We start from the raw sequence: 56,280 nt of genomic DNA on the forward strand, positions 1-56,280 counted from the left end.
TATTGGGCCTCAGGTTTGAGGCTCAGAGGTGTCTAGAAAACCCGGGGCGATTCAATCAATGAACCCGGATCTCATCAAACTTGGAAGCGCCGCACAAGCGTTGGGCGGCGCGCTCGGCGTGGGTCTGCTGGTGGGGCTGGAGCGCGGCTGGCGTGACCGCGATTTGCCCGAGGGTGGTCGCGTCGCCGGGCTGCGCACATTCGCCCTCATCGGCTTGCTGGGCGGACTTCTCGCACTGCTCTCCTCCACTCCCGGTCTCCTCCTTGCCGCCGGCCTGATCGGCATCGTCCTGCTGTTCGCAGTCTCTTTCCGGCGTGCATCGGAGGCCGCCGGCACCCTCAGCATCACGACCGCTGTCGCAGCAATGGCCACCTTCTGTCTAGGCGCTTTGGCCGCAAGCGGTCAGGCCATCCTCGCCGTGGGGGCGGCCGTGGTCGTCGCGTTGCTGCTCGATCTGAAACCAGTGCTGCACCGCTGGCTGCGCCTGATCCAGCCGGCCGAACTGAATGCCTTCCTGCAAATGGGCGTGCTCAGCGCCGTGGTGCTGCCGCTGCTCCCGGACCGGGGCTATGGGCCCTACGCTGCCCTCAACCCCTACCAGCTGTGGTTCGCAGTGGTCCTGATCGCGGGGCTGTCGCTGCTCGGCCACGTGGCGGTGCGGCTCAGGGGGGAGCAACAGGGGCTGCTCTGGACGGGACTGCTGGGGGGCCTTGCGTCTTCCACCGCTGCGACGCTGGCGCTTGCTCGGACCGCAAGGAACCAACCAGGCTGGCATGTGCCCGTAGCGGCGGCGATCGTCGCTGCCTGCGGCGTGATGTTCCTGCGTATGGCCGTGGTCGTCGCCGTCCTGCAGCCCAGCCTCGTGCCTCGCATGGGCCTGTTCCTGGTGCTGCTCGCCGCGGCGGCGTTCCTCTTTGCGGGATGGCAATGGCGCCGCCGGCAAGCCAGCGGTCCGGCCACGCAGCCGGCCTCGCGCCGCGTCTTCGACCTACCCACGGCGCTCGGATTCGGCGTCGTGCTCGGAGTGGTAGCAGTGGCTGCCAGGGCCGCGCGCGAGGCCCTTGGCACGGCCGGCATGTACGCCGTCGCATTCGTCTCCGGTCTGGCTGACGTGGATGCCATCCTGGTCTCGAGCGTGCAGATGCTGGCGCAGGGCGACCTCCCGGCTGCCACTACTGCCATCGCCACTCTACTTGCCGTGTCTGCCAACATGCTCACCAAGGCGACCCTCGCCTGGACCATTGCCGGCCGCGCGGTGGGTGTCCGCGTGGCGGCGGGCTACGTGGTGGTAGCCCTTGTCGGCTTGGCGGCGGCAGCTTTCCAGGCGCGCTGACCACTATTCCGCGGACGGCTGCGCCACTATGCTTGCTGCTTGGCCGCTTAGTTCGGGCCGCCCTTCAGGTCCTCATCGCGGGTAAGCGGCGCGCCTGGCGCAGACGTTTCTCCCGAGATACCCATCGCTCCAGCGTCGCTACCGGACCGCTCAGCCCGACGGGGCACACGGACCCTGGTCCGGTCCCGCCCAATCGTCACGTACTCGTATTCCTTCGATTCAGCCGGGGACGCTTGAGCCTGCGATTGCAGGTCGGGCGAGCCGGATCGTTCGGCCGGGCGGTCGAGGTGCGTCTTGATGCGTTCCCTACCGATATACACGTAGCGGTGCTGATGCGGCTCGGAAGCCGCCGACTCCTGCAGCTGCCTGGGCTGGGGGTCGGGACCACCGTGTGACAGGGTAGCTTGGGCGAACGCACTTGCGGAGAATGTGAACAGGGCAACGGCGAGGATGTTGGCGGAAGTCATGGAAAGCTCCTTGGATTACGGTTTGTATATTGCAAAAAATATACTTGGCGGGCTTGTGACCAGCAGCTGTGCCCGCCCCCGGAACGACATATTCGGGCTTACCACCGTGGGAAGGTCAAGCGGCTTCAACTCCGCTCGGTTGTTTGTGGCGCCGTTCGATGCGTAGTCACGGACGACAGCAGTTCCTGCATCCGTCTACGCTCCGCAGGAGTCGGCCACGCGGTGTCCCCTGGGGCAACCTCCAAATTGAAATGCCCCTCGCCGTCGAAGCGAACGAGCCCATAGGACTCGTTGACCACCGCCCCCGGCTCTCCGTCGGCCTGGAGCCGGACATACCAGTCCGCCAGGCGCAGCGTACGGTCCGCCAACATCGGTGCCAAGGCCTGACCCCGGGCGAGCGCCACATACAGCACGTGCGGCAAGGCATGCACCTCGCCCTCCTCGTCCAGCAGGAACACGTAGGAGGCATATTCGCCCTCCACTTCGCCCATTCCGCGGCCGGAAGCATCTTCAGTGGTGTAAACGGGAGCAAATCCGCTGCCCGGCTGGCGGAAGTTCGTGGTTTGCCCTTGGTACACGCGTGCCGCGACCCACTGCACGCCTCCCGCATAGGCATAGGCGCGCAAATCGAACTTCATGGACTGCGATCTTCCCTCGTTCGGAATGACGCGCTCGCCGGGAGGCACAAAGGCCTGTGCCACATAGGCTCCCGCCATGATCTCCTCCCAGACTCGACGCGTGACCTTGTCGCCCCGGTACGCAGCGCGGCTACCGAAGCCCGCCGCTGGCTTGAAGAACAGGCTCCGGCGCGCCGCCCACAGCCGGTCGCCATGCGCTGCATCGACCACTTCGGTGCGCGGCACGTTCGCCAGCAGCACCTGCCGGTCGTCATCGGCAACGCCCAAGGCCCGCAGCGCAGCTTCGTCACTGAACAACGCCAGACGGCGTTTGTCGGCGTAGAGCGCGTGTGCCTGGGGATGGGGCGTGAGAACTGCCGCCTGCTCTTGCCACGCCTGCCGCAACACGGCGTTGGCAGGCAGATCCAGATAGAAATCCGTGACTCGGTTGTAAACCACGTCTATGGCCAGCTCGCCGTGCCAGAGCCTGCCGTGGCGGCATGCCAGTTCGGACGGATCGGCAATGACGGCCTGCAGTCCATGGCGCTCGAACAACTGTCGAAATAGCAGGAATTCTGGATACAGGTATTGCTGCTGCGGTGCCTCGTCCACGATCGCGATTGAGGCCAGCGGCCGAGAGTTGCCCGCCAGTCGCCATTCACGGCGAAACATATCCACCAGCCGCTGTTCGAACGTTGTGACGCTGGCGCCGTCGGGCGCCATTGCCTGTACAGCCTGGCAGCAGCTGCGCTGAGCGCGAGCCAGCACCGCATTCAGCATCGCGCCACCCGCGTTCGTGTTGATTTCGATCAGGCCGAGACGGTCCTGATCCAGATGGAAGTCATAGCCGAAGAACACACCCTGCGCGCCACCTGCGCCAATGTGCGCAATGGCTGGGGCATCCGCCAGAACCTGTTCCCGGTACGCCGGGAGTGCCACTACCGCCTCAATGGCTCGCACGACGTGCGCCATTCGATCCAGCGGGGGCCGCGCCACAAAGACTGGTTGCGCGGCAAACAGGTAGGGGCATCGCTCCCTCACCAGCTGCGACAAGCTCGGGGAACCGAGTTCAGCATCGAGCGCGGCCGCCAGCGCCGCTGGATCCAGGCTCAGGCAGAAGCAATCGCGGTTGAGCCGCTCGAAGGGGGTCAGTTCGCAGTTTGATGTGTGGTGCATTGAGAAAGAGGGTCTAAGCAGTCGATGAAATGGGTAGAACGCCTCAATATTGAGCTCGTCCCACGCTCGCAGTTCGCGCCAGGTGTCCAGAGCGACTAGACGGTCGCCGTCAGCGGCACCGCAAGCTCCCCCAAGCCATCAGCCCCCGTGCAGCCAAGCCCAACTCGTCACGAAGAAACAGCCTGGGCTTGCGATGCGCGCCACGCGCATGATGAATTGACCGGTGCAGGCTGAAATAAGAGTCTTGATCCGGCTATCCCGACACGTTGCCCACTCGCGCACGAACGGCGTGGGCCACTTCGCCCATTACGTCGATGCCGTTGCTCGGGTGCGGCAGCGTATTGCAGGTCACCACGCTGGCCGCGCCGGCGTCCTCAAGCAGCTGCATTGCATCCGGGGCGAACACCGCATGCACGCCGATGCACACTGGATCGTTCTTGAACACCGATCGCACCTGCCGCACAGCCACTGCCATCGTGCGTGCACTGGAGATGATGTCGTCGATCAGCACAGGACGGCGGCCTGCGTATGTCTCGACCTGGGGAACGCTGATTTCGACACTACGGTCACCGAGCCTGCGCTTGGACAGAACAATGAATGGACAGCCGACGCGAGCAGCGACGTCGCTGGCCCACTGCTCGCTTTCTGAATCCGGGCCAACGACCACCGGCTCTGGGACGTGGGCGGCCACCCAGCGTGCGATCGCGGGTGCACTGGCCACGTTCTCGGCCGGAATCGAGTACACCTCGTCGAGAGAGGCGCGGCGATGCAGGTGCGGATCGACCGTCACCATCCAATCGAACGCCTGCGACAAGAAGCGCGCGAAGGTGACGGAAGTTACGGCCTCGCCTGGCTGGAAGCGCTTGTCCTGGCGCATGTAGGGCAGGTAGGGAGCAACAATACCGACCCGACTGGCGCCCTGTTCACGGGCGGTCTGCGCCAGGTACCACAGGCGCAGCGCCTGCGGATCGGGGTCGCGCAGGGATGCCACGATCACAACGTCTTTGCCGGAGAGATCATCGTGCAGTCGCAGGTAGGACTCGCCGTCGGGGAAGTGGCGCGCCTCCACTCGGCCGACCGGGGCCTGCAGGTGCATCGCGAGGTCGGCCGCCGCTTGCTCGGCGCCAGGTGCAGGAAGGATGATCATGCTCATGCTATTTCCCCGATGGTGACCAGCCCCTGCTGGCGGTTTGCATAGACCTGCGCGTACTCCAGATCTCCGGTGGTCTGTGCATGAACGTGGAACAGCGGCTGGCCGCGCGCGATCCGATCCCCGAGCTTCACTTCCAGCGTGATGCCTGCGGCCGGCGCCCCTGGCGCTCCTGCCAGCTTGGCAACCATCGCCAGCTTGCGGTTGTCGACGGCGGTAACCACGCCCGCTGCACCGGCAAGGTACGGTCGCACGTGCGGCGCCACGGGCGGCTGACGCAGGCCACCCTGTGCCTCGCAGATGGCAACAAACTGGGTCCAGGCCTGCCCGCTGTCCAGCGCCTGCTGCGCAAGCGCATAGCCCGCACCGGGGCCGGCTTTTCCGCCCATCTCCAGAATGTGCCCGGCAAGCAGCAGCGCCCGCTCGCGCAGATCCGCCGGAGCCGCAGAGTCCCTTTGCAGGACTGCGAGCACATCCCGCGCCTCGAGGGCGGGACCGACGCCTCGACCGACAGGCTGCGTACCGTCAGTACGGACGACACGCAATTGCAAGCCTATCGCCTCGCCGACATGCTCCAGGAGGCCGCCCAGTTCATCTGCCGCTTCATCGGATCGGACCTTGGCTGTAGGGCCGACCGGAATATCGATCAGCACGCGCTCCGACCCCGCCGCTGCCTTTTTAGACAACACAGAGGCGACCAGTTGCGCGGTGCCATCCAGGTCCAGCGGACGCGAGACACGAATCAACACGTCGTCCGCTGGGCTCAGCTGCACGGAGCCTCCCCAGACGATGCAACCGCCAACCTTCTCGACCACCCGGCGCATGGCCTGCAGATCCAGGTTGACTGGTGCCAGCGTTTCCATGGCGTCCGCGGTACCCGCCGGAGAGGTAATCGCCCGGGAAGACGTCTTGGGCATGACCAAACCGCAGGCGGTGACGATGGCCACCACCAGCGGCGTCGTCCGGTTGCCCGGCAGCCCTCCGACGCAATGCTTGTCCATCACCGGCGAGAACTGCCAGGAAAGCCGCTCACCGACGTCGATCATGGCGCGCGTGAGGGCGACCGTCTCGTCGCGCGACATCCGGCCACCCGCGCAGGCGGTGACGAAGGACGCCAGGTGCAGGTCGGACAGCCGGCCGGCCGCCACATCCTGCATGATGACTTTGAGCTTCTCGTAGTCCAGCGGCGCACCATAGGTCTTGCCGCGGATATGCCGCTCCGATTCCAGTACCGGGGGATGGCGGATGGCGAGCATCTCGCCCCCTGAAAGGCCGAGAACCCGCCAGGCAGGCTCCGACAAGCCAGCTTCTCCGTGGCCTAGCCAGTCAGCGGCCACGTGGTGCACAGTGGCGATGACCGTTCGACCTTCCCATTCGATCTCCACGCGCGTCTGGGCCTCGAACCCTTCCGAACGGCAGATTTCGCAGTCGACCCGCATGTAGACAACCGGCGATTGGTAAGTGAGGATGCCCGCGCGGCGTGCGATCAGCCCCGCGGCGTCCGGCAGATGGGCAGCCAGCGCGTTCATCCCAGCTCCACGGCTTGCATATGCTCCGGGACAGTGCATGCCCAGCCATGCTGTTCCTCGATGGCGAGGCGCAAGCTGTCGGCAGCGACAGACTCGCCGTGGGTGACAAACACCCGCTTGGGCGGCTGTGGAATCCGTCCCACCCAGCGCAGCAGCTCCTCTCGGTCGGCATGTGCGGACAAGGCACCGAGGCTTGCGACTTCCGCGCGCACAGGAACGTAGTCGCCGTGAATCTTGATCTGCTTTGCGCCGCCCACGAGCGCCGCGCCACGTGTCCCGGCAGCTTGGTAGCCGGCCAGCAGGATAATGTTGCGAGGATTCGGTGCCATCGCCTTCAGGTGGTGCACCACGCGCCCGCCGGTGGCCATGCCGCTTGCCGAAATGATGACGGCGGGATAGCGCATATCGTTCAGCTTGCGCGACTCCTCCACAGAGTTCACCACCTTGGCTGCGGTGCACATCATCCGGCACTGGTCGGGCGTCAGCCGGTGCTGCGAACGGTGTTTGTGGTACAGCTCCGTCGTATCGGCGGCCATCGGGCTATTAAGGAAGGCTGGCAGGTCGGGAATGCGGCCTTCGCGCTTCAGGGTGGCGAGCACGTACATGAGTGACTGCGCTCGTCCGACCGCAAAGGCGGGGACGATGACCACTCCTCCGCGCGCTGCAGTGCGGTTGATCACCTCTGCAAAAGCAGTAGCGGGATCTTCCTTCTCATGCGATCGGTCGCCATAGGTCGATTCCATGACGACGTAGTCCGCCGCAGGCGGTGCCTGCGGCGGCCGCATGACAACGTCCTCGTCGCGCCCAAGGTCGCCCGAAAACAGCAACGACCCTGAACCCCACTGCACATGAACGCTGGCGGCACCAAGGATGTGGCCGGCGAGCGAAAAACGCATTCGCAGCCCCTCGACCGGCTCGAACTCGGCGTCAAACTGCTGAGGCTGGAACAGGCGCAGGGTCTTGCGCGCGTCCTGTTCCGTGTAAAGCGGCAGGGCCGGACTGTGCTTCGAGAAACCGCGACGATTGGCATAAAGCGCATCTTCCTCCTGCAGGTGCCCCGAATCCGGTAGCAGCAACGCGCAGAGGTCGCGCGTCGCTTCGGTGCAAAACACAGGGCCGCTGAACCCCTGGCGCGCCAGTGCGGGCAGGTAACCACTATGGTCGATGTGCGCGTGGGTCAGCACGACGGCATCGATCGTTTCAGGCTGCAGCGGGAAGACATCCCAGTTGCGCAGCCGCAACTGCTTGAGGCCCTGGAACAGTCCGCAGTCGACCAGCACGCGCTTGCCGCCGTGCTCCAGCAGGTATTTCGATCCCGTGACAGTGCCTGCGGCACCCAGGAAAGTAATTCGCATATCGTTCCTTTCGATCAGTAAGAACTCATGATGATCCGGGGATCGCCGCTACCTCGGACAGCCTGCAATTCCGGCGCGTCGAGCAGCCGTTCCACTTCGAGACCAGCCGCTTCCGATGCGGCGGAAACCGCGTGGGCCCATGTCGTTCGGTTCGCGAACAGCATGCCTGCAACGTCCAGCGTCCCGCCGCGGCTCACGTACCCGAGCACGCGAGTCGTTTGCGCGCCGGTGTCAAGGGGACGCAGCAAACCAACCAGAGTTTCCGGACGCGTATGCGTGAGGAAGATGCGCACATCCTGCGTCGCAGGGAAAAGTGCGTCGGTCGCTGTACTCTGGTGCGCAGCCTCGCGGGCGTCCCGAGCGACGCGGAAACGCCCGGGCTCGATGATGTAGTTCACTGCAGCCGCGACGCCGCGCTGCTCCAGCCTTTCGGCGGCCTTGAGAGCCTCACCCAGCTGGTAAGCACCGACAGCAGTGAACAGAATTCGTGCCTGGGGTGCGGGTCGGATGCACAGGGCGCCATCACGCACCAAACGCGCAGCTTCCTGGGCTGAGAACCAGACCGGCAACACCCTCTTCGGCACCACCATCGTCCAGAACTGGCCGCGCGTCTGGTACGCGGCTTGCAAGGCCGCCTGTGCCGTGTTCCAGTCGGGCGGGTACAGGACGCGGGAGACGTCGCTCATCTCGCCCTGCAGCGTCTCGCCGAACGAAGGATCCTGGTGTGACTGCTCGTTCTTGCCGTTCTCCCACGTGTGGGAAGTAGCCACCGTCACCACCGACAACCAGCCGGGGGGACGCCCTGCATCCGCAAGTTGGCGGGCAAACAGGATTTCCTGCCGAAGAGCGCCCAGCATCTTGGCGGCGAAGGCTTCATAGGAAACGACCAGGTTGAGCCCCCCCTTGTTGGCGAGGGCCGCACTAACCACAGCCTCCTCGTTGAGGGCAGTGACCACGGAGCCGCTGATTGACTCGGCCACGCCCTGCTCCGGCGTCACGACGCGGTGCTTGAGCAGATCGAGCGTGCGGCCCATGCGGTTGCTGCGCAGCTCGTCCGGGTTCCCAACCCGCACCCGCAGTTGCGGATTGGCGGCCACCAGCGCCGTGAACGCCTGGTCGATCCCCTCCATCGGCGAGTATTCGCGCTCACCGGGCGCGAGCGACGCAAGAGCTGGAAGAGACGGAACTGGCACGTTGCGTGTGGCGAAGGCGTGATCCCGTTCGCGCACCCGGCGCTGCTCATCATGCCGATTGAGAACCGCTGCGGCGGAGGTTAGGTCTTCGCGTGAGACCCACAACGCCTTCGACCCTTCTTCGAAGAGCGCGCGAGCCCCCGCGTCAACGCGGGGGTTGGCACCGAGCGGAAGGTTGTGCGCATCGTTGGAACCCGCGCCGGGAAAGCCGTAGCCTTTCGGGGCTTCCGCAATGGTGTAGTGCAACGGTACCGGGTAGCCGCCGGTACCCGTGCGGATGGCCTCGGTGCAGGCATCGAGTCGATCCTCCATGGTGAAGATCGCCCAGGCGAAAGCGGCCGGGTCGGTGCCATCGATCTCGATCGGGTCGAAGCCGTTCAGGCGCAGGTGGTCTTTCAGCCACTGCACGCCGCCTTGCTGCTGTAGGGTGCTGCGTTGCTCGATGCGGCGACCATTGAGGATCATGATCGGCGCCACATGGCCGCTGTCCTCGGCGCGCCACCAGCGGGGCGCCCAGTCGCTGCCCCGTTGCTCCTCGAAAGCGCCGTCGCTCAGGAAGGCCACCAGCCGCTCGCCCGGCAGCGGGATGTGGACGTACTGCAGCTCGGCGAACCCGAGATACCCGCCCTCGGAGATGCCACCGGCTGTATTGGCGTTGACATGACTGCCAAGCGGGGATTCCGGCCGCCCATCGGGCCCGATGGAATAGGAATAGAAATCGCCGACGAAACGCGTCAGGCCGGAATCGCTCAAGTCGTATCGCTGCGCCTGGATTGGCAGCATGTTGCCCACCAGCAGGTTGACCGCCTCGACGCCGGCGACGCTGTGGCCCTGCCCCATGATCCAGCCCCGCGTATGGCCGGTCAACGAGTTCGCCGCCAGGTAGCCGGCGTAGGCAGGCACCATGTTGAGCGACCCACCGGTATGACCCTCAGGCGTTTGCTTGTACTCGTCGGGTTGCAGAGCGGCACCGTCCCACCGCACCCGCTGGGCGTAGGTCATGTGCACTGTCAGCCACATGGCCGCCGATGCGAGGCGGTCTGCGGCGCGCAGGAGGCGATAAACGTCGGATGGCGAAGCAGCCCGGCCCTGCGCCACCAGCAGCTGCGCCAGCTCGAAGATGCGCAACTGTGTCTGTGGTGAGTGCTGGATCACACCGTATCCGGCGGCCCACTGCGCGAACTCCGCGTCGGCCTCGCGGTGGAGGCGGGCTCGGTGCGTGGTCAGGTGTTTCTGGTGGGCATCATGCATATACGTCGTTTTCCTTTCGTTTAACAGTCAAGGCCGTTGTCGGCGCACCCGGTGCGCGAAGGCTCATGGCCAGGAAAAACGAGACGTACGTACAGCGTTGATCCCTCGCCGATCTGGGTGAGCATGGCTGTTTGCCCCCTGCGCGAGCGCCCGCCGGCGTGTTGCTCGCGATCGGAATAATCATGAATCCGTCTTTCGTTGGTGCTGTCAGTGCAGATTAATGGCGTAAACCCCCATCCACTTGATCTACATCAAACGGAATCCGATGCAGGGCTGTAGATGACAGATTTGTAATCCAGCCGCGCGGGGCAGTAAATATGCTTCCCGCTAGCAAGTGCCCTTCCCACTACATACTTTAAAGGACTCAAAATGCGTTCGCCAATCAACGTTCGAGTTTCACTGCTCAGGCCTCTATTGGGCGTCGGTCTTGCCTTAGCTGCAGCGTCCGCCATGAGCGCGCCCACGGGAATCGTCTACACCGCCAACGAGCGCGACGGCTCGATCACCCGAGTACAGCTGGAAACCGGGGTCAAGCAAACAACTAAGGTTGAGATAACGCCGCACAACGTGCAGGTCAGCCCCGACGGCAAGCGCCTGCTGGCAGTAGGCGTTTCCAGTCATGACGGACATGGTGCCGCAGGAGCAACCTCCAAGGGAAAACTGCTGGTAATGGAGACCTCCGGTGCCAGTGACCGTGTACTCATTGACGCGGGCGATCATCCCGCCCACGTAGTGACCGACGCGAGCGGAGGGCGCGCGTTCGTTTCCGACTCCGGGTCGAATGTTGTCCATGTGATCGACCTGGCCAGCAAGCGCAGCGTCGGCCAAATACCCACCGACAAGTACCCACATGGATTGCGACTGAGCCCCAACGGCAAGGATCTTTACGTAGCGAACATGCGCGGCGGTACGGTATCCGTCATCGACGTTGGCACGCTCAAGGAAACAGCAAGAATTTCTGTAGGCAAAGGGCCGGTCCAGGTCGGCTTCTCGACCGACGGGACGATGGCCTTTGTCTCGCTGAGCGCGGAGAACAGCCTGGGCATCATCGACACCGCCAAAGGCCGCCTGGTGAAGAAGGTCCCGGTGGGCTCCACCCCCATCCAGATGTACGCCACGCCAGACACGCGCAACGTCTACGTAGCGAACCAGGGCAGCGCCACCAAGCCGGCGGATACCGTGTCTGTGGTCGACCCGCAGGCTGGCAAGGTCGTTGCGACCATCAAGACCGACAAGGGCGCCCATGGTGTCGCCATCAGCAAGGATGGACGCTATGTGTTCGTCACTAATATTGAAGCGGGGACGCTGTCGATCATTGACACGACCAGCAATAAAGTGGTGGCGACGCACCGCGTGGGCGCTGGGCCGAACGGAGTCACATACCTCGAGTAGCATCAGCATGAGACCGCGCGCCTGCTGCTGGCCTGATGGTGCGCGGGCGCGCCGGCGGGGATGACCGCGGCACACAGAAAGCCCAATAAAGGAACACGCGATGCAGAAGGAAAGTACTTTGCCCGGACGGCCCGGCGAAGATCATGCGCACGATCACGCTCATCATCAGCACGGCCCGGCCCACGCGGCAGGTACCGCACTGAAGGACCCCGTGTGCGGCATGGCGGTGACCGCGAATTCGGCCCACCACTCCCACCATGGGGGAGATGAGTACTACTTCTGTAGCGCCAGATGCAAGGGCAAGTTCGATGCGGGACCTGCGAGCTACATTGCCGCGGGACCCGGCAGCGTACCAGTGCCTGATTCCCCGCCCGCCGCTGAGGGAACAATCTACACCTGCCCGATGCATCCCGAGATCCGCCAGGATCATCCGGGCAGCTGCCCGATCTGCGGCATGGGGCTCGAGCTGCTCATGCCAAGCCTGGAGGACGATGACAACCCGGAGCTGAAAGACTTCTCCCGCCGTTTCTGGTGGACGCTGCCCCTCACATTGATCGTCGCCGTGCTGGCCATGTTCGGCCACCGCCTCGGCTGGTTCGACATGGCCACGCAAAGCTGGATCGAACTGGTTCTCTCCCTGCCCATTGTGCTGTGGGGGGGCTTGCCCTTCTTCGTGCGTGGCTGGCAATCCGTTGTCAACCGCAGCCCCAACATGTGGACGCTTATCGGCCTGGGCACCGGCGCGGCATTCCTGTACAGCCTGGTCGCCACCGTGGCCCCCGGCGTGTTCCCGCCGGAGTTCACCGACATGGGGCGCGTGGCCGTGTATTACGAAGCGGCCGCCGTGATCATTTCGCTCACGCTGCTCGGTCAGATGCTGGAGCTAAAAGCGCGCTCGCAGACCTCAGCGGCCATCAAGTCGCTGCTGGGCCTGGCGCCCAAGACAGCACGGGTCATTCGTCCCGACGGCACGGAGGAGGATGTCCCGCTTTCGAACGTGCACCTCGGCGACCTGCTGCGCGTGCGGCCCGGCGAGAAGGTGCCGGTGGACGGCGTGGTGGTAGATGGCAGCAGCTCGGTGGACGAATCCATGCTGACAGGCGAACCCATGCCCGTATCGAAACGGCCGGGCGACAAGCTGATCGGCGCCACCCTGAACACGGCCGGAGCCCTGACGCTGCGCGCGGAGAAGGTGGGCTCGGCCACCGTGCTGTCGCAAATCGTACAGCTGGTGGCCCAGGCGCAGCGCTCGCGCGCACCCATGCAGCGCATGGCCGACCTGGTGGCGGGTTACTTCGTGCTCGGTGTCATCGCCATTGCAGTGACGACGCTGATTGTCTGGGGCTTTTTCGGGCCGCAACCGAGCTGGGTCTACGGGTTCATCAATGCCGTTGCGGTGCTGATCATCGCCTGCCCTTGCGCCCTCGGCCTGGCCACTCCGATGTCCATCATGGTCGCCACCGGCCGCGGAGCGACCCAAGGCGTGCTGTTCCGCGACGCAGCGGCGATCGAGAACTTCCGCAAGATCGACACGCTGATCGTGGACAAGACGGGCACCCTCACGGAAGGACGCCCAACCTTCGAGAAGGCGATAGCAGCCGCAGGCTTTAGCGACGCAGACGTGCTGCGCCTGGCCGCCAGCCTGGATCAAGGCAGCGAACATCCACTGGCCGCAGCGATCGTGCAGGCAGCATTGGAGCAGGGTCTAACGCTCTCGGCTGTGACTGACTTCGAGTCAGGCTCCGGCATCGGCGTGACTGGCCGCGTCGAAGGTCAGTCCTTGAGGCTCGGCAACACGGCTCTGATGGAGCAGGCCGGCATCGACAGCAGCAGCCTGAGACGCGAGTCCGAAGACCTGCGGGGGCAAGGGGCCAGCGTCATGTATCTCGCGGTGGACGGCCGTTTCGCTGGCTTGCTGGCGGTTTCTGACCCTGTAAAAGCGAGCACGCCGGAGGCGCTGCAGGCGCTGCACGCCGCCGGCATTCGCGTGATCATGGCCACGGGGGACGGTGTCACAACGGCCCGAGCTGTTGCCAAGCGGCTCGGCATCGACGAAGTGCACGGCGAGGTCAAGCCGGCAGACAAGCTGACGCTCGTTGAGCGGTTACAGGCCGAAGGCAGGGTCGTCGGTATGGCCGGCGACGGCATCAACGATGCGCCGGCGCTGGCGAAGGCCGACGTCGGCATCGCGATGGGCACCGGCACCGACGTCGCCATGAACAGCGCGCAGGTGACGCTGGTAAAGGGCGACCTGCGCGGCATCTCGATCGCGCGTCGGCTCTCGCAGGACACGGTCGCCAACATGAAGCAGAACCTGCTGTTCGCCTTCCTCTACAACGCGATGGGCGTGCCGGTGGCGGCCGGCGTTCTCTATCCGCTGACCGGCTGGCTTCTGTCACCCTTGATTGCCGCACTGGCAATGAGCCTGAGTTCGGCTTCTGTGGTGTTCAACGCGTTGCGCCTTCGACGGAAAGGCTGACGCGAGGAGTCGAAGTGAGGAGCCAGTGGGTGGAATACCGCGAGCTACGTCGGGATGAGTACCTGTTGACAGTTTCAATTCTTTTTAGCCTCCAGCGCTTATCCAGCAAGCGCTAGCAGCTATCAATTTGTCAACATCGCACTGCCTGCGTAGCGCGGTGCCTTTTCGTGGTCAGCGCCCGTTGTCGTGCTCGGGCAGCTGGCTAGTTTGGCTTTTGGGTCTACCCCGGCAGACAAGCGGGCAGGCATGCGGCCAGCCGCTTACTTTGCTCGATATGACCCTCCATCCCTCTTTCTTCTACTCGCCTCCCCTCCTTCTTATCGGAAAGGGCGGCAGATGCCCAGGTGCATCACCAAGGCGCCCGTGTCACTGGGCTGGCGGGTAGCCGGCTTCCCCCAGCGCGTCGGCGAAGTCCTGCCGGTCTTCCGCCGATTCGATCTTGACCAGCCTCGAATGCAAATCGACCTCGATCTTGGCGACCGGATCGACGAGCTTGCACGTCTTCATAACGGTACTGGCGCAGTGTCCGCAGCTCATGTCCGGGAGATTCAATTCGATCATGGCAAGTTCCTCAAAAAAGTGGCTGAAGGCAGCATCGTCAAGCCTGTCACCGTGTCAGACTCAATAGAAGTGGTTAAAAATTTTCTTGTCGGAGGGGCTTGACCTTGCCATGATAGTAAGGTTGATCATGCAAACCAGCGCTTGGATTTCAGACGCTAGGAGCCAACCATGCAGACCACGACGACGATGCCAGCGAGCCTGGCGAACCTAAACTTACAGAAGCTGGGCATCGAGTTGCCGATTGAGGGCATGACCTGCGCCTCTTGCGTGTCCCGCGTTGAGAAGGCGCTGGCCAAAATTCCCGGCGTCGAGCGCGCCAGCGTGAACCTGGCGACCGAGAGCGCGAGCATCTCGGCATCAAGCCAGGTCGACCTCGCCACGCTTCGCGCCGCGGTGGAGAAGGCGGGCTATTCCGTGCGCAACGATGAGGCGAGCCTGTCTATCGAGGGAATGACTTGCGCCTCCTGCGTCTCGCGTGTCGAGAAGGCGCTGCGCAAGCTCCCGGAAGTGACTGCCGCAGAAGTGAACCTCGCGACAGAGAAAGCGGAAGTCCGGTTCGTGGGCCGCGCCGACGAAGTGCTACCCAGGCTCGTGGCCGCCGTCGAGAAGGCGGGATACGCTGCGAAGCTTCCCCAGGAAACCGATGGAGCCTCGCAAACTGCAAAGGCGAGTTGGCCAGATTGGTGGCCGGTCGCTGTGGCCGCCGCCCTCTCGCTTCCCCTCGTGCTACCCATGCTCGCCATGCTGTTCAACGTTGACTGGGCTCTCCCCGGGTGGTGGCAGTTGGCGCTTGCCACTCCCGTACAGTTCTGGCTAGGCGCCCGCTTCTACCGCTCCGCATGGAAGGCCGTGAAGGCGCGAGCGGGCAACATGGACCTGCTTGTCGCGCTGGGCACGTCGGCCGGCTATGGCCTCTCTCTCTACCTGCTCATCGTTGGAATCGGCCACGAGGGTCACGGCGAGGCGCCTCACCTCTACTTCGAGGCCTCCGCGGTTGTGATCACCCTGGTTCTACTTGGCAAGTGGCTGGAAGGCCGCGCCAAGCGCCAGACCACCGAGGCCATTCGGGCTCTTAATGCGCTGCGCCCTGATACCGCTCGAGTGCGTCGCGGCGACACCGATGTTGAGGTTCCAGCCGCCCAGGTGAAAGTCGGCGACGTTGTGGTGGTTCGCCCCGGCGAGCGCGTGCCCGTTGACGGCGATATCCTGGAAGGATCCACGCACGTGGACGAGTCGCTCATTACGGGCGAAAGCCTGCCAGTGGCGAAGGTGCCCGGCGCGAAGGTCGTCGGGGGCTCAGTGAACGCGGAGGGGCTGTTCACGGCCAGCGCCACCGCAGTCGGCGCAGAGTCCACTCTGTCGCGCATCGCGCGGATGGTCGAGTCGGCCCAAGCCAAGAAGGCGCCCATCCAGCGCCTGGTCGACCAGGTGAGTGAGGTCTTCGTCCCGGTTGTACTGGTAATCGCCGTCATCACCCTCATCGCCTGGGGCTTGGCCACAGGTGACTGGGAGCGCGCGATCCTCAACGCCGTCGCCGTTCTGGTCATCGCCTGCCCGTGCGCACTGGGGCTTGCCACGCCCACCGCCATCATGGCCGGCACAGGAGTGGCCGCCCGCCGAGGCATCCTGATCAAGGATGCGGAGGCCTTGGAAGTCGCCCACAACGTAAAGATCGTCGCGTTCGATAAGACTGGCACCCTTACCGAAGGCAAGCCGCGCCTGGTGGCATTTGAAGCTGCCGACGGCGACCACGCGGGCCTTCTGCGCCTGGCCGCGAGCGTGCAAGCGGCGAGTGAGCACCCTCTGGCCCGCGCCGTCCTGGACGCGGCTAAGGAGAACTTGGTCAGCATCGCTCCAGCGCAGGACGCTCAGTCCGTCGCGGGCCGTGGCATGGCGGCCAAGGTGAAGGGGCAAGCTCTCAGCCTTGGGAGCTCCCGCTGGATGCAGGAGCTAGGCGTCGACCTCTCCCCGCTGACCTCGCGAGCCCAGGAGTTCGAAGACGAGGGCCGAACCGTGTCGTGGTTGGCCGAAGGCGCTCAGCCCGCGCGGCTCGTCGGCCTGCTGGCGTTTGGCGATGCAGCGAAGGCCACCGCCAAGGAGGCGGTCGCGAGCCTGCGGGAGCAAGGCGTCAGAGTCGTCATGGTCACAGGCGACAACAAAGGCGCCGCGCGCGTCGCGGCCCAGGAGCTGGGCATCGACGAGGTTCGCGCCGAAGTTCTGCCGGCGGACAAAGCGCGGGTCGTCTCCGAGCTCAAAGCGAGCGGGCTGGCCGTGGCGATGGTGGGCGACGGCATCAACGACGCACCTGCATTGGCGGCGGCCGATGTGGGCTTCTCGATGTCCAGCGGGACCGAGGTCGCCATGCATGCGGCCGGAGTCACCTTGATGCGTGGCGATCCGCGCTTGGTGGGCGACGCAATCGAAATCTCGCGCAAGACTTACGCGAAGATTCGCCAAGGCCTGTTTTGGGCTTTCGTCTACAACGTGGTTGGAATCCCTCTCGCAGCGTTCGGACTGCTCAACCCCATGCTCGCCGGAGCCGCGATGGCGTTCTCCTCAGTGAGCGTGGTCGCCAATGCATTAACCCTGCGCCACTGGAAAGGAAGGTCCGCATGAAAACGATCGGTGATGGAATGAACATCGGGGAAGCCGCCGAGAAGGCGGGGGTAACGCCTAAGATGGTGCGTCACTACGAGTCGCTGGGTCTGCTGCCAAAGGTCCACCGCACCGAGTCGGGTTATCGCGTGTATGGCGAGTCGGAGGTTCACACGCTGCGCTTCATCAAACGCTCAAGGGACTTGGGCTTTTCGGTCCCCGTAATCGGCGAGCTGGTGAAGCTTTGGCAAGACCGCAGGCGGTCAAGCGCAAGCGTGAAGAAGGTGGCATCCGCGCACCTTGCGGAGCTCGACCGCAAGATCATGGAGATGGAGTCCATGCGAAAGACGCTGGGACACCTGATCCACTGTTGCCACGGCGATGACCGCCCGGATTTTCCAATCCTTGGAGATTTGGAGAGCTTCGTCGCCCCAGCCACAACGAAGGCAAAGGTGAAGCCGCAGACACTGAGAGCCTCGGCCAAGGGAACAGCGTGAACGGTAGGCGCGAATACGACTTCGAAAGCAGCCGTGCATACAGGATCCTGCCAAGAGCCACCACCCTATTCAGGGGCGTACAAGTTACTGCTAGACGCCCGGATGAACCGCCCCGGGTTTTGAGGAGGCTCTTTTCTCTGAGAGGATTGAGCCATGAGCAAGAAGTCGAACCAGTTTTCACCCGAGGTCCGCGAACGCGCTGTTCGCATGGTGCGTGAGCATCGTGACGAGTACCCCTCGCTGTGGGCGGCCATCGAATCCATTGCCCCCAAGATCGGCTGCGTGCCCCAGACCCTCCACGAATGGGTCAAGCGCGACCAGATCGATACCGGCGTGCGTGACGGCATCACGACATCCGAGCGTGAACAGATGAAGGCGCTGGAGCGCGAGGTCAAAGAGCTGCGCAAGGCCAACGAGATCTTGAAGCTGGCCAGCGCGTTTTTCGCCCAGGCGGAGCTCGACCGCCGTCTGAAGTCCTGAACCACTTCGTCGATCAGCATCGACAGGCCTACGGGGTCGAGTCGATCTGCAAAGTGCTGCAGATCGCCCCGTCAGGCTATTGGCGCCATGCCGCCCATCAACGCAACCCCCAACCGCGCTGTCCGCGCGCCCAACGTGACGACACCCTGGTGCCGCACATTGAACGCGTCTGGCAGGCCAACATGCGGGTCTACGGCGCCGACAAGATCTGGAAGCAGATGAACCGGGAGGGAGTGGTCATTGCACGCTGCACGGTCGAGCGCTTGATGAAGTGCCTGGGCTTGCAGGGCGTGCGCCGCGGCAAGGTGGTTCGCACCACCATCAGCGATGCCAAGGCACCGTGCCCGCTGGACCGCGTCAACAGACAGTTCAAGGCCGAGCGGCCCAACCAGCTGTGGGTCTCGGACTTCACCTACGTTTCAACCTGGCAAGGCTGGCTGTACGTGGCCTTCGTGATCGACGTGTATGCCCGGCGCATTGTGGGTTGGCGGGTCAGCACCTCCATGCACACGGAATTCGTTCTGGATGCCCTGGAGCAGGCGCTGTATGCCCGGCAACCCGAGCGTGATGGCGCCTTGATTCACCATTCCGACAGGGGGTCGCAATACGTCAGCATCCGCTACAGCGAGCGGCTTGCAGAGGCTGGCATCGAGCCGTCGGTGGGCAGCAAGGGCGACAGCTACGACAACGCTTTGGCCGAGACGATCAACGGGCTGTACAAGGCGGAGGTGATTCATCGACGGGCTTGGCCAACCCGTGAATCGGTGGAACTGGCAACGTTGGAATGGGTGTCCTGGTTCAACCATCACAGGCTGCTCGGACCCATCGGATACATCCCGCCGGCAGAGGCTGAGGCAAACTACTACCGGCAACTCGCCAGTCAGCCCTCCATGGTGGCGGCCTGACTTAAACCAACCGGCCTCCACGATTCCCGGGGCGGTTCAATTGCTAACCTAGGGACGAGGCTGTTGGTCAAGGGCGAGGGCGATTAATGACCGGTTAGTAAGATTGCTGCCCTCTACGGTATGGGGCGCGAACGACTGAGATCAGCCTGAAACAGACCGCCCCACCGCCCACTCACCTTCGCTAGGAGGAAACGAAAAGCGCCTGAACCTGAGGCCGTTTCGCGTTTCTTAATGTGGAATCTTCTCGACGAACTTTATTTGCACCCGACGCACTTTATTTGTTGGAGTCACTGCGGACGCAAACGGAAGCCGCCCTGCTGTGAGTCACGGACTTAGCCAAATCGCAAAACTTACCCACTAGCCCAGCACGCTGCTCCGTGCGCATGTCGGCAGAGAGTGCCAACCGCAAGTCAGCAAGGTCCAGTCTATGTTCGCAAAGTCCACTCTCTGTTAGCAACAACCACGAGTTTTTGCCCCTGAGGCCCAAACCAGGGCACTTGGCTTTTGGCGAGTTCATGTAATCCAAGTAATGCGGCAGTTTCTGTCGCGTCTCGCCCGCGATTTCGCGCGCGCCATGCGTACGCTCGTTTGAACCGCCGAATCTTCCCCATGAAAACCGCCCTTCAAACCTTCAGCGCCTGGCTGAGCAAATGGCTCCCCTTGCCTGCTCCCTCTGGTCGCGCGCAAGCGCAGGACGAGCCCTCCTGGCTTGAGCGCCCCGCCCGCCTGGGCGTGCTCTTTCTGGACTTCGATGGTGTCCTGCACGTGGGCAACAGCGGCACCTTCGAGCTGCTGCCCGATCTGGAGGCGCTCCTGCGCCGCTACCCCGACGTGGACGTGGTGGTCAGCTCTGCCTGGCGCACGGCCGACCTGTCCTACCTGCGCACGCTCTTCAGCCCGGACATCGCGCCGCGCGTGATAGGCACCACGCCCGACCTGGAGGCGCAAGGCCTCAAGCGCGAGCACGAGATCCGTCAGGTGCTGTTTCGCCACGGCATTGCGCGCTGGGTGGCGCTGGACGACAAGCCTGAGTTCTTCCCGATCTACCGGCGCCAGCTGGTGGCCACCGAGTTCAAGGTGGGGATCACGGCTGCGCACCTGCAAGAGCTGGCGGAGCACTTTGAGCGCTGGCTCGTAGACGCGAACGGCCCAGTTGCATCCGAAGAGCGGTAAAAAGCTGGACGCTCGCACTGCTACTGTCCGCCCATGCCGCCGCCGCCTCATCCCCAGCTGCTCGCCATCGTCTCCGTGGATCGCGCCGATCGCGTGCTGTGCCAAAACCCCGGCTGCGGCCATGGCGTGCATGCCGCAGTGCACGTGGTACTCGAAGGCCTGCAGCTGCTGGTGCTGGGCTCCACCTGCTACAGGCGCCGCTACGGGCAGGCTGCCAGTTCCACGCCGGTCTTGGCGGGTAGCAGTTGGGGGAGCGGACAGCGGCTGAGCGATGACGACCGCGCGCTGCTACAGCACAACACCGCCGCGCTCATCGAGCGATTTCGCGCCAGGCTGCAGGACGAGCAGCAGGCTGCAGCCCAGCTGGCTGAGCGTCAGCGGCTACAAGATCGCGAGCGCGAACAGCTCAGGCGGGAGTATTTCGCACAGCTTCAGCGCCAGGCCCAACAGCAAGACGCCCTGCGCGCCGCGCAACCAGCCGTAACGCCAGCGCCGGCTCCCCAGCCCCACCCACGCGCGCTTGCCGCCTCACCAGCCCCCTTGCCGGGCGTTGCGAGCGCACCGAAAGCGACAGGCAGCCCCTGGCCCTGGCAGCATCCCCACAACACGTCTGTGGCCGTCATGCGCGATCGCGAAGGCCAGGCCTGGGTGCGTGTGCAGCACTGCAATGGCCGCCACATGCTCACCCCTTGGCCGGTTTTTGAAGGCTGGGAAGAGGCTCTACCGCCGGTGTGCGGCCAAGCCAATTTAGCCGTGCACGCTTATGTGGTGCCAGACATAGTGGCAGCCCTGCGCTGGATGACCGCTCACGGCTTCAGCGCGCCTTTGGTCGGTGCCTGGGCACAGGTCAGGCCTGCCTCAAAAAAACCGTGACCTTCACCTCGTGGAGACCTACCAATGAAGACCACCCTTCGCATGCCCCGAGAGCTGGAGCAGCGCCTTGCCCTGTGGGCGCAGCGCTTGGGGCTCAGCCGCCAGGCCCTCGTTGTTCAGGCACTGCGTGCAAAGCTGCCCGAGTCCCCCCAGCGCAAACGCAGCGCAGAGTGATTGCTCTTGTCCATTCAAAGTTTTCAGGCCTGGGCCAAGCTCAGCCGCAGCGGCGACGCGATCCAAACGCATCCTCTCTTAGACCACCTGTCAGACGTTGCCGCCGTGATGGCGGCACTGCTGCATTTGCCGGCAATTGACCGGGCGCTTGAGCAGTGCGCGGGGCGGCGACTGGAGAAGACCGACAAAGCGCGCCTGGTCGTGCTCGCCTACCTGCACGACATCGGCAAGGCCAATGCAGGGTTTCAGGGGCGCCTTTGGAGCGAGACCGAGCAAAAGCCCCAAGGCTGGATTGCCCCGTTTGCCGGTCATGGCCCGCAAGGCTGGGCGCTGATCGAACAAGCGCTTGAGGGCATGCACTGGCCCCGACGCATCCTGGCAGGGCTGCCCCTGGACGCGATGCAGCAGTGGGGAGACGCCTGGCTCACGCTTTTGCGCGCCAGCATCAGCCACCATGGTCGCCCAGTGCAGGCCGAGGGCGGCGCCGCGCTGTGGAAACCCATCGAGCACGCTGGCCAGGTACTGTACGACCCGGCGCACGCCGTGGCGGCCATGGGCCAGGCCGTGCAGCGGCAGTTTCCCGACGCATTCATCAGCGCGGAACACGAACTCCCCGATGGAGCGTCCTTTGCGCACCTGTTTGCCGGCCTCGTCCAGCTGGCCGACTGGCTTGGGTCGGATACGCGGCCAGGATTTTTCCCCTACAGCCAACCAGGCGAAGACCGCAGCGCCACAGCCTTAGAGCGAGCCCGCCATGCGGTGCAGGCCATCGGCCTGGACCAGGGCAGCGCACAGTTGCGCGAACGTGCAACGCATGCTGATTTTGCGCAGGTGTTTGACTTGCCCGCACCTCGGCCCATGCAAGCGGCAATGGCCACCCTGGGCCTCGGGCCTGTCGTCGTGCTGGAAGCAGAGACCGGCAGCGGAAAAACCGAGGCGGCGCTGTGGCGGTTCTTGCACCTGTGGCGCACGGGCCGCGTCGATGCGCTGTACTTTGCGCTTCCCACCCGTGTGGCGGCCTCCCAGCTGTATGAGCGTGTGCTGCATTTCGTAGGCCGCGCGTGGAAGGATCGCACTCCCGTTGTCGTTCGGGCCTTGCCTGGGTATGCAGCTGCGGACAACCACGGCTATGAGCCACTGCCAGGCTTTCAAGTGCTGTGGCACGACATGCCCCAGGACCACGATGCAGAAAGGCGCTGGGCAGCAGAGACGCCCAAGCGCTACCTGGCCGCGCCGATTGCCGTGGGCACCGTTGACCAGGCATTGCTTGCGACGCTGCAGCTCAAGCATGCGCACCTGCGCCAGGCACTGCTGGCGCGCAGCCTGCTGGTCATCGATGAGGTACACGCCTCCGACGCCTACATGGGCCGCCTGACCGAACAGCTGCTGCAGGCCCACGTGGCCTGCGGCGGGCAAGCGCTGCTGCTGTCAGCCACGCTGGGCGCCGTGGCGCGCACCCGGTATCTGTCTATTGGTGCACGCCGGCCTGAAACGCCGCCGAGTCTGGCGCAAGCGCAAGTGCTGGACTACCCGGCGATCAGCCACCGCAGCGCTGGCGGTGCGCAGCTGATGGCGGTGCAGGGCAACCCGCAGCAAAAAACCGTGCATTGGCAAACGCTTGACGCCATCGATGAGCCCGAGCGCATCGCCAGCTTGGCTGTGCACGCCGCCGCGCAAGGCGCCCGCGTGCTGGTGGTGCGCAACACGGTGCCCGCTGCCGTTGCCACCTTGCAAGCGGTAGAGGCCTTGGCCCTTGCGCGGGGTCTGGAGTGCTTGTTCAAGGTCTCGGGTGTCAGCACGCTGCACCACAGCCGCTTCAGCCGTCAGGACCGTCCCCTGCTGGATGGGCAGGTGCAGTCGCAGATCGGCAAGCAGCGTACAGATCGGCCCGAGGGTCCGGGGCTGGTGGTGATCGGCACGCAGACCCTGGAGCAAAGCCTGGACATCGATGCTGATTTGCTCATCACCGACCTGTGCCCGATGGACGTACTGCTACAGCGCCTGGGGCGTCTGCACCGGCACGCGCGATGCAATCGACCGCAGGGCTTCGAGCAGGCGCGCGCCTGGGTGCTGACGCCCTCTGGGCATGACCTCTCCCCGCTGCTGCAGCGCCAACGCCATGGGCTGGGGCCGATTCGCATGCGGGGGCAACCCCTGGCAGGTGTCTATCTCGACCTGCGCGGCCTGGAGGCCACGCGCCGCCTGATCGATGCCGCGCCCACGCGCTGCATTCCCGCGGACAACCGGGTGCTGGTGGAGCAGGCCACGCACGGCGAGGCCCTGGATGCAGTGGCGCAGGAACTTGGTCAGGACTGGGTGCGCTTTGGCCAGGAATGCGATGGGCTGCGCAACGCCAGCGCCACCATGGCCAAGCTGCATGCGCTGGCGTACGACCAGGAGTTTGGCGAGCAGTTCTTTCCTCACGATGCCCAGGGCATCGGCACCCGACTGGGCGCGGCCGATCGGCTGGTGGTTTTTGACGATGCGCCTGCCGGGCCGTTCGGTCAGCCGGTGCAGCAGCTGGCACTGCGTCATCACCTGCTGCCACACGGTCTGGCAGACGAAGTCCAGCCCAGTCAGGTGCAGGCACTGGCGGATCAGCCTGGATTCACCTTCATGCTGGGGAGCCAGTGCTATCGCTATGGACGCTTCGGTGTCGAACGTCTGGCTCAAGAAAAGCAATGAAAAGTGCCTTCAGCCCTTGTAAATCAATGGCATCCAGCTATCAAAAACATACTGCGCTTGCAAAGGATGGTTCGACCCATGGCCAACACAATGCTTGAAACACCTTCCTGCGATGCATTGCACTGGAACGTGCTGGATGCGCCGTTGATCCGCTGGCGCGGCACTGGCGATGGGGCGCTGCAGACCACCAGCCTGCCCGAGTTGTTGGCGGCGATGGTTGCCGACCAGGTGCGCGATTTCCCTGCGCTGCGGGCGCACCAGCGCCACCCCTGGCACGCCTTCTTGGTGCAGCTGGGCGCCTTGGCGTTGCACCGGGCGGACGAGGAAGCGCCATGGCAGGAGGCCGGGCAGTGGCGTGCCGCCTTGCTGGCGCTGACGCCCGACGATCCGGATGGAGCGCCTTGGTGCCTGGTGGCGCCTGCGGACCGGCCGGCTTTGCTGCAACCGCCAGTACCCAATGAAGTGCCAGCCAAGTGGAGCAATCTGCTGACCACGCCTGATGCGATGGACATGCTGGTGACCTCCAAAAACCACGATCTCAAGGCGGAGCGCATGCGCCAGGCCCAGCCTGAAGACTGGCTGTTTGCCTTGCTCAGCTTGCAGACGCAAGAAGGATATTTTGGCGCTGGCAACCACGGCATCTCGCGCATGAATAGCGGTTATGGCAACCGCTCAGGCGTGGGCGTGGCACAGGTGGGCGCCTGGGGACAGCGCTGGCGCAGTGACGTGCATGTCCTGCTGACGCAGCGCGAGCGAATTGCTGGTGATCACAGCTTTGCATACGAGCATGGCCATGCCTTGTTGTGGCTGCTGCCGTGGTCAGGCGCCGAGTCGTTGGCGCTGTCATCGCTCGATCCGTTCTACATCGAAATTTGCCGGCGCGTGCGTCTTGCAGCCCCTCACGGAAAAATACAGGCCCACGCTTCCGGCAGCAAAACCACCCGCGTTGCTGCCAAGGACAGCAACGGTGTCACGGGCGACGCCTGGACGCCGGTTGAAAAGGCCAAGGCGAAGGCGCTCACAGTGTCTGCCGCCGGGTTCGACTACAAGCTCATGACGGAACTGCTGGCCGGTGAGCGTTTTGCCCATGGTGCCGCGTGGCGCCTCAACGGCTGGGCTTCCGACGCGCGCCTAGAGGTGCTCGCCAGAGCCGCCGTGCGTGGACAGGGCAAGACTGAAGGCTTCCATGAACGGCGCGTTCCCGTCTCGCCCAAGCTGCGCCGACTGCTGATGGACAACGCACAGCGTCCACTGGTGGCTGCACTGGCGCAAAAACATATCCATGCAATCGGCGACATGCGCAAGCTGTTGTGGAGCGCGCTGGCTGTACTGTTCGCCAATGGTGAGAGCGCCAATGGCAATGACGCCATCAGTGCCCGCGCCAGCCGATTCGCGCAACCCTTTGAAGCCCAGGAAGACGGCCGCTTCTTCACCGACCTGACTCAGCACGCCGAAGCCGAGGGCGAGCAGCAGAACGTGGTGTATATGCAGTGGCTGCTGGGACTGGCGCAGCGCGCCGAAGCGGTGTTGCTCCAGTCCTTTGACGCGGGCCCGCGCAGCGGCATGCAGCGCTACAAGGCGCGTGCCAATGCGCTGGCGCGCTTCCACGGTGGATTGCGTAGCGGCAAGGGCGCCTTGTCGGAGCTGGCAAGCCACTACGTCGCACAAAAAAACTCCCGTCCATCCGCTCCCGAAGGAGATTTGCCTTGTTCGATCCATCCGCTTCCCGCGCAGACGCCAGCACAAGCCCGTCCGGCGCCGGCCACCCCCAGCCAGCAGCTGCCCCTGCTGTGACGGTCAACCCGTTCAACGCCCTGGCCAGCTACGTGGAGCGGGCCGACCCAGGCGAGCGCGCTGCGCTGGCGCGCCTGAGCCCTGACGAGCCCCTGCGGCCCCACGAAATCGCCGCGCTGGCGCGGGCGTTGCTATCGGCCGGGCTGCAGCCTGAAACCTGGCGCACTGCCACTTGGCAACGCTGGGCGCTGGTGGCGCATGGCATCGCCCTGGCTGGGCATGACGGCCAGGGGCGGCTGGGCGAGCAGCTGGCGCGCGCGGGCGTGGCCGAGTCCCGCGTCAGCAAGCTGCTGACTGCGCGGGGACACGCTTTCACCCAGTTGCTGCCGCGTGTGTTGCGTCTGCTGGCCAGCAAGGGCGTGCGGCCCAACTGGCACGAATTGGGCGCACTGGTGCTCAAGGAAGGCAGTGCCGAGCGCGATGCACAGGCGCAGGCCGAAGAAATCCGCCTGCGTCTGGCGGGCCACTACTTCTCTGCGCTGAGCCGCAAGGAAAAAGCCGCCTGAGCCCTTGCTTTCACTGCACACGCGGACATCCCAGAAAACCCCTAGTCCGCGCCTCGTCCCTTTTTTCTCGTGTTGTCATCCTTCAGGAACCCTCATGACCCTGCCGCGCTTTTTGCAGATCCACACCCTGCACAACTACTCCGCCACCTTGCTCAACCGCGATGACGCGGGGCTGGCCAAGCGCCTGCCTTACGGCGATGCCATCCGCACGCGCGTGTCCTCGCAATGCCTGAAGCGGCATTGGCGCGTGGCGGATGACGCATTCGCCTTGAGCCGCCTGGACGTGCCCATGGCCGTGCGCTCGCGCGAGACGCCGCGCCTCATCAAGGATCGGCTGATGCAGGTTGGCGTGGATGAGTCCCTTGCACAGATCGCGGTGGAGGGTTTGCGCGCCGCCGGGCTGCTGGACAAGGCCAAGGACCTCAAGGGCCAGGAAGCCCTGGAAACCGGGCAGGCGGTGTTGCTCGGATACGCGGAAATCGAGTACTTGGTGCAGCGCTGCGCCACATTGGCTAGCGAGCACACGGAAGAAAAGGCGCTGAAGGCGGCCATCGCCGCCTTCTTGAAGGAAGAAAAGAAAAACATCGAAGCCCTGCGCCTGGGCAGTGGCCTGGAATCTGCCCTGTTCGGCCGCATGGTGACTTCCGACGTGCTGGCCAGCCGGGACGCCGCTGTCTATGTCGCCCATGCCTTCACCGTGCACGAGGCGCAGGTGGAAAACGACTATTTCACCGTGGTCGATGACCTGCTGCGCGAAGCGGGCGAGGCAGGCTCGGCTGGCATCTTCGATACCGAACTGGCCAGCGGCCTGTACTACGGCTATGTGGTGGTGGACGTGCCCCAGCTGGTTGCCAACCTGGAGGGCGTCCACATCAAGGACTGGGCCAGCGCCACGCCGGCCCAGCGCGAGCTGGCCGGCCGTGTGGTGCAAAGCCTGCTGCACCTGATCGCCACGGTGAGCCCTGGCGCCAAGCGCGGCTCCACCGCGCCGTTCGAGTGGGCCAAGTTCATGCTGGTGGAGGCAGGCGACTGGCAGCCGCGCAGCCTGGCGGGCGCCTTCCACAATGCCCTGTCGCTGCGCCAGCCAGCCCTGCGGCAGGCCACCGTGCAGCGCCTGGGTGATGAGATCGCAAAGCTGGACGCCGCGTATGGCGCACCGCTGGCGCGCCGCTATCTGGCGGTGGACGATGTGCAGGTGCCAGGCGCGCAGCGCCTGAGCCTGCAGGCGCTGGCTACCTGGGCGCAAAGCGCCGTGGTACAGGCCAGCGTGGAGGCCTGATGTGGCGCGTCATCTGGTACTTCAACTGGCCTCGCCCCTGATCGCATTCGGCGGCGAGGCCATCGACAACCTGGGCGTCATCCGGGACTTTCCGGCGCTGTCCATGGTGACGGGCCTGATCGCCAACGCGCTGGGCTGGGATCGCGGCCAGGGCGCCTGCCACAACTGCCTGCAGGAGCGTTTGCGCATGGGCTGCGTGCTGCAGCCGGGCGCGCGGCGCATTCAGGATTTTCAGACGGCACAGCTCGGCAAGGACGACAGGGCCTGGACGACCTGGGGCACACCCGAAGCCCGGGCCGGTGGCGCAGGCACTTATGCCGGCCCACACCTGCGCTACCGCGACTACCACGCAGACCTGCGCGCCTGGGTGGTGCTGCGCCTGGAGCCAGCGGAGCAGGCGCCCACGCTGGACGAAGTTGCCGCAGCGCTGGATCGCCCGGCACGCCCCCTGTTCATTGGCCGTAAACCCTGCCTGCCTTCAGGCCGGCTGGTGGCAGGCTGGGTCGAAGCTGCGGACATACACGGCGCCTTGCAGGCTGCCATGGCGTTGCAAGCTGGCGTGCAACCAGACCAGGACTGGCGTGCCCAATGGCCTGACGGAGAGGGCTCCCAGGCAGGCGACCGCCTGCTGGATGTCTGCGACGAACGCAACTGGATCAGCGGCGTGCATGGGGGCTGGCGTCCAGTACGTGAGGCGCCCTTGCGCGCAGTGGAGCACAACGCATGAGCACAACACCGCAACTGCATCTGCTGCACCTGCAGCCCGATGCCCGGCTGCTGGCGGCCTGGATGGCGCGGCACCAGGCACGTCACACGCGCCAAAGCACAGACCTGGGCGATGCGCTGCATGGCCTGCTGCGCGCGGCGCTGGGCACACACGCACCACAGCCATTTCGATACCTGGACGAGCACCGTGGCCTGTTAGCCTACACCGGGCTGGAGTCTCAGGCATTCGAAGCCCATGTCGCCAGTGCCGATCCGCTGGCGGCTCAGGCCCTGGGGCTGTGTCTGGCCGATGGCCGCCAGGGCTACCGCCTGCGGCCATTTCCCAACCAGTGGGCGCCAGGCCATGAGCTGAACTTCGACGTTCGCGTGCGCCCCACGGTGCGCGGTGCCAAGGGCGAGCAGGATGCGTTCTTGCATGCCGTTGCCCAGGCGGGTGGTCCGCAAGGAGCGCCACTACAGCGCGAAGCCGTCTATGCCGAGTGGCTGCGCCAGCATCTGAGCGCACGGCAGGGTGCCGAGCGCCAGCCTTGGCAGGGGGCGGTGGAGCTGCTGGACGTTCGGCTGAGAGGCTTTGCTCGCAGCAACGTGCTGCGCCGTACACAGGCACAGGCTGGCCAGGAGCGCGAGGGCAAGGCCGTTGAGGGGCCAGACGCTGTTCTGACGGGCAGGCTGCGTGTGGCAGATACGGCTGCTTTTGCACATCTGCTCGCGCGCGGTGTGGGGCGGCACCGATCCTTTGGCTTCGGCATGCTGCTGCTGCAGCCTGCCGGCTGAAGGGCAGCGCCATGCTCAAGGGCCGGCTGGGACTGGAAAAAGCCCGTATTCCACATGCAGACCGCCACGGCTTGCTGTGGCTCTCGCGTGGCGAGCTGTGCGTTGTCGAGGGTTGTCTGCATTTCATGCGAGGCAAGGACAGCCTGACGCCAGGTATCGACCAGATTCCGCATCAGGCTGTTTCCATGATCCTGCTGGGGCCAGGCAGCAGCGTCACACACGATGCGCTGCGGCTGTTGGCGCGCCATGGCACGCTGCTGGCGGCCGTGGGCGAGGATGGCGTGCGCAGCTATACCGCGCCGCCCTTGCTGCCTGACCGCTCCGACGTTGCCCGCCGCCAGGCCGAGCTGTGGGGCAGCCCGCGTCGGCGCATCAGCGTGGCGCGCCATATGTACGCCTTGCGCCTGGGCGAAGTCCTGCCCCACCGCGCTCTGGACACCTTGCGCGGCATCGAGGGCGCGAGGGTCAAGACCATCTACCGCCTGATGGCGCAAAAGCACGGCATCAAATGGGAGAGACGGCACTATGACCGCGCCAACCCCAACGCCGCTGACATTGCCAACCAGGCCATCAATCACGCCGCCACGGCGGTGCAGGCAGCGGCCGCCATCGCCGTGCAATCCATGGCCGCGCTGCCGCCGCTGGGCTTCATCCATGAAGACTCAGGGCAATCATTCGTGCTGGACATTGCAGACCTGTTTCGTGACACGGTGACGCTGCAAATCGCCTTCACGGCGGCTAAGCGCGCGCAAGACTGCGATGAAACGATCGACCGTTTGGTGCGCCGCGAAGCCGCTTCCGTGTTCCGCAAGCAGCAGGTAATTGCAGCCATGATCGATCGTATCAAGCAGGTACTGCGTGTAGACGAGGAGAGCCATGGCGCTGGCGATGATCGTGATTCGTGATATGCCGGGCCGGTTCCACGGCTTCCTGTCGTCGGTCATGTTGGAGGTGGCGCCCAACATTTTTGTATCGCCCCGCATGAATCCCGGAGTGCGCGAGCGCGTCTGGCAGGTGCTGTCGGACTGGTACGGCCAAGAGCGACAAGGCAGTGCGGTCATGGTCTGGCGCGATGTCAACGCCACAGGCGGCGTAGGTATGGCCCATCTGGGCGAGCCCCCACGCGAATTGGTGGAGGCAGATGGTATGTGGATCGTGCGCCGCTGAATGATTGCGTTGGACGCTCTTTAAAATTCAACATCACTTTCTTGCTTTTCTCTTTCATGGCAAAGAGTTAAGTGTGAGAGGTTGCCCCGCGCGAGCGGGGATAGGCCCCTGCAGCGTCTGGAAGACCAGTGCGGCGGCGCGGTTGCCCCGCGCGAGCGGGGATAGGCCCCGTGGCAGAAGGCCTTTCCGAGGGCTTCTGACGGTTGCCCCGCGCGAGCGGGGATAGGCCGTGCTCCAGATCCTCCCGGCACTGCCATCCCCAGGTTGCCCCGCGCGAGCGGGGATAGGCCCTTGCGGGAGCCAGCACCACCGACCAGCAAGAAGGTTGCCCCGCGCGAGCGGGGATAGGCCCATCCGCAAAGGATGGCCAGCCCATGGGCGCGGGGTTGCCCCGCGCGAGCGGGGATAGGCCCAGTGGTGGCGTAATAGTTGCCCAGTGAGCAATGGTTGCCCCGCGCGAGCGGGGATAGGCCCGATGGCCGCGCGACGGTCATCATGCCGTCTGCGGTTGCCCCGCGCGAGCGGGGATAGGCCCACTGGCCGCCGCAAGCCACTGGAGCGCGCGGAGGTTGCCCCGCGCGAGCGGGGATAGGCCCTTCTTTACCTTGCGGGACCACCCGGACGCGCAGGTTGCCCCGCGCGAGCGGGGATAGGCCCCACTGACGCCCAGGGCCGTCCTGTCACGATCCGGTTGCCCCGCGCGAGCGGGGATAGGCCCCAGCTGGTCGCCGCGCAGGCGCAGCGCATGAAGGTTGCCCCGCGCGAGCGGGGATAGGCCCGCGAAGAAATCCCCATCAGTTGGGCTCGCGGGGGTTGCCCCGCGCGAGCGGGGATAGGCCCCACCCCGAGCAGATTGCCATGCTGCGCGCGGAGGTTGCCCCGCGCGAGCGGGGATAGGCCCTCCGCGGGCGTCATGGCTGCGCCCAGGTCGGCGGTTGCCCCGCGCGAGCGGGGATAGGCCCCGCCTCTGCCTTTTTGACGCTTGTCGGCAAGGGGTTGCCCCGCGCGAGCGGGGATAGGCCCACCACGGCGGATGAGCTGGCCGACCTGATGGGGGTTGCCCCGCGCGAGCGGGGATAGGCCCGGCCCCTGCGATAGCGTGGGTCACCGGGTACAGGTTGCCCCGCGCGAGCGGGGATAGGCCCGCGCTGACCAGCGCCATCAGCATGCTGCTGGGGGTTGCCCCGCGCGAGCGGGGATAGGCCCCTCTTGTTCGAGGTCCGCGCCGTCTTCGCCCTGGTTGCCCCGCGCGAGCGGGGATAGGCCCCTACCTGGCCGAATGCCGGGCAGCAGGCGTCAGGTTGCCCCGCGCGAGCGGGGATAGGCCGTAGTTGCCCAAGCTGCAGTCAATCGCCAGAGCGGTTGCCCCGCGCGAGCGGGGATAGGCCCCAGGGGTTGTCCCGCCAGTTGACCTGCTCTACGGTTGCCCCGCGCGAGCGGGGATAGGCCCACGCTGCGTGCAGTCCACGAGGATTTGCTGCTGGTTGCCCCGCGCGAGCGGGGATAGGCCCCCGGTGGACAGCCTGCGTACGATGACGACAAAGGTTGCCCCGCGCGAGCGGGGATAGGCCCGGCGGCGAGTACCGCGCCTGGCGCCTGGGCATGGTTGCCCCGCGCGAGCGGGGATAGGCCCGGCATGTTCGAGATGCTGGGGCACACGCTCTAGGTTGCCCCGCGCGAGCGGGGATAGGCCCTTCAAGCCCTTCGCGTGAGGGCTTGACGATGCGGTTGCCCCGCGCGAGCGGGGATAGGCCCTGGGCGAGCGGGGATAGGCCCTGGGCGAGCTGGGCGACGTGCAGCTGTCGGTGGGTTGCCCCGCGCGAGCGGGGATAGGCCCGGCCTGACGCAATCGGCCCTGGGGGCCTTTGGGGTTGCCCCGCGCGAGCGGGGATAGGCCCGCTGTTCATCCACGAATCGGGGCAGGTATTGAGGTTGCCCCGCGCGAGCGGGGATAGGCCCTACTCCGACTATCTGCGCACCAGCCACCTCGGGGTTGCCCCGCGAGCGGGGATAGGCCCTGGCTGCGGAAATGCCCGGCATCCTTGCGCTCGGTTGCCCCGCGCGAGCGGGGATAGGCCCGCAGCGTGACGCCCTGATCGTTCGGCTGGGCCGGTTGCCCCGCGCGAGCGGGGATAGGCCCCGAGCTGATCCGTCATCCACCTTTGCCAAGGCAGCAATCAGATTAGCCGCTACAACTGGCAGATCCTGAAGCCGACGACGCCATGATGCCGAAACATGCTCCCCCTCGCGCGCTGCACCGGCCAACCTGCAGGACAACGGTTCGCGCCGACTTGGCAGTTCACCGTGGTCGAGCACAGCGCATTGGGCTGGTTTGTATGGCAAGGAATGTCCGCCCCGGGGCGATAGCAGTCACCCAGACCGCATGAGGAAGTGGCTGGAGGAGGCACTTGTCTTTCCGAGAAGTGAATTAGCTTCAGACCCGCACCGGTGCGACGGGGGCGAGGCAAAGTTAAGTCACCTCCGCGGCGTCGCAAGGCTGCTCACGCGCAGGAGCAAAGAACTAGGTGCGAGAAAGGTTGTGTCCTTCCCAACGCTGGGCGGAGCATTCTGTGGGATCAGGAGAACAATCTGGACCAGAGCGACGTCTTCACGGGTTCAGTCTCGGCGGGAGGTCTTGAGAGCGGAGCCTTCGAAGTGATCGTCTCGATGATCGGCGTGGTATCGATCACGATCTCCGGTACGCCTTCCCAGGCTGCCTGACGATTTCCACCTGGACTGTTGATCTCGCGAAATTCGGCGTCAATGGCGGCACCCTCGTCGTACCACTTTTTAAACCGCATCTGGCGTTCATGCAACGCGACCATCTCATTGTCAATGGAGCTGAGTTGCTGCTTGAGAGTCACGTAAGTCGGGAAAAACTGGTCAGCAAAGTCAGGCGCGTCGATCAGCTGGGTCACTTCCTTGGATTGGATTTGGAAGTTGGTAATCATGCCTTCGATTATTTTGACGAACTGAGCCTGACGCTCCTGCTCCTTGTAGCTGTCCCAAACTTCCAGAGCAACGCCCAGAATAGCCACCGCACTGCCGAGACTGTTTGCTAGCTTGGTTGCGCCCCAAGGCTTAAACTTGAGGTATCTACTGATGTCCAGTCCCACCATCTTTGTGGCGGCGTTTAGCCCGTCACGAGCCAATAAAACATTATCCTTAGTGATAACGCCCGGCTGAGAAAGGAACTTGACGCCTTTTTTGCTTATGGCATTCAACACATCGTCGTAATGCTTCAACTCGTTGTTGACATTCATCTGTATACGGTACAGATCGGCGTTAATGGCCCCTATTTCCTCATTAAAGATTTCTTGGATGCGTTGCTGCACCAGGCATCCTTCATTGCCTATTTCTCGGTGCATGAAATCATTGAAAGTTGGTAGCCCAACATTCCGAATCTGCAGTTGCAGATCTTCGAAATAGCGCAGCAAGCGACCACGGAGCCGAGTTTGGGCTTGCCCGATGTTGCTACGAACTTTGTGCAACTCCAGAGCTTGATCTTGTTTGATTTCCGTCATACGCCGCGCTTCATCCGCTAGCAAAGCATACGCTTCCTTAGCAGCAGGAAGCTGCTGGGTGATGACGTCTGAAATGATGGACTTCTGGGTTTCCTTGGCCAGCGAAATAAGGCCACCATTGCGCTCAATCTTCTGTTGAGTCGCACTTTGCAACGTGCTAATGCGCGAGAGACTTCGGAACTCGGACAGGTTACGCAACCAGTGCTCCACACCCAGATCGAATGGATTGGCCGAGACGGCAACGATTGAAGCTTCGCTCTGCTCCTGCGGCGACAACTCAAGCACATCGTCAAGCCGCTTCAAAACGGATTGCTTTTTGATAACGAATTTTTCTTGGAAATCGCTGTCCTCCGCTACGTCAGCTACTTCGTCAAAGCGGCTGAGAACAAATACGGTGCGAGGTAGCAGATTGAGGGTGCGGAAGAGCCATTTCAGATCTTCCGCATGACTCTCTTTGATCGGGTTGGCGGAATTCATCACGTACAGCACAAGGTGAGCCTCGCTCACGTAGTGCTTGGTGATGTCCTTGTACTTCTCGATTTCCTGGCTCGTAGCGTTGGTCTTTTCCTTGAAGCCGAAAAGTCCAGGAGTGTCGATAATCTGCAACTGGTCCTTGTAATCATATATCTGGACTTCACTGGAGGATTCGGCTTGACTGATGTTCATGCTCTTGCGATCGAGTTCCTCCAGCCAGGCAGCGGCGATCGAAGTCTTACCTTCGGAAAAGCCGCCAATCAAAGCCACCTTGAGTTTTTGCTCCGTTGCGCTTTTCACTGCATTCTGCAACTTTGCCACCAGATCCCGGTGGACTTGAATACCCAAGCTGCCTCCCTCTTGCACGAAAGCGCTGAGATTGGTCAGAATCGCAAGAGCTAGTTGTTTCTGTTGCTTGAACGATTGAATTGCGGTGGTCATGATACGTTGCTTTGGTTTTCAGACAGTGGCGGCGCTTTGGGATGGCGCAGAGGCGGTGGCTGCCGCGGCCGGCGTGGCTACAAGCTTGTCCCGAAGCGTAGTCATCTTCAAGGCAATTTCTTCCAACGCAATCTTGGTATTGAGGCTCTGCTCGTAGGGAATACGCATTTGGTTTTTGGTTAAGAGAAGCGCCTCGTTGATTTTTGCGCTAGCCGAGTCAAGATTTCCGTCAAGCATCTCGGTCATTTTTTCAAAGATCTTCTCGATGTTTTCGTCAGCGGACTTGCGCTGCTGCTCCTTCTTGTAGCTGCTACTGAAAAAGCCTCGCACGGCCTTATAGAAGCTGAACACGAGCCCAACCGCTCCGATTACTGCCGCAGCGGTCCAGCCCACAGGATTAGACGTCAAAAACGATGCCCAAACCAACGCAGCGGCACCGCCCAGCGTCGAGATCAGGCTCACGACATTGATGCCGTTGTCCATTTTGAAGTCTGTGTTAAAGCTTAGGTTAAGTGAGGAGAATTGGTCATCGATTGTGTAGTGCAAAATCTCGCTGACGTTCTTTTGATTCTTATTGATGATGGCTTCAGCTTCATCAGTGAAGGACTTGAATACCCTGGCGAACCGCGCTTCAAGTTCCCGGCCGACACTGGTCTTGAGCGCCTCAATCTCACCAGTCAAGTATTCTTTGAAGTCGTCGTTACTTTGGTCGCTCTCGATGAAGTCATAGATCGCCATGCGCATGGCAGATTTCTTAACGCTCAGTTCATCATGACATTCGCTCTTGAGTTTCTGTGATGTCCCAGAAAGCAGTCCATCGATCTGAGCCGAGGCGGATTTCTGCTGCGCATCCAACTTCTGTGCAGCATTAGCGAAATTGTCTCTTGCCTGATTTAAGTGACTGATGCCATCCTGCAGACAACTGCGAATCTTCTTCAGGTTGGCATCCCTAATCTTGATCTTAAAATTCTGGCATAGATCCGAGCGCAGAAAATGGATAAATGTCTGAATGCCGCTCCGCTGCAGAATTTCATCGCGCCCCATGGATGCCAGAAACTTTTCGCGGCTTCTTAAGTGAGGATTATTTGGAACCAGACAGGTGGCAGCCGCCAGAAAGGCAGGCATCGCGCTGACACAAATATGTCCCCTGTAGGTATCGGCGCCCAGCGAGCCGATCAGAGATTTGTCCATGTCTGCCAGACCGATAGCATCGTTCTGATTAGTCAGGGGTTGGCCTTGCAACACTTGTGGGTTGGTAGCGCTCTTGTTAAAAATCGCCCAAACCTCGGTCTGCTTGCCCAACTGACGCTTGATTTTGTCGATGGTCCCTTCTTGTCCGTCGCTGCCGGAGCCTGGTGGAGTGGCATTGCGCGTTACGTAAAAGACCGCGTGGGCTTTCTTGACGGATGAGTCGATGGAGCTCATCACCTGTTTTTCGTCGCCTTCGATACCAGGCACGTCGACCAATTGGAATTGCTGGCCCCCAACCACGAACTGATATGAATGCGATTGAAGCGTGAAGTCTGAGCGTCCGTTGCCGATGATGCTTCCATCCTGCAGTGGAACCAATCGAGCGAACGCGCTTTCCACATTGGCCTTTTCGCCTGTCTTGGCCGCCAACTCGGCATGGAGCTTGCGAGGCTCGGCAGCGATGACTTCAAGTCTTGCTTGGTTACCGGCCTTGAGCTGCACGAGAGCCAGCTCGCGCTCCGACAGAGCCTTCTCCTCATCCATTTTCCTGAACACGTGCATCAGCTTGTGCCAAAAATTTAACTGCTTGCGCTTATGCTCGATGGCGATCCTCAGCATCTCGATGCTGGCCGCTTGCTGCTGTTCCTCGCTCGCCAACTGCCGCGTGAGCAGGTCAACATGTTGCTGACTTTCCGCCAGTTGAGCCTGCAGGTTCTGGATGCTTAACTCGAGCGAGGCGATACTCTCTGAATCGAGGCCCAAGTCCTTGGTCAAATCTCTAAATTGCTGCTGTGTGGCGAGCTTGTCACTGTCGCCCAGCAAAATGCGGAGAGTCTCAATCAGAGTGGATTTACCAGCATTAGTCTCGCCGTAGAACGCGATGGTGAACGTGTCCCATTCGGACAGTTCGCGTAACTCGCGTATGTCCTCGTTGGTCTGGTCGCGCATCTTTTCCAGCAAGGACCTAGCGTTCGCAAATGCACTTTCTAGATCCTGGTTGGCATTGGCCGTCGAGTGTTTCCTCAGCACCGCTGCAAGCGATTGGTCCACCAGCGTTGTCACTTGGTCATATAACTGATTGGTCTTGTTGGTGCTGGCCATGCGTACTCGTTGAATGTTAGTGATTGGTTGTTCTAAGGGAGGTCTGCACAAGCACGTTGAGGCGTATTGATGTAGCGCTGAACGAATCCGGACTCATTGTTGTTGGGATATGGAACAGCGGCACGTCGTGCGGCGCATCTTCCATCGCCAGGGCCGACAGGTTGAACCACTGTTGCGTGAAATGGATACGCAGCATGGGCTTCCTCGCAAAGGCCGGTCGGCCCCGGCGGCCTTCCGGCATGTACGGCGATACCAGCGCCTCCAGTTTGGCACACGGCACCACGCGCTACGTCTCGCCGAGAAACTTCTGCCGGTGAGTGCGCTTGTTGGAGTGCCCCAGGCCCAGGCTTTGTTGCTTCATGACGACCAGCAGCGATTCGGGCGCGACGCCTTTCTCAGTGATGAGGTAAACGATGCGCTCGACCAGCGTAAAGGTCTTGCCAGACCCCGGCCCGGCGATGATGAGCACCGGACCATCGGTAGCCAAAATGGCATCGAGCTGCTGCGGATTGGCCTTGGATTGGAGGGCAGCGATGCTGTCGGTCATTCCGCCACCTCCCCATCACTCAACTTCGCTTTGCCGATGCGGCTGGCAACCCATTGATTCAACTCATCACGGAGACGGCGCCAAGCCCCGCCGAGCTTGAACGATGAAAGCTTGTTGGCGGCAACTAAGCTATAGACGGTGCGCTTACCCATCATCAAATAGTCAGCCACCCCATCAATCGTAAAGGTCTCTCCCGGCAGTTCGCTCATTTAGCCATCCAAGTCGTTTCGGAAATTAGCTTACCCAAAAGATACATTTTGTCATAGAGTAGTAGCATTGGGCAATGCTTTGCCGACTTTGGGAGCTAAAAGGTGTCGCAGAGAGAGAAACATTGGTAGCTTCTCAGGAAGTTAGTTGTAGTCCGAACTTTGTTAAACTTCCTGCCAAACGGTTCTGACGTATTCTCAGGCCCGTTCACATCGTAGCAGGGGCAACATGGCTGCTTTGTGCAGACCTTCACTCATGCAATAAATGCTACGACCTTCTATTTTTCCTTGCTGCCTGCTCACAAACCGGCCGCCACCAGTTCTCTCAGCCACGGCGCACCTAGCGCGATCCGGTCTTCAGTATCGATACCGTTTTTTTGCGGTATGACGAACAGACGGTTGTCGTTCAGAGGATAGTTTCTAGCAATCTGGTCGAAGGCCATGCGGTGCAGTGAATTGTCTGGAAGATCGCTCACTTGCCAGCCAGAATTAACGCATCGGATTTTTAGTCCGCTGTTACGCAGTTCCAAATGGCGCTCCTCGGTGCCGTCACCGGAAAAGCACCGGGGCCATTTATCGTTACCAATCCGGTCATATGGAACTTCAGCTGATGTTGCAAGGGCCAGGAGATAGCTGTCGTAGTGATAAGTGCGGTTATCGCAGTAGTACCCACTGAGCATACACAACGCATAGCCTGGCTCAGGGCCTATAACGTGGCTGCCGGAGGCCCCACTACGCAGTACCGCGTACTTCACCATGTAGTAGCGCCAGTCTTTGAGGGTGGCAGGATCGCTGACGAAGCTATTTATGACGTCAGTCAGAGAGTTCACGTCATCTAGCAGAGCCAGCAAGGCAGCACTGCTGGGATGAAACATTTCACCCCTGCGGGCGCGAAACAGGTTGTCCCAGGGTTCAGAGTTTTTGGGAGCGCCAAGATAGGCCAGTCGATAGCCCTGCCCTCTTTTCGTCCAGCGGCCTTCATGCCCGTAGGCCAGCAGAGCTGCCGTGATATCGCTGTACGACTGTGTGAATAAGTACGAAAACCGAGCAGCGCGATGCTCAAAGACAGCTGCGTTTTGTATTGAATTCAGATTGAATACCGTCAACCCGCCGCGCAAAAGTTCGTGGTCCTCCAGACGGTGCAGAGTGTCCTGCTGTGGTAGCGCCCTCATCAGGAATTCACGCTTGTCCCTTTCGTTTTGCACTTGGACTTGGTTGAAGGTTCTAATGCCCTGCAGTACCTCATCTAGCGGCCCGCCTGCCATGATCACTTCGACTTCCGCTAGCAGCTGGGGCATATTGTTGCGTTCGCCGGCACGAATATCGTCTGGCGACGCCTCGATCAGATTGCGCAACAGACGCAGTCGATGCGACATGTCTTCCTGAGGAACCTTGCCCAAAATGCCTAACAGCACACCATAAAACAGCAGCGTATGCGCCAAGCGCCATGATCCTGTGCCGTATAGATCGCAGCAGGCGCGGAACATGTCCACACCAATCGTTTGCTCGTCAAAGTCACGGAAGTTGAAGACAGGCAGCGCCTTCGTGGCTGCAGCTCGGGAGCGGGTGAACAGCTGCTCGAAAAGTTGCTGGATAGCGCGGGGCTTACGCACGCTAGCTTCGTCAGGCTCCAGCCAGACATCCAACGCTCGGGTTACCCAGTTTAGGGATTCGACCGAATATTCCGGCTTTCCTGAGTGGGCACCGAAAAATAATTGGGCGAGGCGAACCAGCTCATGCGCATCCTGGGCCGATTGGTAGTTGACAGGCTCTCCCTGCTTCCAGGCCCACACCTCCAATAGAAAGCGCAAGTAGCGCATGAACTCTTCGTCGATAAGGTCGTTGTCGCCTCTGTAATGCCAGAACAGGTCGGCCCATACCGTGTCGATGTTTTGCGAAAAGGCGTGCAACGTGTCAGCCGAGAAAGCCGGGTTTGAGCGTAGCAGAGCTTGCAGCTCTGCCTTGAAATTCTCAAACTCTGTTAACGGCTTGCCCCGCGAATTCATCTTGACGTAGAGAGTGTTGCTCCCGCCAGTGGCTTGTATGGGGAGAAGATGAAAGCGGATTGCCGGCGCAGCCAGATCTGTCAGCCGATTCCAGTGCGCACGAGGTTTTTCATCCGAAACATGGCTATAGCGTGTGTGCAGCACATCCAGCATGACTAGCATGCCTTGGATGGTCGGGTCGTGCTTCCAAGTAGGCAAATAGCGAGCCTGGTCTTTGAGCCAGCCGGATATTGTGGCTTGCGTCAGGTCTGTAGGTCGGCATTCCGTTAGAAACTCGCAAAACCTCCGCGCGCCGGGACGGGTGGCGTAGCTAAAGGCGTGCCAAGGCTGTTTCACGCCTGCCATTTCAGGAATGTGCCAGGCCAGATAGCAGTGCAATAGGAATAGAGTAGTCAGCCGTTGTTGGCCGTCCAGCGGGTACAAGGTGGATACTTTGTGCGTGCCATTCGTCTCTTCCACCAGGTCGCCGAAAACGAAGTCCAGATCGATGCCATTGGGGCTGTCCAAGGCCTCGAATAGGCTGTCGATGAAGCGTTCGCGAATCTGTTGCACCTTTGGGTGGCTGCGACCTTGGGCATAGTCGCGCTGGATCTTCGGGATGACAATAGCCCCCACTTGTATCCCGCGGATGGGTTGACTGAACAACTGAGCCAGGCTAGTGTGAGTGCGTTCGCTGTGTAAGGTGTTCATTCCAGATAGGGATTCAATGTTGTTCGCATGGCTTGCAGATAATCTGCCTTGTCCGCCTCACCCCAGAAATGGGGCTGTTGGTGGCCAGCGCGCGTGTAATACTTTAAGAACACGTTGCGAGTGGCCGCAGGTATATAGTGCCCATGTTTGTCCCTATCCACGACCTTTTGCCGCTTGACTTCAAACACGGCATTGCTCAGCTCGGCATTGATCTTGTGTGACAACAGGGCCAGATTGGCGATGCTGTGATCGGCGCCTTCATTGCCTAGAGTCAGGGCTTTCTGTACACGAGCCGCCAAGTCGCGAAAGCGCTCGCCAAAGCCCCGCTCTTCCACCGTCGAAATAGCGGCGTCGATCTCTGTCAGCAGAGGCTGTTGCGTTGGGAATTGCGCGTCCTCGATGGCCTGCAGCGCTTTGCGGTGCTCCTGCAACCAAGCCTTCCATTGTTCTGCACGAGTCAGATCCTGTGCGTTCTGAGCATGAATATGCTCCAGCGTCCATGCCTGCCCTGCATGTTTTTCAAACGGGAATCGCTCGGGTGGGAGCCGCTGGCAGTAGATAAGAACGTTGAACAGCAGCAGCGCACGCTGCAGTGGGCCTGAGTGGGCCTCATAGCTGAGTTCGGACAAGTCTTCGGCTCTAATCTTCAGTGATTGCTTGATTTGCTCATCCAGCCAGCGGTCAAATGCATTCTTACTGCTGCCCAAGGCGTTCTGTTGGATGTCTCCGATTGACATTCCACAAAACACCAGAAATCCGATTTTGTTGTACCAGCGTGGCTCTTCCAGCCAACCAATTATTTGGGCGTGGAGCGCCTCCACATCCTTCCACAGCGTCAGGCCTTCTTTCTCGGCTAAGTCACGCAGCGTTTCGAAGGTCTGGTAGGGCTTGGGCTTGCTGTCGGTAGCGATGCCTTGAGTCTGCAACCTTTGGTTGGACAGAATATCAAACAGCAAACTGATGCGGGTGCTATAGCGCTCGTCATCCTGCACATTGCCGGCCACAAAGGCCCAGATTTCAGGGCGTTGCAGATCGCGTTCTATGCTGTCCCATTGCGCGGCGACCTCGTCCTCTCGCCCCTGGTGATTCTTTGAAACGAAGGTCAGTAGAACGGCCTTCAGCAACTCTGCGTCGGTCAGGGGAATCCGGCCTTGGTTGAGACGTGTGAAGAGGGGGATAAGCTTTTCGCCGGCTGGAACTTCGTACCAGATGACATGGACGGAGTTGTGCAGGTAGCGATGAATCTCATCAACCTTGTGCTCTTTTGCCTGCTCGTTTTCAACGCCCGTATCGAACCAGTCAGCTATCGCTTGATGAGCCATCCATAAATGGTAGTAGTCGATGTTTTCGAAGTCTTTTTGCGGCTCCATTCCTTCCAAATAGTCGTGACAGCCGGGACGAGTCTGGTACCTCAAGCGATACGCCGCACCAGAGCGTCGGTAGCCGCTCTTTTGCATGTAATTAAAGATCAGCCACAACGTCGTGAGCCGCTGCTGCCCGTCAATCAGCTCCCAAGTGTCGTCCTCTATTTTTTGGACCACTATAGGCTGCAGGCTGTACCGAGGCGCCTTGCTATCCGACAGGTCATCTAGCAGCTTATGTACCTCATCACGGGTCCAGCGGTAACCGCGCTGATAGGCGGGCACAAAAAAGGTGCCCGAGAGCCCCTGGTTGTTCTGACCGGTGAGAGGGTCTTTCCCAAAGCCCACCGGTTTGTATTCCAGTTTGTAGTCCATCTCGTTATTTGTTCTCAGTGTTCAAGGTCATCAAAGGCACTCTGCGCACTTGATTGACCGCTTGTCCAAATCCCCGCAGCCACCACTCCAGCATCGCACTGTCCACCACTGTGGCAGTCACCTCTAGCCAACCATCACTCGCGTCCCGCACCTGTTGATCCCTGGACAGTGGTGTCTCCAGCAGGTGGGCTCCCGCCAGACGTTCGATCTGGAACGTAAGCGATACTCGTTCGCCTTCGCCAAAGCCGAAGCGCCCGTCGTCGTCGTATTTCTGCAGGTCAAATCCGGCAGGCCGCTCAAATGTCAACGTGGACGCCTGTGCTTGACGGATGCGATGCACGGCCAGGCTGCGTTCGTTGTCGAAGCCCTCGTAACGACAAACCAGGTACAAGCGCGGTCCCTGCTGGGCCAAGCCCAGCGGCATGACCTTGATGGGCTTTCGTTTGCCCGAGGCATTTTGGTAGTCCAGCTCCAGCCAGCGGTTGGCATACAGCGCCTCACTGACCTGCTCCAGCACACCGGCGGCAATGGTCGGCGGCAGCAGCGGCTGACTGGTGGCAACCACGCGCACCTTGTCTGGCCATTGGCGCGCCAACTGCACGTTGGGGCCCTGGCTGTCGTCGCAGAGGTTGCGACGCGCCTGGGCGAAGAATCCATCCATGGATTGCATAAGCCGCGCCGGCAGCAGGTGCTTCAGATGTTCTTCAGCCAGCTGCAGCAGCAGGGACTCGTGCGGCGTGAGATGGGGCACGGCCAGGCTCTGGGCGCGTTCCAACCAGCGGTAACCATAGGGCTTGCTGCGCTCGTCGCGCTCAATATCGAAATGGCGCGAGAGAGTTTCCAGTTGTCGCTGAATGGTGCGCAAGTCCCGCCCCAACCCCGCGTCCGCGAGTTGGCGGTGTAGCTCTGCAGCGGTGATCTTGCGTCCACGGGGGATTCGACGCAGCAGCTCAACCGCAAGCAGGACAGTCTCTAGAGTATCGGGGCGTTGAGCCATGCTGGAAGTCTCCCACAGAGCCGGCGTTGCGCTCCTGCGTTTTCACAAGAAGCCAATGACGTTGTTCGCGTCTTCCTTAAGAGTGCATTCCCTTTCCAGCGAGGCAACCAATGCCTCGGCATCGGCCAAGGTGCGAAAGCGCTGGCTACGCAGTACGACAGCAAAATCGCCCGGCGTGAGTTGGCGCAGCCGCGACAAGCGTGCGCGCAGCCCTGCGGCGGGCGTGGGTAGTTGCAATCGCCTGCAGTGCTGCAGCAGCAGCGCCCAGCTCTGCTCAGGCTTCAGGTAGTCCAGCTTTACCTTCAGATCGAAGCGGCGCAGCGCGGCAGGATCCAACCCGCTCATCAAATTAGTGCTGGCGATGAACACGCCAGGGAAGTCCTCCATTTGCGTGAGCATTTCGTTCACCTGTGTCACCTCCCAGCTGCGGTGCGCGCCGCGGCGGTCCTGCAAGAAGCTATCCACCTCGTCAATGAGTAGCAGCGCTCCATCGTCCTGCGCCTCGCGGAAAGCACGAGCAATGTTTTTCTCAGCCTCGCCCACATACATGGAAAGCAGGTCCGAGGCGCGCCGCACCATGAGCGGAAGGTCCAGCTGCTCGGCCATCCAACGCCCAAAAGCTGTCTTGCCAGTACCAGGTGCGCCATACAGGCACAGACGAACGCCACCGGCACCAGAGGCAGCGCGCAAACCGTGCGTCAACTCGGCCATGTCGGCGTCCGCATTTAGAAACGCCAAGTCATACGTATCGGAGTTATGGACATACTGCTGGCGCGGCAGTGGGCGGTGGCCTTGGGCCTGCAGGGTATGGCTGACCAAGTGCTCAAAGGCATCGGCACTGTCCGCGCGGCCGATCACAGGGCCAAGGGCGTGGGCAATGCTGGCAGCACGGGCGACTACGGCGGGTGTCAAGTCCTCAGCGCCGACCACGCGCGCCAAGCGTGGTGCGTCTAGCAGGTCACCGCAGTGTGCTTGCACAATACGAGCGCGCTGGCTGCGCGGCGGCACAGGCAGCTCAAACACCATATCGAAGCGTCGGATGAAAGCGGCGTCCATGCCATGCACGGTGTTGGACAGCCACAGCGTCGGCACGAGGTTGTCCTCAAGCGTACGGTTGAGCCAGCCCTTGCGAGACTGAGCAGCGCCCCTCTCTTGCGGGCCGTCGCTAAACACGTCTTCCACCTCATCGAACAACAGCAGCGCCTTGCGCCGTGCCAAAAAGCTCTGCGCAGCACGCAAGGCGCGCAAGCGTTGTGTGCCGCTGATGGGATCGCCGTCCTCGTCCTCCGTTGCCACCTCAAACAGCTCGCAGCCCAGCTCCCGAGCCAAAGCGCGAGCCAGTTCGGTTTTGCCCGTGCCGGGCGCACCATATAGGTACACGTTGACACCACGCCGCTGCATGGCCTGTGAATAGCGCAGCCAAGAACACATGATGTTCAGCGTGGACTGAACGTGGCCATAGTCGGCCAAGGACAGATGGCCCGTCGCGGCAAACTGAATCTTGCCGCGCAGCAGTGCGATGGGGTCGGCTCGGCCAGACTCCATCTGGTCAGCGAAAGTGTGCGACAACACTTCAAGCTTGGACTTCAGACGCGATGCTCCGGTGCGGTCTACAACCAAGAGACCCGAGCGCGCGAGCGTGCCCTGGCTACCCAGAGACTGGCGAACCTGCGCCTCGGGCAGTTGGAGCACCAGGGCCACAGTTTGAGTCGCCTGGGGCGTGCTCAGAGGACCCAGCATGTCAGCCGTATCGTCGAGCAATGCGTCGTTGTGCAGGCATATGGCGAACGCCAAAATGCATTTATCCACCTCGTTTAACCCCAAGAGAGTGGCTAGCTGCTGTACGTTCTCCTCCAGCAGAGCAGGCAGGGTCCGGTCTGCCCAAGCGCGGTGCTGTTCTTCCAACAGTTGGAACAGCTCTTTTCGAACAGCCCTGGGATCGAACGAGCGGTGCTCGGGATAGATCCAGTGATCCAGGCCGAGCACGTGGGCGATGTCGTCGCGAGCAAAGTCGTCCTTGCGCACAAATTGATGGAGGACGGCTGGCGAGGTGACCAAACGCAGCATCCACAGCCTGATGTGTGGCAGCTGCCTGATGGGAGGCCGGGCGTGGCAGTAGGCCATAGATGTTCTCTCCTGGGTTGACGGGAGCATCATCCGCAGGGATGCGACAGATAGTGTCGCTGCAGACTCCGGGCACAGCGACATCAGCCGCAAACAATTTGAACTGATCCGCTCATTGGGTTGATTTGTACGAAGTGTTTTGCCCCGTACCATATTTGCTACGCCACGGTCGCCAGTGGCGGGCGTGCCCAGCGAATTCCCCAAGTGGCACATAGCGCATGCGTACTTTGCGATCAGGAGCGAAGCACACGAAAAGGGCAGCCTGCTGGAGCAAACTCTAAAAATCTGGTTGGTGTAGCCCGCGAGAGACTGAGGCGCAGCGACTCAAGCGCGTTCTTGATCATGAGCGCGCTACGGCGAGGAGAACAGGGACACTGCAGCCTTCACGGCCGAGGACGCGGACAGGAAGGTCTCGGGCCTCAAGCGCCACATCGCAGTGGACTACCAACTATGGAAAAACTGTGCGAGGCTGCTCAGCTGAGATGCGTGCAGTGCAAGTGCAGTTGCAGCTAGTTTAAGACGCGCGCAAATATAGCTGCACGCATGCCAGTTTTAGTCCTGGCTGGACTCCTAGAAAGCCAACGGGTTTTTGCAAGACGCACCTGAATCAGATTCTGATAATAGCGACTTCGCCGCTACTAATATTTTGGCGCGATGCGTAATTAATCGCTTTTTGTTTTATCAGGCAAGCTACCTGGCGCTGGTCCGGACCTTACGCACACGGACAAAAGGACGGTGCTATCGTACATCATCCCTGCATCTTCGATGCGCGCTTTTTTTCCCAGCGCAGCCAGCTCGCGCCGAGGTTCAAGAACAACGCGAAGATGAGCATACCCACCCCTAGGGGATCATTGAAGAATTCTTGCATTTGGTCAGCTTACTCCTTTGCCTGCTGTAAGGTCTTCATTTCCACGCTGACTGTTCCCGTTTTCACTGTGACGTCTCTATTGCTCCATCGCATAGCGATCACTGCGATGACGAGAAAGACCAGGTCCGTGCAGATCAGCGACCGGCCAGTGACGTGCTCGGCGTCCCATAGCGTGGGGTGCTCGGATAGATACTCGAACAGCGCCTGTACATCCTCGATGGCCGACGCGCTCCAGTGCATCCTATAGGACATTGCGCAGTTCTTGGGCGCGAGCCTTGAGAGCTTGGCGAAGCTGATCGGTGCTCATGCCAGAGCGCTTGTCGGCACGCGCCGCGGCCACCTTAGCGAGTATCCGCTCGTCGTACTCGGCCTGGGTTAGCTCCTCACTGGCCAGGCGCTGCAACAGTTCGGCTTTCGCCGCGCCCTTGCCAGGCAAGAGGCGCAGCAGGTTCTCAGCCAGCTCACGCAGGTAGTTGGCGTTCTCGTAGCGGGCGGCTGGGGCTATGCTTGACGTCACTGAAGTACTTCAAACGTCTGCTGTTGCTCAATCAACTCTTGGGATTGCAGGCCCAAAGTAATCTGACGAACTTCGTTGAGCTCTTGTGTCAACTGGTGGATCTACTGCCGGAACTTCAACCATCGCAATCAGATCCCCTACAAGGCACCGCTTGCATTGCTGAGAAACAATCCGCTCTGACCACGTTTGCTTCCTAAGACCCTTCGTTAATCCAAATTAGCCAGCAAATGGTGCCAAAACCGAGTCCGCTTCGCCAGAGTTGAAATTATTATGTGTTCATGCCAGGTATGGGCCCCGTCACCATCAGCGCCCAGCGCATCAAGAGAGGGCACGCCCAGGGCGGAGGTGAAATTAGCGTCGCTTGCTCCGCCCGTGGGAGGCGCCTCTTCGAGATCGAAACCGGCAGCATGAGCAGAAGCCTGAACGCGGTTGAGAAGCGCGACCACTTTCTCATCACGGACCATTGGAGGACGGTTGACCTCCACATCGACAGACAATTGCACGTCTTCGCCCACGGGGCGCAGGGCGTTCATTTTCTGAACGATCTCATCGGCCGACACCATGTCTGAGAACCGAAAGTCGACGTGGCATTTGCAGAAAGCCGGCACGGTATTGCTGGTGGTGCCGCCCTCAATGGTGCCCACGCTCACAGTGATGCCGCGCGAGTAGTCGGTCATAGCTTCGAGCGCTAGCACTTGGTGTGCCATCTCACGCACCGCGCTGCGCCCCTTCTCATGCGCCAAGCCGGCGTGAGAGGCGACACCCTGGACTTGCAAATGCACATTGCCAGTGCCCTTGCGTGCGGTCACGCAGCGCCCGCCGTTGGCACGTGCCGGCTCTGCCACTAAGCAGTAACGCGCATTTCTCGCGTATGCCTCGATCGACGCACGAGACGCATGGCTGCCCACCTCCTCGTCGGGCACGACCAGCATGTCCACCGGCAGTGGCGTGCTGCCCGGCTGGGCGAGCGCGCTAAGCGCTGCCAGCGCCATATAGACGCCCGCTTTCATGTCGTAGCCGCCGGGCCCGTAGAGCTTGTCTCCCTCGATGCGCACCGGGTTGGCGGACAGAGTGCCGATGGGGTGCACTGTGTCCATGTGTCCCAGGATGAGCAGGCCTGGCCGCGTGTCGCCCGGTGCGCGATTGGTCGCACTGAGCAGCGGAAGCTCGGGTGCCTGGGGCGTGGCTCTCACTGGCGTCACATTCACCCGCAAGCCGCTCTCCGCGGCGCACGTACGGATCAGCTCGGCCATGCGCCACAGTGCGGCCGCGTCATGAGAAGGCGACTCGCAGGCCATCCACTCCGAGATACCGGCCACCAGTTGTTCGGTCGTTACGTTCATTGCCCTCTCCAAAACTCAGGAAACTATGCGCCCCGCCAAGCGGGCGAGCCCATCGGCCGATGGCATGCGGCCTTCAAACCACCAATGCGCGCAGATGGCGCTCATAGCTTCGCCGTCGTGGCCGATGCCGGGCACGCTGTGCAACTGCCACGCAAGCGGCACACCCAGGCGCGCAGCCTGCTGCAGTGCGTATTCGGTGTAATGCAGCGCGCGTGAATAGCGGTGGGGGCCCTGCCGCAGCGCTGCGGGCTCGGCGGGCAAATTCGGGTCGGCGGTGTCTATGTCCTGCTCGCCGGCGAGGATCACCAGCGGCGTGGCAAGCAGGCGGGCCAACGCGTCCGGCGCAAGTCCAACGCCGCCCAGCCCTTCGGGAAATCCCAACGAGTCATCAGCTAGCGTATACCAACCGGGGTTGGCAGCGACGATGCCGGCAAGACCACGGACGCCGAGTAGGCTGGCCAAGCGGTGCACGAACTGCCCTCCTGCCGAATGGCCGAAGAGATAAACCGGCTGCTCCTGCAGAGCGCCCTCGCGACGCAGCTGACCGATCAGCTCCGGTATCGCCTGATAGGCCCACTGCGCAGCAGGCGCAAGGTGCCCATCCTGTGTCCACACGCCGCCGTTGTTGTAACTTTCCACGCCAGGCCAGTGCTCGTTGGAAAAGGTCGGGGCAATGATCTGCAAGCCGTATCGCTCGGCAGCGGCAACCCAGAAGTTGCGGTAGTCATCACCATTGCGCAGCATGCCGTGCTGCACCAGCACCAGCGGCGCGCGTGCGTCGGCTGCAGCGGCGCGGTAGCAGTGCAGCGTCACCGGCCGGCCGGCGAATGCCCAGGGCAGCGAAAAGCTGCCGCTGGTCCGGCCAAAGGCAAAAAGGGAGAGGGTCACGGTGGGTCCAGCAAATGACAGGCCGCCTGGTGGCCGCCAGCCACCTCGCGCAGCAGCGGCTCCTCGCGCTTGCAGCGCTCCATGGCGTGCGGGCAGCGCGGGTGGAAGGCGCAACCTGTAGGGGGATTGAGGGGCGAGGGGATTTCGCCCTGGATGGGGGTGAAGACGCGCTTCCTGCGGGCAACGTCCGGCACTTCCGCGAGCAGGGCCTGGGTGTAGGGATGCTGGGCGCGCGCAAAGACCTCGGCCGTCGTGGCCGTCTCCACGATCTTGCCCAGGTACATGATGGCCACGCGGTCCGAGATGTGGCGCACCACGCCGAGATCGTGGCTGATGAACAAATACGTGAGCTGGCGCTGCGCGCGCAGGTCCATGAACAGATTGATGACCTGCGCCTGGATCGACACGTCCAGCGCGGCGACCGGCTCGTCGCAGACCAGAAACTCGGGCGCCACCATCAGCGCGCGCGCAATGCCGATGCGCTGGCGCTGCCCGCCCGAGATCTGGTGCGGCAGGCGGTCGCGGTATTCGGTCGACAGTCCCACCTCGGCGAGCGCCGCGTCCACCCGCGCACCGATCTGGGCGGAAGGTGCCAGGCGGTGCACCGCCAGCGGTTCGGCCAGGATCTGGCGCAAGCGCTGGCGCGGGTTGAGCGACGCCTGAGGGTCCTGGAACACCATCTGCACACCAAGCACATAGTCGCGCCTGGGCTGGCCGGCCAGGCCGGCGACGTCCTGCCCCTGGTAGCGCAGCTCGCCGCTGCTGGGCGCATGCAGGCCGGCGACGACGCGCCCCAGCGTGGACTTGCCGCAGCCCGATTCGCCCACCAGGCCGAGCACTTCGCCGCGCGCGATCGCCAGGTCCACGCCGTTGACCGCGTGTACGGTGCGCTCCCTGGCGGGCCGCCCGGCAACCGCGCCGACGGCCTTCTCCACCATGCCGGGCCGGGTGGTGAAGCGCTTGTGCACTGCGCGCAGTTCCACGACCGGCGCCCCTACGTTGTCATTCGCTCGCGTCACCGCAGGCCTCCTGCAGAGGATGAAAACACCGGAACATGCGCCCGGGCACCTGCGTCGCCGCAGGTTGCTCGGCCACACAGCGCTCGCTGGCGCGCGCGCAACGCGGCGCGAACGCGCAGCCGGGCACGCGCGCCGACAGGCTCGGCGCCATGCCGTTGATCTGCACCAGGCGCTCACCCGGCCGCGTGCGGCTGGGCAGGGAGGACAGCAGGCCCTCGGTGTAGGGATGGCGCGGCGCGTCGAGCACGTCGGCCACGGCGCCCTCCTCGACGATGCGCCCGGCATACATCACCGCCACGCGATCGGCCAGCTCGGCGATCACGCCCAGGTCGTGCGTGATCCATATCAGCGCCGTGCCCTGCTCGGCGCAGATGCGCTGCATGCGGTACAGGATCTGCCCCTGGATGGTCACGTCCAGTGCCGTTGTGGGCTCGTCGCAGATGATCAGGTCGGGGCGGTTGAGCATGGCGATGGCAATGGCCACGCGCTGGCGCATGCCGCCGGAGAACTCGTGCGGGTAACTGCGCAGGCGCTTCTCGGGTGCCGGGATGCCGACCATCTCCAGGGCCTCAATGCAGCGCCTGCGGGCTTCGGAGCGCGGCAGCTTCTGGTGCTGCTCCAGGGCCTCGAGCATCTGCTCCTCGATGCGCAGCACCGGGTTGAGCGTCATCAGCGGGTCCTGGAAGATCATCGCGATGCGGTTGCCGCGCAGCTGGCGCAGGGCCTCGGCAGGCAGCTTGCGCAGGTCCTGGCCGTGCAGCAGCACCTCGCCGGCGATGATCTCGCCGGGCGGGTCGATCATGCCGAACAGGGAAAAGCCGGTCACCGACTTGCCCGAGCCGGATTCGCCGACGAGCCCGAGGATCTCCCCGGGCACCAGCCGGATGTCCACGTCGCTCACAGCCGGCCACGCGCCCTCCTCGGTGTGGAACACGGTCGATAGGCCGCGCACTTCTAGCAGCGGTGCGTTCATCATTTCCTCGGGTCCAGGGCTTCGCGCAGGCGGTCGCCGATCAGGTTGATGGACAGGATCAGCGCCACCAGCGCCAGGCCGGGGAACATGCTGATCCAGTAGTCGCCCGACAGCAGGTACTGGAAGCCGTTGGCGATCAGCAGGCCGAGCGAAGGCTCAGTGATCGGCACGCCGACGCCCAGGAACGACAGCGTAGCCTCCAGCGCGATGGCGTTGGCGATCTGGATGGTGGCGAACACGAGCACCGGCCCCAGGCAGTTGGGCAGCAGGTGCCGCGTCATGATGCGCCAGGTGGAGTAGCCCAGGCTGCGCGCGGCCTCGACGTATTCCTTCTTGCGCTCCTGCAGCGCGCGGCCGCGCATGATGCGCGCGTAGTGCGTCCACTGCACGGCGACGATGGCGATCACCACCTTGTCCACGCCGCGCCCCAGGATGGCCAGCAGCAGCAGCGCGATCAGGATGGTCGGAAAGCCCAGGATGAAGTCCACCAGGCGCATCAGCAACGTGTCGACGATGCCGCCCAGGTACGCCGCGACCAGCCCGACCAGCGCACCGATGGCCGTCGCGATCGCCACCGCCGACAGGCCCACCGACAGGCTGATGCGCAGCCCGTACAGGATGGCGCTGAGCATGTCGCGCCCCTGGTCGTCGGTACCGAGCCAGTAGCGCATGCCGGACGCAGCCTGCGCGCCAGGCGCCAGGCGCCCGTCCATCAGGTCGAGTGCGCCCAGGTCGTAGGGGTTTTGCGGCGCCAGCAGCGGCGCCAGCAGCACGGCAAGGAGCAGCAGCGCCAGTGCGATGGCGGCACCCTTGACCGAAGGCTTGCTGCGCAGCTGGCGCAGCATCTGCGCGCGACGCGGGGTGTTCGCCAGCGGCTGGGCGCGCAGCGGGGTGCCGGTGGGTTCGGGAAGTTGCGGGGTGCTCATGCCGAGGCCTCCTGCAGTTGCACGCGTGGGTCGAGCACCGCGTAGAGCAGGTCAACCAGCAGGTTGACCATGACGAAAATGAAGGTGACCAGCATCACGTAGGCGACGATGACCGGCCGGTCGAGCTTGTAGATGCTGTCGATGAGCAGCTTGCCCATGCCCGGCCAGGCGAACACCGTCTCGGTGATGGTCGAGAACGCCAGCAACTGGCCGAACTCCAGGCCGATCACGGTGACCACCGGGATCAGGATGTTGCGCAGGATGTGGCGCGTGAGGATGCGCCGCTCCGGAACGCCCTTGGCACGCGCGAAGCGCACGTATTCCTGGGTCTTGGCCTCGGTCACGCCGGTGGCGGTGAGGCGCAGCACCAACGCGATGTTGGCCAGCGCCAGGTTGACCGCCGGCAGCAGCACATGCGCCCAGCCATCGCGCGTGAACAGCGAAAACGGCACACCCAGCACGTCCACCGTCTCGCCCCGGCCCGCAGCGGGCAGCCAGTGCAGCCAGACCGCGAACATGAGGATCAGCATCATGCCCTGCCAGAAATTGGGCAGCGAGAAGCCGAGGACCGAGCCACCCATCAGCGAGCGCCCCAGCGCCCGGTCGTGGTACAGCCCCGCGATCAGCCCGAGGGGGATGCCGAGCACGCAGGTCAGGCCGATGGCCACCAGCACCAGCTCGAACGTCGCCGGGATGCGCTGCACGATCAGCTCGATGGCCGGGATGCCGTGCACGAAAGAGGTGCCCAGGTCACCGTGCAGCGCGCGCGCGGCGAAGCTGGCGTACTGCTGCCACAGGGGCAAGTCCAGGCCCAGGCGGGCGATCATCTGCTGGCGGTCGGCCTCGCTGGCCTCGGCGCTCACCAGCAGTTCGATGGGATCGCCCACCGCATAGACCGCGATGAACACCACCAGCGACACCGCCAGCAGCACGAAGAAACTTTGCACCAGGCGGCGCAGGACATAGACCCACATCACGGTCCCTCAAAAAATAAAGCGCGCCGCCGCCATTGCTGGCCGCAGCGCGCGTTCGCAGAGCTTACTTGGCCGGTTTGACGGAAGCTGCGAGGGTGTACTGGTCGCGCCGGCCTTCGTAGGTCAACCCCTTCTTGAAGGCCCAGATGCTGCTCTCGAAGTGCAGCGGGATCAGCGGAACGTTGTCGAGCGCGATCTGCGTCGCACGCTCCAGCTCGGCCTTGCGCTTGGCGTTGTCCATGGTGGTCGCCGCCGGCACGTAGACCTTGTCGAACTCGGGGCTGACGAAGCCGCCGTAGTTGCTCGTGCCCTGCCCCTTGGGCGCATCGGTGGACGCCACCCAGAGCTGGAACAGGCCCGAGGCCTCGCCGTTCTCCGAAGGCCAGCCGCCCATCGCGAAGCTGAACTCGCGCTTGGCACGCTTGGGGAAGTAGATCGACGCGGTCATGGCATCGACCTTGGTCTTGATGCCGATGCGCGAGAGGTACTGCGCCACCGCCTGCGTGACCTGTGCATCGTTGATGTAGCGGTCGTTGGTGGAGGACAGCGTCAGCTCGAAGCCGTCGGCGTAGCCCGCTTCGGCCAGCAGCTTCTTCGCGCCTTCAGGGTCAAACTTGATCTCGGGCGCATGCGCGAGGCCGCCGAACATGCCGTCGGGCATGTACTGGTAGGCCACGGTGGCCATCCCGTCCATCAGGCGCTCGACGATGGCCTTGCGGTCGATGGCCATGTTGATGGCGCGGCGCACGCGCAGGTCCTGCAGGGGGTTCTTGCCGTTGGCGGCCTTGGAGAACGGCGAGGTTTCGCGCCCTGCATCGGGCTGGAAGAACACCAGGCGCGTGGACGGCGTCGCGACGAAGGCCAGCTTGGGGTCTTGCTTGACGCGCGCCAGGTCGCGCGCCGCGGGGTTCTCGATCAGGTCGTAGTCGCCGGACAGCAGGCCCGTCAGGCGCGGGCCGGCCGCCGGCACGGGCACCATCTTGACGCTCTTCCAGTGCGGCTTGTCGCCCCAGTAGGTTTCGTTGCGCTCCAGGGTGATGGCGGTGCCCTTCACGTACGACTTGAGCACGAACGGGCCGGTGCCGATGGCCATCTTGCCATTGTTGAAGTCCGCCACGGACGGCCACGGGCCCTTGTAGCCACAGCCCTCCTTGGGTGCGAACTTCCAGCCGTCGAAGTCCACGATGGAGCTGGAGATGATGGGCAGGTTGCGGGCGAACTCGGCCGGGATCAGCGGAATCGGCGTTGCCGTCTTGACGATCACGGTGTACGGGTCGGGCGTCTGCACATCGGTCAGGCGCTTGGTCGTGTCCATGTACGACTGCGAGACGTTGGTCTCGTTGTTCAGCGTGCGGCAGATTGTGAACAGCACGTCCTTGGAGGTGAAAGGCGCGCCATTCGAGAATTTCACGTCCTTGCGCAGCTTGAATTCCCAGGTCAGGTCGTCCAGGTTCTTCCAGGACGTGGCCAGCGACGGCACCAGTTCCATCTTGGGCGTGCGTCCGACGAGCGAGTCGTACACATGGGCCGTGAAGGAATCGTTGGACGTCATCTTGTGATAGTGCGGGTCGGCAGCCGTAGGCTCCGACGCCAGCCCGATCGTCAACTGTTGTGCATGTGCTGCGCTGAGAGCGCCAGCCATGCTCAGGGCCAAGGCGCCCTGCTTCCAAATCGTGGTCATCGTTTTCGTCTCCTTTAGTATGCGACCCATCCGTGGCCTAAATAGTGCATGCCAACCGGAAGGAATCTAACATATTCCAAAACATCGCCCAAGCTGCCCAACCCAGCACCTTTACGCGTCTTCATCATCACTGTCATTTGCCTCGTCTTTGCTGCAACCAGCGGGAGGCACGCAGCGTTATTCAAGAGTGGGGAGGCACCCATGCTCCGTAGCTTGTGCTGCAAACTACAAAGGTGAAATTCCAATCAACTTCTGGGAACGCGGAGATGGCCTAGAAATGAAAATCACTTGCGTTTACCGACTAACCGGTATTCGACGCATTTATTCTTCCAGTGGTTTACTTAGTACAACCCGTTTACCAAAATGGGCCCACTTCACCCCGAAGGCCCGGCAACCTGAGTCAAATCCATTCTATCCACCGCGCTCAAGCGCAACGCTATGTAAAAACACGTATGGAACAAAGAATTTTCCGCGCCGTACTCAAAGCAGGATTTGACGCAAAGAGGATGCATAAGCGATATAACTCTCCTCGCATTCCAGCGAATATCCCTTATGTCGTTGACAACATCTGGGAGTATCTCCGCCCTGAAAATATGCCATCTCGCAGACATTCCGTCTATGCTTCGCCCACCCCCGAACTGGCTCTTAAAAATGCCAGCGGTATTGCAGTTGACCGCGAAGAATATGTCGTTTGCGAGATCATCTACAAAAGTTCCGATTTAAAAATAGCCCAACTCGAAGTATCCGACGCACGCGAGCATCCCGACATAACACGCCTCAGCAAGCGAGTTAATTCATTTATAAGAAATACGTATATCGACGCAGACTGGGATTTGCGCAGGAAACTTGCGCCATTGCTGACCCCTGCCCTACGCCGCTCGGAGCTACAGGAAATAATGGACGCCTACGGGCCTCTGAATAATTTAATCACTGACGCAAAAGGAGAATCCACTATTTGGACGGAAGCAAGCACCGTTATTTCCAAAGACAGCGACGGCGAAATATTTTTCGAACTAGTCGAAAACGCAAATTACTTAATGCACCCGATAAATCATTGAGCCACAAAACAGAAGGATATTAAAATGGGCCGCCTTAGCAATAATGAATTCAACCATCTAACCAATTTCCTAGGATACGGCGAAATAAGTGCGCCCGTATGGTTTCTTGGAATTGAGGAGAGCACCGACAACGCTGAAATCATTCGACGTCGGATATCCTTCCAAGCGGTGGAAGACTGCAAAGAAGCTCATGAAAAGCTTGGCATTACAAAACACCACGAAGGCGATAGAACGATACAACGTACTTGGGCTTATCTGTGTCGGCTAATGTTAATTCTTCATAACACGGACCCGCGCGACACAGAAGCCGTCCGAACATATCAGGCAGAGCAGTTGGGGCGAAAGAACGGCGAGACCTTCCTGGGAGACTTGCTACCGATTCCATCCAAATCTAATGGAGATTGGGATTATGAAAATTTTTTGCCGCAGTATAGCAATCGGCAAGACTATGAAACTGATATTCTTCCCAAGCGTATTTCGCTATGGAAAACTCAAATTCGCACCCATCGGCCACGCGTAGTTATGTGCTACGGAAAAAAATACTGGCCGACGTACAAGCAACTTTTCCCTGATGCAATCTTTAATGGCGACTCAGTTGTGGCGCATGCTGAAGCTGGAGATCAAGTATTCATACTGACGCACTTTCCAACATTGAGCACCATGAATAATCGTTATTCGGAAATAGCGAACATTATGCGCAAATACTACTCTCCGAATCCCAAATAAGACCTCGCAGGAGGACTGGAACCAAACTGCCGAACCCTCAGCTTACTGCCTCACGTTAGGCACCAACTCGATAGCGAGCGCGGCTGAATCGCCCCGGGTTTTCTAGACACCTCTGAGCCTCAAACCTGAGGCCCAATAG

General features: G+C 62.3%; 42 protein-coding genes, 4 pseudogenes, 1 CRISPR repeat array and 1 other annotated feature. Of the genes and pseudogenes, 21 read left to right on the forward strand and 25 right to left on the reverse strand.

Annotated elements, in window-relative coordinates; translation table 11 throughout:
- Positions 1-58: 58 nt before the first annotated feature.
- Positions 59-1,333: an MgtC/SapB family protein gene (locus RT282_RS16525; protein WP_313316058.1), complete on the forward strand. Its 1,275-nt coding sequence runs from the start codon at positions 59-61 to the stop codon at positions 1,331-1,333.
- Positions 1,334-1,380: 47 nt separating this feature from the next.
- Here the strand turns inward: RT282_RS16525 and RT282_RS16530 are convergent, their stop codons facing one another.
- From RT282_RS16530 to RT282_RS16555, 6 genes are all read right to left on the reverse strand, one after another.
- Entirely contained in the window at positions 1,381-1,800 is a 420-nt protein-coding gene (locus RT282_RS16530; protein WP_313316060.1) for a hypothetical protein, read from the reverse strand.
- A 125-nt stretch (positions 1,801-1,925) separates the two neighbouring features.
- On the reverse strand, positions 1,926-3,593 hold the full coding sequence (locus tag RT282_RS16535) for a hypothetical protein (RefSeq protein ID WP_313316062.1): 1,668 nt from the start codon (positions 3,591-3,593) through the stop codon (positions 1,926-1,928).
- Positions 3,594-3,846: 253 nt separating this feature from the next.
- Positions 3,847-4,746, reverse strand: a complete 900-nt coding sequence (locus RT282_RS16540; protein WP_313316064.1) for a ribose-phosphate pyrophosphokinase — start codon at positions 4,744-4,746, stop codon at positions 3,847-3,849.
- Positions 4,743-6,272, reverse strand: a complete 1,530-nt coding sequence (locus RT282_RS16545; RefSeq protein ID WP_313316065.1) for a thymidine phosphorylase family protein — start codon at positions 6,270-6,272, stop codon at positions 4,743-4,745. The genes RT282_RS16540 and RT282_RS16545 overlap by 4 nt, the downstream gene beginning before the upstream one ends.
- A complete protein-coding gene (locus RT282_RS16550; RefSeq protein WP_313316066.1) occupies positions 6,269-7,627 on the reverse strand; it encodes an MBL fold metallo-hydrolase in 1,359 nt (452 codons plus the stop codon). Before RT282_RS16550 ends, RT282_RS16545 begins: the two co-directional genes overlap by 4 nt.
- Positions 7,628-7,641: 14 nt before the next feature.
- Positions 7,642-10,071 carry a xylulose 5-phosphate 3-epimerase gene (locus RT282_RS16555; protein ID WP_313316068.1) on the reverse strand — a complete coding sequence of 810 codons (2,430 nt, stop codon included), beginning with the start codon at positions 10,069-10,071 and terminating at the stop codon, positions 7,642-7,644.
- A 450-nt stretch (positions 10,072-10,521) separates the two neighbouring features.
- On the opposite strand from RT282_RS16555, the gene RT282_RS16560 reads away from it, so the two are divergent.
- The 3 genes and pseudogenes from RT282_RS16560 to RT282_RS17275 form a co-directional block, all read left to right on the forward strand.
- Positions 10,522-11,463 carry a cytochrome D1 domain-containing protein gene (locus RT282_RS16560; protein ID WP_008905326.1) on the forward strand — a complete coding sequence of 314 codons (942 nt, stop codon included), beginning with the start codon at positions 10,522-10,524 and terminating at the stop codon, positions 11,461-11,463.
- Positions 11,464-11,563: 100 nt separating this feature from the next.
- Entirely contained in the window at positions 11,564-13,942 is a 2,379-nt protein-coding gene (locus RT282_RS16565) for a heavy metal translocating P-type ATPase (RefSeq protein ID WP_313316069.1), read from the forward strand.
- 165 nt (positions 13,943-14,107) lie between these two features.
- Positions 14,108-14,203, forward strand: a pseudogene (locus tag RT282_RS17275) (hypothetical protein); the annotation flags it as partial.
- A 105-nt stretch (positions 14,204-14,308) separates the two neighbouring features.
- Here RT282_RS17275 and RT282_RS16570 read toward each other — a convergent pair.
- A complete protein-coding gene (locus RT282_RS16570) occupies positions 14,309-14,503 on the reverse strand; it encodes a heavy-metal-associated domain-containing protein (protein ID WP_008905329.1) in 195 nt (64 codons plus the stop codon).
- Positions 14,504-14,671: 168 nt separating this feature from the next.
- Between RT282_RS16570 and RT282_RS16575 the strand changes: the two genes are divergently transcribed.
- The 14 genes from RT282_RS16575 (at position 14,672) to cas2e (ending at position 30,131) form a co-directional block, all read left to right on the forward strand.
- Positions 14,672-17,119, forward strand: a complete 2,448-nt coding sequence (locus RT282_RS16575; RefSeq protein ID WP_008905330.1) for a heavy metal translocating P-type ATPase — start codon at positions 14,672-14,674, stop codon at positions 17,117-17,119.
- Positions 17,116-17,595: a Cu(I)-responsive transcriptional regulator gene (gene cueR / locus RT282_RS16580; protein ID WP_313316072.1), complete on the forward strand. Its 480-nt coding sequence runs from the start codon at positions 17,116-17,118 to the stop codon at positions 17,593-17,595. The genes RT282_RS16575 and cueR overlap by 4 nt, the downstream gene beginning before the upstream one ends.
- Before the next feature lie 153 nt (positions 17,596-17,748).
- A protein-coding gene (locus tag RT282_RS16585) for an IS3 family transposase (RefSeq protein ID WP_313316074.1) occupies positions 17,749-18,980 on the forward strand; the annotation gives its coding sequence in 2 pieces (ribosomal slippage) (positions 17,749-18,040 and positions 18,040-18,980; 1,233 coding nt in all).
- Positions 18,030-18,146: a sequence feature (AL1L pseudoknot), on the forward strand. (Overlaps the previous gene by 117 nt.)
- A gap of 609 nt (positions 18,981-19,589) precedes the next feature.
- Positions 19,590-20,153 carry an HAD domain-containing protein gene (locus tag RT282_RS16590; protein WP_313316076.1) on the forward strand — a complete coding sequence of 188 codons (564 nt, stop codon included), beginning with the start codon at positions 19,590-19,592 and terminating at the stop codon, positions 20,151-20,153.
- A gap of 33 nt (positions 20,154-20,186) precedes the next feature.
- Positions 20,187-21,026: a hypothetical protein gene (locus RT282_RS16595; protein ID WP_313316078.1), complete on the forward strand. Its 840-nt coding sequence runs from the start codon at positions 20,187-20,189 to the stop codon at positions 21,024-21,026.
- A gap of 24 nt (positions 21,027-21,050) precedes the next feature.
- Positions 21,051-21,200: a hypothetical protein gene (locus RT282_RS16600; RefSeq protein ID WP_313316079.1), complete on the forward strand. Its 150-nt coding sequence runs from the start codon at positions 21,051-21,053 to the stop codon at positions 21,198-21,200.
- Between the two features lie 6 nt (positions 21,201-21,206).
- Positions 21,207-23,885 carry a CRISPR-associated helicase Cas3' gene (gene cas3 / locus RT282_RS16605; protein ID WP_313316081.1) on the forward strand — a complete coding sequence of 893 codons (2,679 nt, stop codon included), beginning with the start codon at positions 21,207-21,209 and terminating at the stop codon, positions 23,883-23,885.
- Positions 23,886-23,963: 78 nt separating this feature from the next.
- Entirely contained in the window at positions 23,964-25,679 is a 1,716-nt protein-coding gene (casA, locus tag RT282_RS16610; protein WP_313316083.1) for a type I-E CRISPR-associated protein Cse1/CasA, read from the forward strand.
- Positions 25,676-26,185: a type I-E CRISPR-associated protein Cse2/CasB gene (casB, locus tag RT282_RS16615; RefSeq protein WP_313316084.1), complete on the forward strand. Its 510-nt coding sequence runs from the start codon at positions 25,676-25,678 to the stop codon at positions 26,183-26,185. Before casA ends, casB begins: the two co-directional genes overlap by 4 nt.
- Positions 26,186-26,279: 94 nt before the next feature.
- Positions 26,280-27,464: a type I-E CRISPR-associated protein Cas7/Cse4/CasC gene (cas7e, locus tag RT282_RS16620; protein ID WP_313316086.1), complete on the forward strand. Its 1,185-nt coding sequence runs from the start codon at positions 26,280-26,282 to the stop codon at positions 27,462-27,464.
- Position 27,465: 1 nt separating this feature from the next.
- On the forward strand, positions 27,466-28,191 hold the full coding sequence (cas5e, locus tag RT282_RS16625) for a type I-E CRISPR-associated protein Cas5/CasD (protein ID WP_313316088.1): 726 nt from the start codon (positions 27,466-27,468) through the stop codon (positions 28,189-28,191).
- Positions 28,188-28,964, forward strand: coding sequence for a type I-E CRISPR-associated protein Cas6/Cse3/CasE (gene cas6e / locus RT282_RS16630; RefSeq protein ID WP_313316090.1), 777 nt, complete (start codon positions 28,188-28,190; stop codon positions 28,962-28,964). The genes cas5e and cas6e overlap by 4 nt, the downstream gene beginning before the upstream one ends.
- Before the next feature lie 11 nt (positions 28,965-28,975).
- Positions 28,976-29,869: a type I-E CRISPR-associated endonuclease Cas1e gene (gene cas1e, locus RT282_RS16635; protein WP_313316092.1), complete on the forward strand. Its 894-nt coding sequence runs from the start codon at positions 28,976-28,978 to the stop codon at positions 29,867-29,869.
- On the forward strand, positions 29,841-30,131 hold the full coding sequence (gene cas2e / locus RT282_RS16640; protein WP_313316094.1) for a type I-E CRISPR-associated endoribonuclease Cas2e: 291 nt from the start codon (positions 29,841-29,843) through the stop codon (positions 30,129-30,131). The genes cas1e and cas2e overlap by 29 nt, the downstream gene beginning before the upstream one ends.
- Positions 30,132-30,210: 79 nt before the next feature.
- Positions 30,211-32,091: direct repeats of the CRISPR family, unit length 29 nt; unit sequence GGTTGCCCCGCGCGAGCGGGGATAGGCCC.
- Positions 32,092-32,707: 616 nt separating this feature from the next.
- On the opposite strand, the gene RT282_RS16645 is transcribed toward cas2e, so the two are convergent.
- The 9 genes and pseudogenes from RT282_RS16645 to RT282_RS16685 all read right to left on the reverse strand — a co-directional run bounded on the left by RT282_RS16645 (position 32,708) and on the right by RT282_RS16685 (position 45,168).
- Complete coding sequence (locus tag RT282_RS16645) at positions 32,708-34,570, reverse strand: LeoA/HP0731 family dynamin-like GTPase (RefSeq protein ID WP_313316096.1); 1,863 nt, start codon at positions 34,568-34,570, stop codon at positions 32,708-32,710.
- 18 nt (positions 34,571-34,588) lie between these two features.
- A complete protein-coding gene (locus RT282_RS16650; RefSeq protein WP_313316098.1) occupies positions 34,589-36,862 on the reverse strand; it encodes a hypothetical protein in 2,274 nt (757 codons plus the stop codon).
- Between the two features lie 112 nt (positions 36,863-36,974).
- Positions 36,975-37,223, reverse strand: a pseudogene (locus tag RT282_RS16655) (IS5/IS1182 family transposase); the annotation flags it as partial.
- Positions 37,224-37,235: 12 nt separating this feature from the next.
- Positions 37,236-37,409: pseudogene (locus tag RT282_RS16660) on the reverse strand (UvrD-helicase domain-containing protein); the annotation flags it as partial.
- Complete coding sequence (locus tag RT282_RS16665) at positions 37,406-37,618, reverse strand: helix-turn-helix domain-containing protein (RefSeq protein WP_313316100.1); 213 nt, start codon at positions 37,616-37,618, stop codon at positions 37,406-37,408. The gene RT282_RS16665 and the pseudogene RT282_RS16660, both read right to left, overlap by 4 nt.
- Positions 37,619-37,914: 296 nt before the next feature.
- The gene (locus RT282_RS16670) at positions 37,915-40,311 is read right to left on the reverse strand and encodes a DUF262 domain-containing protein (protein ID WP_313316101.1); all 2,397 of its coding nucleotides are present in this window, start codon (positions 40,309-40,311) and stop codon (positions 37,915-37,917) included.
- Positions 40,308-42,047, reverse strand: coding sequence for a DUF262 domain-containing protein (locus RT282_RS16675; RefSeq protein ID WP_313316103.1), 1,740 nt, complete (start codon positions 42,045-42,047; stop codon positions 40,308-40,310). Before RT282_RS16675 ends, RT282_RS16670 begins: the two co-directional genes overlap by 4 nt.
- Before the next feature lie 4 nt (positions 42,048-42,051).
- A complete protein-coding gene (locus tag RT282_RS16680) occupies positions 42,052-43,044 on the reverse strand; it encodes a WYL domain-containing protein (RefSeq protein ID WP_313316105.1) in 993 nt (330 codons plus the stop codon).
- Between the two features lie 42 nt (positions 43,045-43,086).
- Positions 43,087-45,168, reverse strand: coding sequence for an AAA family ATPase (locus tag RT282_RS16685; RefSeq protein ID WP_313316107.1), 2,082 nt, complete (start codon positions 45,166-45,168; stop codon positions 43,087-43,089).
- A 31-nt stretch (positions 45,169-45,199) separates the two neighbouring features.
- Between RT282_RS16685 and RT282_RS16690 the strand changes: the two are divergent.
- Positions 45,200-45,610: pseudogene (locus RT282_RS16690) on the forward strand (hypothetical protein); the annotation flags it as partial.
- A gap of 435 nt (positions 45,611-46,045) precedes the next feature.
- Here the strand turns inward: RT282_RS16690 and RT282_RS16695 are convergent.
- From RT282_RS16695 to RT282_RS16735, 9 genes are all read right to left on the reverse strand, one after another.
- The gene (locus RT282_RS16695; protein ID WP_313316110.1) at positions 46,046-46,288 is read right to left on the reverse strand and encodes a hypothetical protein; all 243 of its coding nucleotides are present in this window, start codon (positions 46,286-46,288) and stop codon (positions 46,046-46,048) included.
- Positions 46,278-46,553 carry a plasmid stabilization protein gene (locus RT282_RS16700; RefSeq protein WP_313316112.1) on the reverse strand — a complete coding sequence of 92 codons (276 nt, stop codon included), beginning with the start codon at positions 46,551-46,553 and terminating at the stop codon, positions 46,278-46,280. The genes RT282_RS16695 and RT282_RS16700 overlap by 11 nt, the downstream gene beginning before the upstream one ends.
- 206 nt (positions 46,554-46,759) lie before the next feature.
- The gene (locus RT282_RS16705) at positions 46,760-47,896 is read right to left on the reverse strand and encodes a M20 family metallopeptidase (RefSeq protein ID WP_313316114.1); all 1,137 of its coding nucleotides are present in this window, start codon (positions 47,894-47,896) and stop codon (positions 46,760-46,762) included.
- 15 nt (positions 47,897-47,911) lie between these two features.
- Complete coding sequence (locus RT282_RS16710; protein ID WP_313316116.1) at positions 47,912-48,784, reverse strand: alpha/beta hydrolase; 873 nt, start codon at positions 48,782-48,784, stop codon at positions 47,912-47,914.
- Positions 48,781-49,803 carry an oligopeptide/dipeptide ABC transporter ATP-binding protein gene (locus RT282_RS16715; RefSeq protein ID WP_313316119.1) on the reverse strand — a complete coding sequence of 341 codons (1,023 nt, stop codon included), beginning with the start codon at positions 49,801-49,803 and terminating at the stop codon, positions 48,781-48,783. The genes RT282_RS16710 and RT282_RS16715 overlap by 4 nt, the downstream gene beginning before the upstream one ends.
- Positions 49,787-50,776, reverse strand: coding sequence for an ABC transporter ATP-binding protein (locus RT282_RS16720; RefSeq protein WP_313316121.1), 990 nt, complete (start codon positions 50,774-50,776; stop codon positions 49,787-49,789). The genes RT282_RS16715 and RT282_RS16720 overlap by 17 nt, the downstream gene beginning before the upstream one ends.
- Positions 50,776-51,702 (reverse strand): ABC transporter permease, encoded by a 927-nt coding sequence (locus tag RT282_RS16725; protein WP_313316123.1) that lies wholly within the window; start codon positions 51,700-51,702, stop codon positions 50,776-50,778. The genes RT282_RS16720 and RT282_RS16725 overlap by 1 nt, the downstream gene beginning before the upstream one ends.
- Positions 51,699-52,676 (reverse strand): ABC transporter permease, encoded by a 978-nt coding sequence (locus RT282_RS16730; RefSeq protein WP_313316125.1) that lies wholly within the window; start codon positions 52,674-52,676, stop codon positions 51,699-51,701. The genes RT282_RS16725 and RT282_RS16730 overlap by 4 nt, the downstream gene beginning before the upstream one ends.
- 64 nt (positions 52,677-52,740) lie before the next feature.
- Positions 52,741-54,357, reverse strand: coding sequence for an ABC transporter substrate-binding protein (locus RT282_RS16735; RefSeq protein WP_313316127.1), 1,617 nt, complete (start codon positions 54,355-54,357; stop codon positions 52,741-52,743).
- A gap of 452 nt (positions 54,358-54,809) precedes the next feature.
- On the opposite strand from RT282_RS16735, the gene RT282_RS16740 reads away from it, so the two are divergent.
- Both RT282_RS16740 and RT282_RS16745 read left to right on the forward strand, forming a co-directional pair.
- Entirely contained in the window at positions 54,810-55,415 is a 606-nt protein-coding gene (locus tag RT282_RS16740) for a hypothetical protein (protein ID WP_313316129.1), read from the forward strand.
- 24 nt (positions 55,416-55,439) lie between these two features.
- Positions 55,440-56,141 (forward strand): hypothetical protein, encoded by a 702-nt coding sequence (locus RT282_RS16745; protein ID WP_313316131.1) that lies wholly within the window; start codon positions 55,440-55,442, stop codon positions 56,139-56,141.
- The last annotated feature ends 139 nt before the right edge of the window (positions 56,142-56,280 follow it).

Source organism: Pulveribacter sp., assembly GCF_032079985.1.
GTDB lineage: Bacteria > Pseudomonadota > Gammaproteobacteria > Burkholderiales > Burkholderiaceae_C > Melaminivora.

Bases quoted from the DNA above. Each gene is read 5' to 3' on its own strand.
- RT282_RS16525 (WP_313316058.1), top strand. From the start codon at position 59: ATGAACCCGGATCTCATCAAACTTGGAAGCGCCGCACAAGCGTTGGGC.
- RT282_RS16530 (WP_313316060.1), bottom strand. From the start codon at position 1,800: ATGACTTCCGCCAACATCCTCGCCGTTGCCCTGTTCACATTCTCCGCA.
- RT282_RS16535 (WP_313316062.1), bottom strand. From the start codon at position 3,593: ATGCACCACACATCAAACTGCGAACTGACCCCCTTCGAGCGGCTCAAC.
- RT282_RS16540 (WP_313316064.1), bottom strand. From the start codon at position 4,746: ATGAGCATGATCATCCTTCCTGCACCTGGCGCCGAGCAAGCGGCGGCC.
- RT282_RS16545 (WP_313316065.1), bottom strand. From the start codon at position 6,272: ATGAACGCGCTGGCTGCCCATCTGCCGGACGCCGCGGGGCTGATCGCA.
- RT282_RS16550 (WP_313316066.1), bottom strand. From the start codon at position 7,627: ATGCGAATTACTTTCCTGGGTGCCGCAGGCACTGTCACGGGATCGAAA.
- RT282_RS16555 (WP_313316068.1), bottom strand. From the start codon at position 10,071: ATGCATGATGCCCACCAGAAACACCTGACCACGCACCGAGCCCGCCTC.
- RT282_RS16560 (WP_008905326.1), top strand. From the start codon at position 10,522: ATGAGCGCGCCCACGGGAATCGTCTACACCGCCAACGAGCGCGACGGC.
- RT282_RS16565 (WP_313316069.1), top strand. From the start codon at position 11,564: ATGCAGAAGGAAAGTACTTTGCCCGGACGGCCCGGCGAAGATCATGCG.
- RT282_RS16570 (WP_008905329.1), bottom strand. From the start codon at position 14,503: ATGATCGAATTGAATCTCCCGGACATGAGCTGCGGACACTGCGCCAGT.
- RT282_RS16575 (WP_008905330.1), top strand. From the start codon at position 14,672: ATGCAGACCACGACGACGATGCCAGCGAGCCTGGCGAACCTAAACTTA.
- cueR (WP_313316072.1), top strand. From the start codon at position 17,116: ATGAAAACGATCGGTGATGGAATGAACATCGGGGAAGCCGCCGAGAAG.
- RT282_RS16590 (WP_313316076.1), top strand. From the start codon at position 19,590: ATGAAAACCGCCCTTCAAACCTTCAGCGCCTGGCTGAGCAAATGGCTC.
- RT282_RS16595 (WP_313316078.1), top strand. From the start codon at position 20,187: ATGCCGCCGCCGCCTCATCCCCAGCTGCTCGCCATCGTCTCCGTGGAT.
- RT282_RS16600 (WP_313316079.1), top strand. From the start codon at position 21,051: ATGAAGACCACCCTTCGCATGCCCCGAGAGCTGGAGCAGCGCCTTGCC.
- casA (WP_313316083.1), top strand. From the start codon at position 23,964: ATGGCCAACACAATGCTTGAAACACCTTCCTGCGATGCATTGCACTGG.
- cas7e (WP_313316086.1), top strand. From the start codon at position 26,280: ATGACCCTGCCGCGCTTTTTGCAGATCCACACCCTGCACAACTACTCC.
- cas6e (WP_313316090.1), top strand. From the start codon at position 28,188: ATGAGCACAACACCGCAACTGCATCTGCTGCACCTGCAGCCCGATGCC.
- cas1e (WP_313316092.1), top strand. From the start codon at position 28,976: ATGCTCAAGGGCCGGCTGGGACTGGAAAAAGCCCGTATTCCACATGCA.
- cas2e (WP_313316094.1), top strand. From the start codon at position 29,841: ATGGCGCTGGCGATGATCGTGATTCGTGATATGCCGGGCCGGTTCCAC.
- RT282_RS16645 (WP_313316096.1), bottom strand. From the start codon at position 34,570: ATGACCACCGCAATTCAATCGTTCAAGCAACAGAAACAACTAGCTCTT.
- RT282_RS16650 (WP_313316098.1), bottom strand. From the start codon at position 36,862: ATGGCCAGCACCAACAAGACCAATCAGTTATATGACCAAGTGACAACG.
- RT282_RS16665 (WP_313316100.1), bottom strand. From the start codon at position 37,618: ATGAGCGAACTGCCGGGAGAGACCTTTACGATTGATGGGGTGGCTGAC.
- RT282_RS16670 (WP_313316101.1), bottom strand. From the start codon at position 40,311: ATGAACACCTTACACAGCGAACGCACTCACACTAGCCTGGCTCAGTTG.
- RT282_RS16675 (WP_313316103.1), bottom strand. From the start codon at position 42,047: ATGGACTACAAACTGGAATACAAACCGGTGGGCTTTGGGAAAGACCCT.
- RT282_RS16680 (WP_313316105.1), bottom strand. From the start codon at position 43,044: ATGGCTCAACGCCCCGATACTCTAGAGACTGTCCTGCTTGCGGTTGAG.
- RT282_RS16685 (WP_313316107.1), bottom strand. From the start codon at position 45,168: ATGGCCTACTGCCACGCCCGGCCTCCCATCAGGCAGCTGCCACACATC.
- RT282_RS16695 (WP_313316110.1), bottom strand. From the start codon at position 46,288: ATGTCCTATAGGATGCACTGGAGCGCGTCGGCCATCGAGGATGTACAG.
- RT282_RS16705 (WP_313316114.1), bottom strand. From the start codon at position 47,896: ATGAACGTAACGACCGAACAACTGGTGGCCGGTATCTCGGAGTGGATG.
- RT282_RS16720 (WP_313316121.1), bottom strand. From the start codon at position 50,776: ATGAACGCACCGCTGCTAGAAGTGCGCGGCCTATCGACCGTGTTCCAC.
- RT282_RS16725 (WP_313316123.1), bottom strand. From the start codon at position 51,702: ATGAGCACCCCGCAACTTCCCGAACCCACCGGCACCCCGCTGCGCGCC.
- RT282_RS16730 (WP_313316125.1), bottom strand. From the start codon at position 52,676: ATGTGGGTCTATGTCCTGCGCCGCCTGGTGCAAAGTTTCTTCGTGCTG.
- RT282_RS16735 (WP_313316127.1), bottom strand. From the start codon at position 54,357: ATGACCACGATTTGGAAGCAGGGCGCCTTGGCCCTGAGCATGGCTGGC.
- RT282_RS16740 (WP_313316129.1), top strand. From the start codon at position 54,810: ATGGAACAAAGAATTTTCCGCGCCGTACTCAAAGCAGGATTTGACGCA.
- RT282_RS16745 (WP_313316131.1), top strand. From the start codon at position 55,440: ATGGGCCGCCTTAGCAATAATGAATTCAACCATCTAACCAATTTCCTA.